Annotated in this window: 57 protein-coding genes (1 of these 57 running past the window's edge); 26 read left to right on the plus strand and 31 right to left on the minus strand. The window is 67.1% G+C overall.

The window, feature by feature from the left end:
- Positions 1-67 precede the first annotated feature (67 nt).
- The 3 genes from AC07TU_RS17175 (at position 68) to AC07TU_RS17185 (ending at position 1753) form a co-directional block, all read left to right on the plus strand.
- Positions 68-499, plus strand: coding sequence for a hypothetical protein (locus AC07TU_RS17175; RefSeq protein ID WP_495189142.1), 432 nt, complete (start codon positions 68-70; stop codon positions 497-499).
- A 4-nt stretch (positions 500-503) separates the two neighbouring features.
- Positions 504-977 carry an aminoglycoside 6'-N-acetyltransferase gene (gene aac(6'), locus AC07TU_RS17180; RefSeq protein WP_495189327.1) on the plus strand — a complete coding sequence of 158 codons (474 nt, stop codon included), beginning with the start codon at positions 504-506 and terminating at the stop codon, positions 975-977.
- A 107-nt stretch (positions 978-1084) separates the two neighbouring features.
- On the plus strand, positions 1085-1753 hold the full coding sequence (locus tag AC07TU_RS17185) for a trimeric intracellular cation channel family protein (protein WP_495189143.1): 669 nt from the start codon (positions 1085-1087) through the stop codon (positions 1751-1753).
- On the opposite strand, the gene AC07TU_RS17190 is transcribed toward AC07TU_RS17185, so the two are convergent.
- Positions 1750-2238 (minus strand): SH3 domain-containing protein, encoded by a 489-nt coding sequence (locus AC07TU_RS17190; protein WP_495189144.1) that lies wholly within the window; start codon positions 2236-2238, stop codon positions 1750-1752. The genes AC07TU_RS17185 and AC07TU_RS17190 overlap by 4 nt on opposite strands.
- A 94-nt stretch (positions 2239-2332) precedes the next feature.
- Here AC07TU_RS17190 and AC07TU_RS17195 point away from each other — a divergent pair, with 94 nt between their 5' ends.
- Complete coding sequence (locus AC07TU_RS17195) at positions 2333-3331, plus strand: 2-hydroxyacid dehydrogenase (RefSeq protein WP_495189145.1); 999 nt, start codon at positions 2333-2335, stop codon at positions 3329-3331.
- Complete coding sequence (locus AC07TU_RS17200; protein ID WP_495189146.1) at positions 3328-3747, plus strand: VOC family protein; 420 nt, start codon at positions 3328-3330, stop codon at positions 3745-3747. Before AC07TU_RS17195 ends, AC07TU_RS17200 begins: the two co-directional genes overlap by 4 nt.
- A gap of 251 nt (positions 3748-3998) precedes the next feature.
- On the opposite strand, the gene AC07TU_RS17205 is transcribed toward AC07TU_RS17200, so the two are convergent.
- The 10 genes from AC07TU_RS17205 to AC07TU_RS17250 form a co-directional block, all read right to left on the minus strand.
- Positions 3999-4355, minus strand: a complete 357-nt coding sequence (locus tag AC07TU_RS17205) for a HesB/IscA family protein (RefSeq protein WP_495189147.1) — start codon at positions 4353-4355, stop codon at positions 3999-4001.
- Complete coding sequence (locus AC07TU_RS17210; RefSeq protein ID WP_495189328.1) at positions 4355-4822, minus strand: SUF system Fe-S cluster assembly protein; 468 nt, start codon at positions 4820-4822, stop codon at positions 4355-4357. Before AC07TU_RS17210 ends, AC07TU_RS17205 begins: the two co-directional genes overlap by 1 nt.
- 5 nt (positions 4823-4827) lie before the next feature.
- Entirely contained in the window at positions 4828-6033 is a 1206-nt protein-coding gene (locus AC07TU_RS17215) for a cysteine desulfurase (RefSeq protein ID WP_495189329.1), read from the minus strand.
- Positions 6034-6035: 2 nt separating this feature from the next.
- Positions 6036-7118: a SufD family Fe-S cluster assembly protein gene (locus tag AC07TU_RS17220; protein ID WP_495189148.1), complete on the minus strand. Its 1083-nt coding sequence runs from the start codon at positions 7116-7118 to the stop codon at positions 6036-6038.
- 4 nt (positions 7119-7122) lie between these two features.
- The gene (sufC, locus tag AC07TU_RS17225) at positions 7123-7866 is read right to left on the minus strand and encodes a Fe-S cluster assembly ATPase SufC (protein ID WP_495189149.1); all 744 of its coding nucleotides are present in this window, start codon (positions 7864-7866) and stop codon (positions 7123-7125) included.
- A gap of 2 nt (positions 7867-7868) precedes the next feature.
- Entirely contained in the window at positions 7869-8201 is a 333-nt protein-coding gene (locus AC07TU_RS17230; RefSeq protein ID WP_495189150.1) for an energy transducer TonB, read from the minus strand.
- On the minus strand, positions 8198-8689 hold the full coding sequence (locus AC07TU_RS17235) for an energy transducer TonB (RefSeq protein WP_495189151.1): 492 nt from the start codon (positions 8687-8689) through the stop codon (positions 8198-8200). Before AC07TU_RS17235 ends, AC07TU_RS17230 begins: the two co-directional genes overlap by 4 nt.
- Positions 8690-8816: 127 nt before the next feature.
- Positions 8817-10280 (minus strand): Fe-S cluster assembly protein SufB, encoded by a 1464-nt coding sequence (sufB, locus tag AC07TU_RS17240; protein ID WP_495189152.1) that lies wholly within the window; start codon positions 10278-10280, stop codon positions 8817-8819.
- A complete protein-coding gene (locus AC07TU_RS17245; RefSeq protein WP_495189153.1) occupies positions 10280-10699 on the minus strand; it encodes an SUF system Fe-S cluster assembly regulator in 420 nt (139 codons plus the stop codon). The genes sufB and AC07TU_RS17245 overlap by 1 nt, the downstream gene beginning before the upstream one ends.
- Before the next feature lie 112 nt (positions 10700-10811).
- On the minus strand, positions 10812-11663 hold the full coding sequence (locus AC07TU_RS17250; protein ID WP_495189154.1) for a helix-turn-helix domain-containing protein: 852 nt from the start codon (positions 11661-11663) through the stop codon (positions 10812-10814).
- 240 nt (positions 11664-11903) lie between these two features.
- Here AC07TU_RS17250 and AC07TU_RS17255 point away from each other — a divergent pair, with 240 nt between their 5' ends.
- The 3 genes from AC07TU_RS17255 to AC07TU_RS17265 all read left to right on the plus strand — a co-directional run bounded on the left by AC07TU_RS17255 (position 11904) and on the right by AC07TU_RS17265 (position 16132).
- A complete protein-coding gene (locus AC07TU_RS17255; RefSeq protein ID WP_495189155.1) occupies positions 11904-12881 on the plus strand; it encodes a quinone-dependent dihydroorotate dehydrogenase in 978 nt (325 codons plus the stop codon).
- Positions 12882-12977: 96 nt separating this feature from the next.
- Positions 12978-14777 (plus strand): AMP-dependent synthetase/ligase, encoded by a 1800-nt coding sequence (locus AC07TU_RS17260; RefSeq protein WP_495189156.1) that lies wholly within the window; start codon positions 12978-12980, stop codon positions 14775-14777.
- Positions 14778-14818: 41 nt separating this feature from the next.
- Positions 14819-16132 (plus strand): NAD(P)/FAD-dependent oxidoreductase, encoded by a 1314-nt coding sequence (locus tag AC07TU_RS17265; RefSeq protein ID WP_495189157.1) that lies wholly within the window; start codon positions 14819-14821, stop codon positions 16130-16132.
- A 16-nt stretch (positions 16133-16148) separates the two neighbouring features.
- Here AC07TU_RS17265 and AC07TU_RS17270 read toward each other — a convergent pair whose 3' ends face one another.
- Positions 16149-19064 carry a M16 family metallopeptidase gene (locus AC07TU_RS17270; protein WP_495189158.1) on the minus strand — a complete coding sequence of 972 codons (2916 nt, stop codon included), beginning with the start codon at positions 19062-19064 and terminating at the stop codon, positions 16149-16151.
- A gap of 188 nt (positions 19065-19252) precedes the next feature.
- Between AC07TU_RS17270 and AC07TU_RS17275 the strand changes: the two genes are divergently transcribed.
- Positions 19253-20059 (plus strand): aspartyl/asparaginyl beta-hydroxylase domain-containing protein, encoded by an 807-nt coding sequence (locus tag AC07TU_RS17275; RefSeq protein WP_495189159.1) that lies wholly within the window; start codon positions 19253-19255, stop codon positions 20057-20059.
- 89 nt (positions 20060-20148) lie between these two features.
- Here AC07TU_RS17275 and AC07TU_RS17280 read toward each other — a convergent pair whose 3' ends face one another.
- Both AC07TU_RS17280 and AC07TU_RS17285 read right to left on the minus strand, forming a co-directional pair.
- Positions 20149-22752, minus strand: coding sequence for a TonB-dependent receptor (locus tag AC07TU_RS17280; protein WP_495189160.1), 2604 nt, complete (start codon positions 22750-22752; stop codon positions 20149-20151).
- Between the two features lie 182 nt (positions 22753-22934).
- Positions 22935-23939, minus strand: a complete 1005-nt coding sequence (locus tag AC07TU_RS17285; RefSeq protein ID WP_495189161.1) for a LacI family DNA-binding transcriptional regulator — start codon at positions 23937-23939, stop codon at positions 22935-22937.
- Positions 23940-24030: 91 nt separating this feature from the next.
- On the opposite strand from AC07TU_RS17285, the gene AC07TU_RS17290 reads away from it, so the two are divergent.
- Complete coding sequence (locus AC07TU_RS17290) at positions 24031-24852, plus strand: endonuclease/exonuclease/phosphatase family protein (protein WP_495189162.1); 822 nt, start codon at positions 24031-24033, stop codon at positions 24850-24852.
- Between the two features lie 62 nt (positions 24853-24914).
- Here the strand turns inward: AC07TU_RS17290 and AC07TU_RS17295 are convergent, their stop codons facing one another.
- On the minus strand, positions 24915-27011 hold the full coding sequence (locus AC07TU_RS17295; protein WP_495189163.1) for a sodium-translocating pyrophosphatase: 2097 nt from the start codon (positions 27009-27011) through the stop codon (positions 24915-24917).
- A gap of 118 nt (positions 27012-27129) precedes the next feature.
- Positions 27130-28008, minus strand: a complete 879-nt coding sequence (gene thiL / locus AC07TU_RS17300) for a thiamine-phosphate kinase (protein ID WP_495189164.1) — start codon at positions 28006-28008, stop codon at positions 27130-27132.
- A gap of 157 nt (positions 28009-28165) precedes the next feature.
- On the opposite strand from thiL, the gene AC07TU_RS17305 reads away from it, so the two are divergent.
- Both AC07TU_RS17305 and AC07TU_RS17310 read left to right on the plus strand, forming a co-directional pair.
- Positions 28166-28609: a hypothetical protein gene (locus AC07TU_RS17305; RefSeq protein ID WP_495189165.1), complete on the plus strand. Its 444-nt coding sequence runs from the start codon at positions 28166-28168 to the stop codon at positions 28607-28609.
- 57 nt (positions 28610-28666) lie between these two features.
- The gene (locus AC07TU_RS17310) at positions 28667-29701 is read left to right on the plus strand and encodes a PepSY-associated TM helix domain-containing protein (protein WP_495189166.1); all 1035 of its coding nucleotides are present in this window, start codon (positions 28667-28669) and stop codon (positions 29699-29701) included.
- Positions 29702-29721: 20 nt separating this feature from the next.
- Here AC07TU_RS17310 and AC07TU_RS17315 read toward each other — a convergent pair whose 3' ends face one another.
- The 5 genes from AC07TU_RS17315 to lgt all read right to left on the minus strand — a co-directional run bounded on the left by AC07TU_RS17315 (position 29722) and on the right by lgt (position 34386).
- Complete coding sequence (locus AC07TU_RS17315; protein WP_495189167.1) at positions 29722-31044, minus strand: cystathionine gamma-synthase family protein; 1323 nt, start codon at positions 31042-31044, stop codon at positions 29722-29724.
- A gap of 64 nt (positions 31045-31108) precedes the next feature.
- Positions 31109-31891: a peptidoglycan editing factor PgeF gene (pgeF, locus tag AC07TU_RS17320; RefSeq protein ID WP_495189168.1), complete on the minus strand. Its 783-nt coding sequence runs from the start codon at positions 31889-31891 to the stop codon at positions 31109-31111.
- Entirely contained in the window at positions 31888-32403 is a 516-nt protein-coding gene (locus AC07TU_RS17325; RefSeq protein ID WP_495189169.1) for a GNAT family N-acetyltransferase, read from the minus strand. The genes pgeF and AC07TU_RS17325 overlap by 4 nt, the downstream gene beginning before the upstream one ends.
- Positions 32400-33449 (minus strand): class I SAM-dependent methyltransferase, encoded by a 1050-nt coding sequence (locus tag AC07TU_RS17330; protein ID WP_495189170.1) that lies wholly within the window; start codon positions 33447-33449, stop codon positions 32400-32402. Before AC07TU_RS17330 ends, AC07TU_RS17325 begins: the two co-directional genes overlap by 4 nt.
- Positions 33450-33453: 4 nt before the next feature.
- A complete protein-coding gene (gene lgt, locus AC07TU_RS17335) occupies positions 33454-34386 on the minus strand; it encodes a prolipoprotein diacylglyceryl transferase (RefSeq protein WP_495189171.1) in 933 nt (310 codons plus the stop codon).
- Between the two features lie 140 nt (positions 34387-34526).
- Here lgt and AC07TU_RS17340 point away from each other — a divergent pair, with 140 nt between their 5' ends.
- From AC07TU_RS17340 to AC07TU_RS17355, 4 genes are all read left to right on the plus strand, one after another.
- On the plus strand, positions 34527-36746 hold the full coding sequence (locus AC07TU_RS17340) for a xanthine dehydrogenase family protein molybdopterin-binding subunit (RefSeq protein WP_495189172.1): 2220 nt from the start codon (positions 34527-34529) through the stop codon (positions 36744-36746).
- Positions 36746-37744, plus strand: a complete 999-nt coding sequence (hemH, locus tag AC07TU_RS17345) for a ferrochelatase (RefSeq protein WP_495189173.1) — start codon at positions 36746-36748, stop codon at positions 37742-37744. Before AC07TU_RS17340 ends, hemH begins: the two co-directional genes overlap by 1 nt.
- Positions 37745-37775: 31 nt before the next feature.
- Entirely contained in the window at positions 37776-38498 is a 723-nt protein-coding gene (phbB, locus tag AC07TU_RS17350; protein ID WP_495189174.1) for an acetoacetyl-CoA reductase, read from the plus strand.
- 197 nt (positions 38499-38695) lie between these two features.
- On the plus strand, positions 38696-39619 hold the full coding sequence (locus tag AC07TU_RS17355; RefSeq protein WP_495189175.1) for a DMT family transporter: 924 nt from the start codon (positions 38696-38698) through the stop codon (positions 39617-39619).
- A 110-nt stretch (positions 39620-39729) separates the two neighbouring features.
- Here AC07TU_RS17355 and AC07TU_RS17360 read toward each other — a convergent pair whose 3' ends face one another.
- Positions 39730-40266: an outer membrane protein gene (locus AC07TU_RS17360; protein WP_495189176.1), complete on the minus strand. Its 537-nt coding sequence runs from the start codon at positions 40264-40266 to the stop codon at positions 39730-39732.
- Positions 40267-40550: 284 nt separating this feature from the next.
- Positions 40551-40961: a glycine zipper 2TM domain-containing protein gene (locus AC07TU_RS17365; RefSeq protein ID WP_495189177.1), complete on the minus strand. Its 411-nt coding sequence runs from the start codon at positions 40959-40961 to the stop codon at positions 40551-40553.
- 388 nt (positions 40962-41349) lie between these two features.
- Between AC07TU_RS17365 and AC07TU_RS17370 the strand changes: the two genes are divergently transcribed.
- A complete protein-coding gene (locus AC07TU_RS17370; RefSeq protein ID WP_495189178.1) occupies positions 41350-42327 on the plus strand; it encodes an esterase-like activity of phytase family protein in 978 nt (325 codons plus the stop codon).
- A gap of 98 nt (positions 42328-42425) precedes the next feature.
- Here the strand turns inward: AC07TU_RS17370 and rpmB are convergent, their stop codons facing one another.
- Complete coding sequence (rpmB, locus tag AC07TU_RS17375; RefSeq protein WP_495189179.1) at positions 42426-42719, minus strand: 50S ribosomal protein L28; 294 nt, start codon at positions 42717-42719, stop codon at positions 42426-42428.
- A 159-nt stretch (positions 42720-42878) separates the two neighbouring features.
- On the opposite strand from rpmB, the gene AC07TU_RS17380 reads away from it, so the two are divergent.
- Both AC07TU_RS17380 and AC07TU_RS17385 read left to right on the plus strand, forming a co-directional pair.
- A complete protein-coding gene (locus AC07TU_RS17380) occupies positions 42879-43163 on the plus strand; it encodes a hypothetical protein (RefSeq protein ID WP_495189180.1) in 285 nt (94 codons plus the stop codon).
- Between the two features lie 74 nt (positions 43164-43237).
- Complete coding sequence (locus AC07TU_RS17385; RefSeq protein WP_495189330.1) at positions 43238-43666, plus strand: nucleoside deaminase; 429 nt, start codon at positions 43238-43240, stop codon at positions 43664-43666.
- A 12-nt stretch (positions 43667-43678) separates the two neighbouring features.
- On the opposite strand, the gene AC07TU_RS17390 is transcribed toward AC07TU_RS17385, so the two are convergent.
- A complete protein-coding gene (locus tag AC07TU_RS17390; protein WP_495189181.1) occupies positions 43679-44521 on the minus strand; it encodes a hypothetical protein in 843 nt (280 codons plus the stop codon).
- Positions 44522-44528: 7 nt separating this feature from the next.
- The gene (locus tag AC07TU_RS17395) at positions 44529-45197 is read right to left on the minus strand and encodes a YiaD family glycine zipper/OmpA-like lipoprotein (protein ID WP_495189182.1); all 669 of its coding nucleotides are present in this window, start codon (positions 45195-45197) and stop codon (positions 44529-44531) included.
- Positions 45198-45338: 141 nt separating this feature from the next.
- Here AC07TU_RS17395 and AC07TU_RS17400 point away from each other — a divergent pair, with 141 nt between their 5' ends.
- On the plus strand, positions 45339-46649 hold the full coding sequence (locus AC07TU_RS17400) for a hemolysin family protein (protein ID WP_495189183.1): 1311 nt from the start codon (positions 45339-45341) through the stop codon (positions 46647-46649).
- Here AC07TU_RS17400 and AC07TU_RS17405 read toward each other — a convergent pair.
- The 3 genes from AC07TU_RS17405 to AC07TU_RS17415 form a co-directional block, all read right to left on the minus strand.
- Complete coding sequence (locus AC07TU_RS17405; protein ID WP_495189184.1) at positions 46646-46855, minus strand: hypothetical protein; 210 nt, start codon at positions 46853-46855, stop codon at positions 46646-46648. The genes AC07TU_RS17400 and AC07TU_RS17405 overlap by 4 nt on opposite strands.
- 64 nt (positions 46856-46919) lie before the next feature.
- Entirely contained in the window at positions 46920-47984 is a 1065-nt protein-coding gene (locus tag AC07TU_RS17410; RefSeq protein ID WP_495189185.1) for a M23 family metallopeptidase, read from the minus strand.
- Between the two features lie 122 nt (positions 47985-48106).
- Positions 48107-49135, minus strand: coding sequence for an AraC-like ligand-binding domain-containing protein (locus AC07TU_RS17415; RefSeq protein WP_495189186.1), 1029 nt, complete (start codon positions 49133-49135; stop codon positions 48107-48109).
- Between the two features lie 141 nt (positions 49136-49276).
- Between AC07TU_RS17415 and AC07TU_RS17420 the strand changes: the two genes are divergently transcribed.
- Together AC07TU_RS17420 and AC07TU_RS17425 are read left to right on the plus strand one after the other, a co-directional pair.
- A complete protein-coding gene (locus tag AC07TU_RS17420; protein WP_495189187.1) occupies positions 49277-49957 on the plus strand; it encodes an ankyrin repeat domain-containing protein in 681 nt (226 codons plus the stop codon).
- Between the two features lie 63 nt (positions 49958-50020).
- Positions 50021-50392, plus strand: coding sequence for a hypothetical protein (locus AC07TU_RS17425; RefSeq protein WP_495189188.1), 372 nt, complete (start codon positions 50021-50023; stop codon positions 50390-50392).
- A gap of 23 nt (positions 50393-50415) precedes the next feature.
- Here the strand turns inward: AC07TU_RS17425 and purD are convergent, their stop codons facing one another.
- Entirely contained in the window at positions 50416-51684 is a 1269-nt protein-coding gene (gene purD, locus AC07TU_RS17430) for a phosphoribosylamine--glycine ligase (RefSeq protein ID WP_495189189.1), read from the minus strand.
- Here purD and xseA point away from each other — a divergent pair.
- The 3 genes from xseA to AC07TU_RS17445 are packed head-to-tail and all read left to right on the plus strand — an operon-like array spanning position 51683 to position 54169.
- On the plus strand, positions 51683-53062 hold the full coding sequence (gene xseA / locus AC07TU_RS17435) for an exodeoxyribonuclease VII large subunit (RefSeq protein WP_495189190.1): 1380 nt from the start codon (positions 51683-51685) through the stop codon (positions 53060-53062). The genes purD and xseA overlap by 2 nt on opposite strands.
- Before the next feature lie 25 nt (positions 53063-53087).
- Positions 53088-53291 carry a DUF2093 domain-containing protein gene (locus tag AC07TU_RS17440; protein WP_495189191.1) on the plus strand — a complete coding sequence of 68 codons (204 nt, stop codon included), beginning with the start codon at positions 53088-53090 and terminating at the stop codon, positions 53289-53291.
- Positions 53288-54169, plus strand: coding sequence for a M23 family metallopeptidase (locus tag AC07TU_RS17445; RefSeq protein WP_495189192.1), 882 nt, complete (start codon positions 53288-53290; stop codon positions 54167-54169). The genes AC07TU_RS17440 and AC07TU_RS17445 overlap by 4 nt, the downstream gene beginning before the upstream one ends.
- A gap of 18 nt (positions 54170-54187) precedes the next feature.
- On the opposite strand, the gene AC07TU_RS17450 is transcribed toward AC07TU_RS17445, so the two are convergent.
- Positions 54188-54703, minus strand: coding sequence for a hypothetical protein (locus tag AC07TU_RS17450; RefSeq protein WP_495189193.1), 516 nt, complete (start codon positions 54701-54703; stop codon positions 54188-54190).
- Positions 54704-54966: 263 nt separating this feature from the next.
- Between AC07TU_RS17450 and AC07TU_RS17455 the strand changes: the two genes are divergently transcribed.
- Positions 54967-55431, plus strand: partial view of a TonB-dependent receptor domain-containing protein gene (locus AC07TU_RS17455; RefSeq protein WP_495189194.1) — the beginning only. It continues 2580 nt past the right edge of the window; 465 of the gene's 3045 nt are visible here — the first part of the coding sequence; its start codon is at positions 54967-54969; its stop codon lies off the right edge, out of view.

Raw genomic sequence — 55431 nt, forward strand, 5'->3', positions numbered from 1 at the left:
CGGGCGGCGGATGTGACCCTTCAGCCGCCCGATTGCTGTCGTTCGGCACCTGTGCCATCCGAACAGCATGACGGTTCATGGCAAGGCAGAGCTGGAGCGATTGAACCGCGCGGCGAGGCGTGAGTTCTCGCATGCCCTGATGTCGGATACCAAGTGGCGCAAGCTGTTCGCCGTGCTGAACGTCGAAGGGCTTGGAATTTGTCAGATGCTGGTCAAGTTTATCGATGTTCCGGAACCCCGGACGATGGATTTGCCGAGGATCGGCGCATTGAATGTGCCGCGCCCCTACATCGATACGATCGAGTTCGGCCCGGTCGAGTTCAGGTCTATCGAATGGTTGGAGATCCCCGCGATCGCGCGCATCCCGCGCTTCAACAATGTTCCGGCACGAGAAGTCGCGCAAGACCTCGGCCGCATAGAGGCGGGTTTGGCATTATCGGGTTTGTATCCGCTTCGCAGATCGGGCGAAAACCTGCGGATCATCGGCTATGATCGTTGACGATATGCGACTCCAGGCGAAGTTCGAGATCATCACCGCGGGCGAGGCGCATCGGGATGCGTGGACGGCACTGAGGGTGGCACTTTGGCCCGAAGGCAGCCGCGACGAGCATGCGACCGACATCGTCGAGTTCATCGCGGAGATGGCGGACGGCCGGGGGCAGGTTTGCTTTCTGGCGATGCGTGGCGATGAGGCGATCGGTTTTGCCGAAGCCGCGGTGCGGCACGACTATGTCAATGGCTGCGAGACCTCTCCGGTAGCGTTTCTGGAGGGGATCTATGTGGTGCCTTCCAGCCGGCGCGCCGGGGTTGCCGGAACGCTGCTGGCGGCGGTGGAGGCGTGGGGGCGCGGCAAGGGGTGTTCGGAGCTGGGGTCCGACGCCGAACTGACCAACCATCAGAGCCACGCCTTTCACCAGAACCTCGGCTTCGAGGAGACCGAGCGGGTGGTCTATTTCCGCAAGGTGATCGGGGGCTAGACGGTCCGGGTTGCGAGACGCGCGGCGGGGTGTACCATCCGGTTCTCCGGAAGGGGGAGGATGATGGGTCAGTCCGGATTTCGTGATCGCAGCAGGATCGCGGCGCGGTGACAGCCGGCGGTTCCGGCGCCGACCCCGCCACCAATCGTATGCGCGACCGGGTGCTGGACGGCGTCGATCTGGCCGCGACCTTCGTGTTGGCAACCGAATGCGCGGTTACGGCGGTCCAGGCGGACCTCGACCTGTTCGGTATCCTCGTCCTGTCGTTCGTCGGATCGGTCGGCGGCGCAGTGATCCGCGATCTTTTGCTTGGCGAGCATCCGCCCGCGCCATTTCGCGACTGGCGCTATGCGGCGCTGGCAGTGGCTGCGACGTTGGGGGTGATCACCGCATCGGTAACGGTCGGCCATGTTGGCGACTTCACGCCGCCGCTCGCGATCGACATCTTCGAGGCGGTAGGGCTTGCGCTCGCCGCGATTGCGGGTGCGCGCAAGAGTCTGGACTACAAGTTGAATGCCGCTGCGGTCGTGGTGATCGCGACCGTCAACGGGTGTGGCGGCGGAATGCTGCGCGACGTGCTCACCGCCCGGGTCCCCTCGGTGCTGCACGAGAATTTCTACGCCACCGCGGCGATTGCAGGCGCAACGTTGCTTGTCGTGCTGGTGCGGCGGTTCGAGGTCCGGCAGGATGCGGCGGAGGCGGTCGCCGGCGTCACGATCTTCGCGCTGCGAACCGCCGCGCTGCTCGGCGACTGGCGGCTGCCGCACCTGCGCTAGGGCACTTCCTCGCCGGGCTCGGTGCCCCAGATGCGGTTCTGTTCGACATAGCCGCCGCGGCCGCGGACATCGAACCAGCACCAGCCGCGCTGGCATTTGCTGATCCGGCCGACCACGCCGGGCGCTGCGCGCCAGTTGACGCGGGCGTTGAGGCGGGGGCTGTCGCGCATCTCCACGATTGTGCCGACGACGACGCCGGTGCGCTGGGCGGAGAGCAGGCCGACCAGCATCCAGCCCTGGGTGCCGTCCGGGTCCTCGACCTTGCGCCAGTCATTGTAGATTTCGACCACCTTCACCGGCAGATCGGCACGCCGATAGAGCCAGTTGGTGGGGTAGTTGCGCCCGGGGCCGGTGCGCATATTGGCCTTGCCCGCGCTGATCGACGCGTAATAGGGCGGCTTGCGCTGCTGCGCTTCCGCCTGTCCGATTGCGGTGACGCCCAGCGTCAACGCCACCAACCCTGTCACCACTTTACGCAACCGCATTCCAAGACCCCCAAAGTCCTAGCCCCGTCTACTTCGGGGTGGTGTATCGCATCAACCGTTGACTGGCGGCGGCGGGAGGGCCATCCGGACCGGGATGGTACAAGCGCCCCGACCCGCCCGGCCCCGCGTGGCCGTGACGCGCGAATTGCCCGACGCGATCGCCGCGCGGATGGGCGAGTTGTTTGATGCCAGCCTCAACCAGTCCGACGAAGCGATGGATCGCGCGGCGCTGCTGGCGGCGGTCGCGGATTGCGACGTGCTGGTGCCGACCGTGACCGACACGATCGATTCCGAATTGATTGCTGCGGCAGGCGAGCGGCTGAAGCTGATCGCCAATTTCGGATCGGGCGTGAACCATATCGATCTCAAGGCCGCACGCGCGCGCAAGATCGTCGTCACCAACACGCCGGGCGTCCTGACCGAGGACACGGCCGACATGACAATGGCGCTGATCGTCTCGGTCCCGCGGCGGTTGGCCGAAGGCGAGAAGCTGGTGCGATCGGGCCAGTGGAAGGGCTGGTCGCCCGGGGGCATGCTGGGGCACCGGATCGGCGGCAAGAAGCTGGGTATCGTCGGCATGGGCCGGATCGGCCAGGCGGTCGCGCGGCGCGCACGAGCCTTCGGCCTCTCGATCCACTATCACAACCGCCACCGGCTGCCCGAGGTGGTCGAGGCGGAACTGGGCGCGACCTGGCATGCGGATCTCGACTCGATGCTGCGCGAGATCGACATTCTGACGATCCATACACCGCTCAACGATGACAGCCGCGACTTGATCGATGCACGGCGGATCGGGCTTCTGGGGCCGCAGGTCTACCTCATCAACGCTTCGCGCGGCGGGATCGTCGACGAGGAGGCGATGGTCGATGCGCTTGAGGGCGGGCGGCTGGCCGGCGCGGGGCTGGACGTGTGGCGGTTCGAGCCGCAGATCGATCCGCGGCTGCTGGCACTGCCCAATGTCGTGATGACCCCGCATATGGGCAGTGCGACCTATGAGGGGCGTCATGCGACCGGCGAGAAGGTGATCGCCAATATCCGCTTCTGGGCCGATGGCCACCGTCCGCCCGACCAGGTGCTGGAAGGCTGGATGTGACGGCGCCGCTGTTCCACCTCGCCATTCCGGTCGACGATCTGGAGGCTGGGCGGGCCTTTTACGGCAAATTGCTGGGCTGTCCGCAGGGGCGCGAGGATCCCGGGCACTGGATCGACTTCGATTTTCGCGGGCATCAGTTGGTGCTTCACAAGGGTGAGGGCGCCGGGGTGCGAACGCGCAACGCGGTGGACGGCGACGCGGTGCCGGTGCCGCATTTCGGGCTGGTGCTCGACTGGGACGAGTGGCACGCGCTGGCCGAGCGGCTGCGCGGGGCGGGGACGCAGTTTGTGATCGAACCGCATATCCGCTTTGCCGGAAAGCCCGGGGAGCAGGCGACGATGTTCTTCTACGACCCGGCGGGCAATGCGCTTGAGTTCAAGGCGTTCAAGGATATCGGGCAGCTGTTCGCGACGTAGATAGCGCCTCCCCTTCAGAAGAGGGGTTGGGGTGGAGCAGTCGTCTCAGGCGATGCGCTCTGCGAGACCCGCACGCCCCCACCCCCTACCCCTCCCCTGAAGGGGAGGGGCTTTGGCCGTCCTTCGCTGCGCGCCGCTTCTTGACGGCGCGTGCGATCAGTAGGCCGCCGAGGATGAACCCTCCGGGCGCGAGCAGGACCGCGGCGGCGATCGCCGCGTTCTTCGCTGCCTTGGACTTGGGTGGCGCTTCGTCAGACAGTGAAGCTCTCACCGCAGCCGCATGCACCCTTGGCGTTGGGGTTATTGAAGACGAAGCCGGCGGTGAAATCGTCTTCGACCCAGTCCATCGTCGAACCGATCAGATAGAGCACCGATCCGCCGTCGACGAACAGGGCGCCGCCCGGCGTGTCGATCCGCTCGTCCATCGGGTTCGCCGTGGTCACGTAATCGACCGAATAAGCAAGGCCCGAACAGCCGCGGCGCGGGGTCGAGAGCTTGACGCCGATCGCGCCTTCGGGCGCCCGCGACATCAGGTCGGCGATGCGTGCTTCCGACCCGGGGGTCAGGATGATCGCGGCGGGGCGGGCGCGGGTCTTGGTTTCGGTCATCACAGCATCCCCAGTTCGAGCCGGGCTTCGTCGCTCATCTTCTGCGGGTCCCATGGCGGGTCCCAGACGAGGTTGACCTCGGCATGGCCGACGCCGGGAACGGCACCGACGCGCAATTCGACCTCGCCCGGCATCGACTCAGCGACCGGGCAATGCGGGGTGGTGAGTGTCATCGTCACCACGGCATGGCCATCGCCCGTCACCTCGACATTGTAGATCAGGCCGAGGTCGTAGATGTTCACCGGAATCTCGGGATCGTAGATCTCCTTGAGCGCATCGATGATCGCGTCATAGGTCGCGCCGCCGGGCTCGCCTGCGGGGAGATCGGCGGGCTTCTGCGAGAGGAAGCCGTCGAGATAGTCGCGCTTGCGTTCGAAGGTTTCGCGGGGCGTATCCTCAACGCGCGCGCGCGGCGGCGCCTCGACCGAGGTCACTTCTTCCACTTCGATTTTCCGTTCTTCGTTCACGACGCTCACCCGAAGATCCTTGTTACGCGTTCGATACCCTTGACCAGCGCATCGATGTCCGCCGCGCCATTGTAGACGCCGAAGCTGGCGCGGGCCGTCGCCGTCACCCCGAGCGAGTCCATCAGCGGCTGTGCGCAGTGATGGCCGGCGCGGATCGCGACATTGGCTTCGTCCAATATGGTGGCGACATCGTGGGGATGAACCCCCTCGACTTCGAAACTGACGATACCGGCGCTGTCGGAGGGGCCGAAGACGCGGACGCTGTTGAGCCCCGCCAGCGCCTCACGCGTCGTCGTCACCAAGGCGGTTTCGTGCGCGTGAATTCGGTCGAGGCCGATACCGTCGACATAGTCGATCGCGGCATGGAGGCCGATCACGCCGGTGATGTGCGGCGTTCCCGCCTCGAACCGGCCCGGGGGCGGGGCGTAGGTGGTGCGCTCGAACGTCACGCGGTCGATCATCGATCCGCCGCCCTGATAGGGCGGCATCGCGTCGAGCAGTTCGTAGCGGCCCCACAGCACGCCGATCCCGGTCGGGCCGTAGAGCTTGTGCCCCGAGAAGACGTAGAAGTCGCAGTCGAGATCGGCGACGTCCACCGGCAGGCGCGGAACCGCCTGGCATCCGTCGAGCAGCAGCTTGGCGCCGACGGCATGGGTAAGCGCAGCGGCGCGCTTGGCGTCGAGCACCGAGCCGAGCACGTTCGAGACATGGGCGAGCGCGACCAGCTTGTGCGCAGGCGTGAGCATCCGCTCCATCGCGTCGAGATCGATACGATGATCTTCGGTCAGCGGGATGACGTCGATCTGCGCGCCGGTACGCTCGGCGACCATCTGCCACGGCACGATGTTCGAGTGATGCTCAAGCTGGCTGAGCAGGATGCGGTCGCCGGGCTTGAGGACGCTGCCCGCCCAGCATTGCGCGACGAGGTTGATGCCCTCGGTCGCGCCGCGGACGAAGACAACCTCGTTCTCCTGCCCGCCGATGAACTTCGCGACGCGGCGGCGCGCGGCTTCGAACGCCAGCGTCATGTCGGCCGAGCGCTGGTAGACGCCGCGATGCACCGTCGCATAGTCGCGGTCATAGGCGCGGGTGATCGCGTCGATGACCGGCTGCGGCTTCTGCGAGGTCGCAGCGGTGTCGAGATAGGCCCAGCCCTGCGGGATCGCGGGGAAATCTGCCAGCAGGTCGAGCGGCGCGGTAGCGGTGAGGATGGTCACAGCGCGGCCTCCAGCCATGTCTCCGCGTCGGCGGCGAACGCCTCACGGACGATCTCGTCGCCGATCCGATCAAGCGCGTCGGCGACGAAGGCGTGGGTGAGCAACGCCTTGGCCTGCGGCTCCGGGATGCCGCGCGACTGCATGTAGAACAGTGCCTTGGCGTCGAGCTCGCCGACGGTGGCGCCGTGCGCGCACTTCACGTCGTCGGCGAAGATCTCCAGTTCGGGCTTGAGGTTCACCGTCGCGGTGCGCTTGAGCAGCAGGCCGCGCAGCGACTGTTCGCCATCGGTCTTCTGCGCGTGGCGGGCGACTTCGGCGCGGGCGGCGAGGCTGGCGGTGGAGGCGTCGGCGGCGACCGCGCGCCAGATCTGGCGGCTGGTGCCCTCGATCGCGGCGTGATGCACGGCGACGGCGGCCTCCTGGCGTTGCTCGCTACGGGTCAGCAGGGCGCCGCCCATTTCGGCATAGGCGCCGACGCCGTCGAGGCGGAGGAAGCCGTCGATGCGGCTGCCGCTGCCCCCCGCGCCGAGGAAGGTGGAGACGTAGCTGGCCGCTTCGCCGATCTGCGCCTCGTCACGGATCGAGACGAAGCCCTCGTCCTGCAGCAGGCGTACGGCGCGCTGGAGGCGGGCGCCCTTGCCCAGCGAGGCGTGGAGGAGCCGGTTGCTCCAGCCGCGGCCGGCATAGGTTTCGATCACGGTCGCGACGGCATCGTCGGCCATGTCGATGCGTGCCGGGACATGGTTTTCGCCGCCGGTGCCGAGATGGACGATCTGGATGGGATCGGTCGCTGCGGCGGCGTCGAGACGCAGCACCCAGCCTTCGCCTTGGGCAAGGTGGCCGAGCGGATGGCTGCCGGTCATCTCGAGCCGGGTGAGCTGGACCGGGCCGGGGCGGCTGTGCGCAGGTTCGAACGCGCCATCGACGAAGAACAGGCGCGGTCCAGCGATGTCGAGGAACAGTGTGGCGGGATCGATTCCGGTCGCGGCAGGCGCGGTGTCAGCGGCGGCGCGGAGCGTGTCGAGGTCGCTCCAGCGCCAGGCTTCCTCACGCGGCGAGGGGAGGGTGAGCGTGCTCATCGGTTCAGGCCGCTACCTGCGCATAGCCTTCGCGCTCAAGCTCGTGCGCGAGTTCGGGGCCGCCGGTCTTCACGATGCGGCCATCGGCAAGGATGTGGACCGCGTCGGGCTTCACATAATCGAGCAGGCGCTGATAGTGGGTGATCAGCAGCACTGCCTTGTCGGGCGCGCGCATGATGCGGTTGATGCCTTCGCCGACGATGCGCAGCGCGTCGATGTCGAGGCCGCTATCGGTCTCGTCCAGCACCGCGAACTTGGGGTTCAGGATACCCATCTGGACCATCTCGTTGCGCTTCTTCTCGCCGCCCGAGAAGCCGACATTGACCGGGCGCTTGAGCATCTCCGCGTCCATCTCCAGCGCGCCGGCCTGGGCGCGGGCGAGCTTGAGGAACTCGGCGCCCGAGAGGGGGGCTTCGCCGCGCGCGCGGCGCTGGCTGTTGAGGCTTTCGCGCAGGAACTGGACGTTGGAGACGCCGGGGATCTCGACCGGATACTGGAAGCCGAGGAACAGGCCCGCGGCGGCGCGCGCATGCGGATCGAGGTCGAGCAGGTCGACGCCGTCGAAGGTCACCGAGCCTTCCGTCACCTCATAGCCGGGGCGGCCGCCCAGGACATAGCCGAGCGTCGACTTGCCCGCGCCATTGGGGCCCATGATCGCATGGACTTCGCCCGCGTTCACGCTGAGCGAGAGGCCCTTGAGGATCGGCTTGCCGTCGACTTCGGCGTGGAGGTTTTCGATTACGAGCATGGTCACTTTCCGGTAGCGGGCGGCGCCGTGCGGCCGCCCGGATATTTGGCGTTGAGCGCGGCGAGGAAGACCTGCTCGCGCGTCTTGAGGCAGGTTTTCATCGCCCAGCTGCTGGTGTGGCCGCTGTCGGAGCAGGCACGCGCGGCATCGCACCAGAAATTGTCGAAGACGGGGTCGCCGACGCCCCTCCTGACACGGCACTTCTTCACCTCGCCCTTGCGGGTGAGGGTGATGTCGATCTCGACCCGGCGCAGTTTGCGCGCGAGGATGAGGATCTCGTCTTCCGGCGGCGGGGGCGACACGACCTGTGTCGCGGCGAGCAGGAGGGCGATCACCGCGGCTCCTCCACCTTGGGGCCGCCAAAGGTGATGACGGGCGGGCCGTTATCGGCCTTGGGCGGCGGCGGCAGCTTGCTGAGCCGGTTGGGGTCGTCCTCGGTCTCGGTCGAGACCAGGGGGCCGACCGCGGGGACCTTGGGCGGGTCGGGCTTGAGCTTGACGCCGAGGCCGAGCTTGGGTTCTTCGGGCTTCGGCCTGGTCTCGACTGCCATCAGGGCCTTGTTGCCCTCGCCGCCGCAAAATTGCTGGCCCTTGATCGAGGTGACGCAATCGGGGAGCGAGGTGCAGGCGCGGGCGTCGACTGTGGCGACGCCGCTCGACTTGAACACGCGGCAATTGATCAGGCGGCCGTCTGCGGCCTTGTCGAAGACGAGCGCGACGCGGCCTGCAGTCGCGGTGACGACCACTTCCTCATATTCCTCGGCCGCAGGTGGCGCGACCGCCGCCTGCTGGGGAGCAGCGAGAAGGAGGAACAGTGAGAGCATCACACTCCCCGATCGTCACCCCGGACTTGTTCCGGGGTCCACCGCGCCACGGGCGACGGCATCACGAAAGGAAAGCTGGACCCCGGAACAAGTCCGGGGTGACGGATGGGTGAAGAGGTGCGGCGCATTATCCGACGCTCCCCTCAAGGCTGATGCCGAGCAGCTTCTGTGCCTCGACCGCGAATTCCATCGGGAGCTGCTGGAGCACTTCCTTGGCGAAGCCGTTGACGATCAGGGCGACGGCCGCTTCCTGATCGAGGCCGCGCTGCATCGCGTAGAAGAGCTGGTCCTCGGAGATCTTGGAGGTGGTCGCCTCATGCTCGATCTGGGCCGAGGGATTGCGCACCTCGATATAGGGAACAGTGTGCGCGCCGCACTGGTCGCCGAGCAGCAGGCTGTCGCACTGGGTGAAGTTGCGGACATTCTCCGCCGTCGGGCCGACGCGGACGAGGCCGCGATAGGTGTTGTCGCTGCGGCCGGCGCTGATGCCCTTGGAGATGATCGTCGAGCGGCTGTTCTTGCCCAGATGGATCATCTTGGTGCCGGTATCGGCCTGCTGGCGGTTGTTGGTGACCGCGACCGAATAGAATTCGCCGACGCTGTTCTCGCCCGCCAGCACGCAGGACGGGTATTTCCAGGTGATCGCGCTGCCGGTCTCGACCTGAGTCCAGCTGACCTTGGAGTTCTTGCCCTGGCAGAGCGCGCGCTTGGTCACGAAATTGTAGATGCCGCCGACGCCATTCTCGTCGCCCGGATACCAGTTCTGGACGGTCGAATATTTGATCTCGGCATCGTCGAGCGCGACCAGTTCCACGACTGCGGCGTGGAGCTGGTTCTCGTCGCGCATCGGGGCGGTGCAGCCTTCGAGATACGAGACATAGGCGCCCTTGTCGGCGACGATCAGCGTGCGTTCGAACTGGCCGGTATTCTCGGCATTGATGCGGAAATAGGTCGACAGCTCCATCGGGCAGCGAACGCCCTCAGGGATGTAGACGAAGGTGCCGTCGGAGAAGACCGCGCAGTTGAGCGCTGCGAAATAGTTGTCGTGCATCGGCACGACCTTCCCCAGCCACTTCTTCACCAGGTCCGGATATTCGCGGATCGCCTCGCTGATCGAGCGGAAGATGACGCCCGCGGCTTCGAGCTCGGCGCGGAAGGTGGTGGCGACGCTGACGCTGTCGAACACCGCGTCGACCGCGACCTTGCGCGAGCCTTCGACCCCGGCGAGGACTTTCTGCTCCTCGATCGGGATGCCGAGCTTCTCATAGACGCGCAGGATTTCAGGATCGACCTCGTCGAGGCTGCCGAGCTTGGGCTTGGCCTTGGGCTCGGCGTAATAATAGGCGTCCTGATAGTCGATCGGCGGGATCGACAGCTTCGCCCAGTCGGGCGGGGTCATGGTCAGCCAGTGGCGATAGGCCTTGAGCCGCCAGTCGAGCATCCACTCGGGCTCGCCCTTCTTGGCCGAGATGAAGCGGACGGTATCCTCGGACAGCCCCTTGGGGGCGAACTCCTGCTCGATATCCGAGCTGAAGCCCCATTCGTACTTCTTGTTGGCGGCGGCGAGCGCCTCGGCATTCTTGGTGGCCATCAGGCGGGTTCCGGGTGAGTCGAGAGGGTGGCGAGAGTGACGTTCGCGAGCGTCGAGCGCACCGCGCCGTTGACCGCATTCCAGTGCGGTTTCACGCGGCAGCTTTGTTCGATGCAGCAATCATGGCGGCCGTTATCGACACAGGAGGTGAGGGTGATCGGCCCCTCGATCGCCTCGACGATGTCGACCAGGCTGATCGCGGCAGGCGGGCGGGCGAGGCGGAAGCCACCGCCGGTGCCGCGCGCGGATTCGATGAGACCCGCGGAAGAGAGGCGGCTGACCAGCTTCTGCACGGTGGGGAGGGGCAGGCCGGTCTCGTCGGCGAGCAGGGTCGCATTCAGGCGCCCGCTCACGCCGCAATGGCGCGCGGCGGCGGCGAGCATCACGACGGCGTAATCTGTCTGGGCCGAAAGTCGCATTCTTCCTTCGCAGTTGCGAACGGTTCTCAAATCGGAATGATTCGTTCCGATTGGGCAGATGGGCGCGAAGGTGCGCCGCGTCAACCCGCCGATTGGCGCGGGTCGGGCAAGTTCAGGTGTCGCTGATCAGCGGATTGACCTGACCCTGCAAGGCGCTGCGCTGCGAGATGGTGAGCTGGGCGAGCAATGTGGGTTCTTCCAGCAGCTGGCGCGGCGTCCAGCCGGTGAACTGCTTCATCTCGCGGATCAGGTGCGACTGATCGTAGAAGCCGCGATCGAGGAGCTCGTCGAGCGTCGCCTTGCGCTCGGCGAACGCCACCGCGGCCTTGAGCGCGCGATATTTGCGCGCCAGCAGCTTGGGGGGAACGCCGTAGAGCGCCTTGCATTTGCGTTCGAGCTGGCGGTCCGAGAGGCCGGTCGCAGCGGCAAGGGCGCCGATTTCGGGGGAAGCGCAGGCGGCAAGCCACTCATCGACCAGCCGGACGAACGCGGCATCGGGCGCGCGCATATGAGCGAGGCCTGCGATCGACGTTTCCGCGATCGCGACCATCGCCTTGGTGTCGGGCGCGTGCGCGAGCCGGGCCAGCGTCTCGTCGATCGCAGCGCCGAACAGGTCGCGGGCGTCCAGCACGCGGTTGAGCATGGTCGATGCGTCATTGCCGATCAGCGCTGCCCAGCCGGCCGGGGTGATCCCGCAACCGAAGACATGGACGGGGCCGGCGACCTTGACCTGCATCGCGCCGCTGGTCGGTCCTATGACATGGACTGGCGGGGCCGGCTGGATGCCGCCATCCGGCATGCGATACTCGGCAGCGCCTTCGGAAATGCGGAAGCGCAGCTGCGCATGGTCGGCACGCTCGGTGTCCTCCAGAAAGGGGACATCGGCCCGGAAATGGTAGAACAAAGTGACCCAATCGGCAGTGCCTGCTTCCGGCACCGCATATTCCAGTTGCACCGCCGTCATCGAACGTCCCCAACTGCGGCAGACGGCAGGTTAGGCGTGTTCGCACACGAGGGGAAGCGTTGAAAAATGGGGAAAGGGCTCGACGGGAGGTGACTCCCGCCGAGCTTAGTTTCAGAAGCCCCTGTTGGAAGCTCCTCAGGTCGCCTTGACCCTCTAGACATGGCCAATCGATTCGGTCTTGGAAGAATTCGACATCGCTACAAGGTTTTGGATGCAAATATTGCAATGCAGAAAAGTCCGATGAGCGCCTACGCCCTGCTGCGTCCGGCGCTGTTCAAGCTCGATGCCGAGCGCGCGCACCGGCTGACGATCCGGGCATTGTCGATCGTCGGCGGTACCAGGAGCGTGCCGCGCGTGCGGCCGGTGACGATCGCGGGCCTGGAATTCCCCAATCCGGTGGGCCTTGCGGCGGGAATGGACAAGGATGGCGAGGCGGTCGCCGGGCTGTTCGGGCTGGGCTTCGGCGCGGTCGAGATCGGATCGCTGACGCCACGGCCGCAGAGCGGCAACCCCAAGCCGCGGCTGTTCCGGCTGGCGGAGGACCGCGGCGTGGTGAACCGCATGGGCTTCAACAATGGCGGGATCGATGCGGCGCTGGCGCGGGTGGCCGGGCGCAGGCATGCTGGCGTGCTGGGCATCAATGTCGGCGCGAACAAGGACAGCGACGACCGCGTGGCGGACTATGCGCTGGGCGTCGGCAAGGCGGCGCGGGTCGGCGACTATGTGACGATCAACGTCAGTTCGCCCAACACGCCGGGGCTGCGCGACCTGCAGTCGCGGCCGGCGCTGGACGATCTGCTGGCGGCATCGAGTGCGGCGCGGGTGGTGGACGGCCGGCGCGTTCCCCTGTTTCTCAAGGTCGCGCCCGATCTGGATACCAAGGGGCTGGACGACGCGGTGCGTGCCGCGATCGACAACGGGATCGATGCGCTGATCGTCGGCAACACGACGATCTCGCGCCCCGATACGCTGCGGTCGCCGCAGGCCGGGGAGACGGGTGGACTTTCGGGCGCGCCGCTCAAGACGCTGGCACGGGCGAAGCTGGTCGAAGCGCTGGCATCGGGCGGAGGGCAGCTGCCGGTGATCGCGGCCGGCGGGATCGACTCGCCCGAGGAAGCGCTGCTGCGGCTCGAGGCGGGCGCGGCGCTGGTGCAGATCTACTCGGCGCTGGTCTATGAAGGCCCCGGGCTGGTGCGGCGGATCCTGAAGCGCCTGTAGTGCCGTAGCGGCATTGCGCTTGGCCGCGGGGCCGCTAGGCTCGCTTCCCGGAGATGCGCGGGCACGAACCCGCGCCTGGGGCGTTAAGGGGACAGGATGCGCAAGCTCGAACGATTCGACAATCTGGTACAGATGTTCTTTGCGCGGGCGCGCGAGAAGGGGGATGCGCCGTTCCTGTGGGCCAAGACCGGCGGCGAATGGGTGCCGACGAGCTGGGCTGAGGCTGCGCGGCAGGTCGCGGGGCTCGCCGCGGCGCTGAAGAAGCTGGGGCTGAAGCCGGGCGACCGGGTGATGCTGGTCAGCGAGAACCGCCCCGAATGGTGCATCAGCGATCTGGCGATCATGGCCGCGGGTGGCGTGACCGTGCCGACCTACACCACCAATACCGAGCGCGACCACCAGCATATCATCGAGAATTCGGGCGCGACGATGACGATCGTGTCCAACGGCAAGCTCGCCAAGACGCTGTTGCCCGCGGTTCTGCACACCACCGGCAGCCACAGCCATGTGGTGATCGGGATCGAGGAGATGCGGATCGGCCAACCCGGCGCGATCGAATATCACGACTGGAAGACGCTGATCGCCGAGAACCCGGCGGACGTGGCGGCGGCTGCGGCCGAAGCTGACAAGGCGAAGCGCGAGGATCTGGCGTGCATCATCTACACCAGCGGCACCGGCGGATCACCGCGCGGCGTGATGCAGCATCACGGCGCGATCCTGTCCAATGTCGAGGGCTGCTGCATCGTCATTTCCGAGGATTTCGGATGGGACGACGAGGTGTTCCTGTCGTTCCTGCCCTTGAGCCACGCCTATGAGCATACCGGCGGGCAGCATTTCCCGATCGGGCTGGGCGCGCAGATCTATTATTCCGAAGGCCTCGACAAGCTCGCCTCGAATATCGAGGAGGTGCGCCCGACGCTGATGGTGGTGGTGCCGCGCCTGTTCGAAGTGCTGCGCACGCGGATCACCAAACAGGTCGAGAAACAGGGCAAGTTCGCCAATTTCCTGCTCGACCGCGCGGTATCGATCGGGGGCAAGAAGGCGGCGGGCAGCAGTTCGATCCTCGACCTGCCGATGAGCCTGTTCCTCAGCCGGACCTTGAAGCCCAAGCTCGCCAAACGCTTCGGCGGGCGGATCAAGGCGATGGTTTCGGGCGGGGCGCCGCTCAACCCCGAGGTCGGCGTCTTCTTCGAGAGCCTCGGCATCACCTTCCTGCAGGGCTATGGCCAGACCGAGGCAGCGCCGGTGATCAGCTGCAACCGGCCCAAGGCGGGGTTGAAGCACGACACGGTCGGCCCGCCGCTGGAAGGCGTCGAGGTCAGGATCGCCGAGGATGGCGAGATTCTGGTGCGCGGCGAGCTGGTGATGCACGGATATTGGCGCAACGAGGCCGAGACCGCGCGCGTCCTCAAGGACGGCTGGCTGCACACCGGCGATATCGGGATGATCGACGAGAAGGGCCGGATCAAGATCACCGACCGCAAGAAGGATATCATCGTCAACGACAAGGGCGACAACGTCGCGCCGCAGAAGGTGGAGGGGATGCTGACCCTCCAGCCCGAGATCATGCAGGCGATGATCGCGGGCGATCGCAAGCCGTACATGACCGCGGTGATTGTCCCCGACCCCGAATGGACGCAGGAATGGTGCGCCAAGAACGGGGCCAAATGCGACCTCAAGGCATTGCTCCAGGACCATGACTATCGCACCGCGGTGGGCGCGGCGGTCGAGCGGGTGAACAAGGACCTGTCGGTGATCGAGCGCATCCGCCGCTTCATCCTGGCCGACGAGCCGTTCAGCATCGAGAACGAGCAGCTGACGCCGAGCCTGAAGATCCGACGGCATGTGCTGAAACAGGTCTATGGCGAGCGGCTGGACGCGCTGTACAAGAGCTGAGCGCGGCCCGCGGGGTGCTGGCCGCCTTCAAGGGGGCGGCTGTGGCGCGCAAGACCCAGATCGTGATCGTCGGCGGGGGCGCAGGCGGGCTTGAGCTCGCGCGGCGGCTGGGTGCACGGTTCGGCCGCCGCACCCATGACATCATCCTGGTCGACAGGAACCGCACGCACATCTGGAAGCCGCTGCTCCACGAGGTCGCAGCGGGTTCGCTCGACGCCAATCTCGACGAGGTCGGTTATCGCAGCCACTGCCACCGCTGGGGCTATCGTTTCTTCCTCGGCACGCTGGAGAGCATCGATCCCGCGGCCCGTGAGATCGTGATCGCGCCGCTGCTGGACGACGACGGCAGCGAGCTGATCGCGCGGCACCGGCTGCGGTTCGACTATCTGGTGCTGGCGATGGGGTCGGTGGGCAATGATTTCGGTACGCCGGGTGCGCGCGAACATTGCATCTTCCTCGACGAGCGCCAGCAGGCGGACCGGTTCCGCAACAAGCTGCTCAACCACTGCCTGCGCGTGTCGCGGGCGATGGTGGACGATCCGGCGAGTGATGCGCATGTCGATATTGCGATCGTTGGCGGGGGTGCGACGGGAGTCGAGCTTGCGGCCGAGCTGTTTAACGCGGCGGGCGCCCTGCGGTATTACGGGCTGGAGGTGTTCGACGAGCAGCGGCTGCGCGTGACGCTGATCGAGGCAGGGCCGCGAATCCTGCCTGCGCTGCCCGAACGGCTGGCCGAAGCGGCACAGCGCGAGCTGGAGGCGCTTGGCGTCACCGTGCTGACGAACACACCCGTCACCGAGGTGACGGCGGACGCGATGCTGCTCAAATCAGGCGAGCGCATCCCTGCGGACCTGCGCGTCTGGGCGGCGGGGGTGAAGGCCGCCCCGCTCGCCAGCGACGCGGACGGGCTGGCGCGCGCGCCGAGCGGGCAGTTCATCGTGCGCCCGACGCTGCAGACCGAGACCGACGACCGCATCTTCGCGATCGGCGATTGCGCCTGGTGCGTCCTGCCGGGGGAGACGCGGCCCGTGCCGCCGCGCGCGCAATCGGCGCACCAGATGGCGTCTGCCACCTATCGCAACCTGGTCGCGATCGAGACGGGGCGGCCGCTCCGCCCCTTCGTCTATCACGACCATGGCTCGCTGGTGTCGCTCAGCCGCTTTTCGACGGTAGGCAGCCTGATGGGCAATCTGGTCGGCGGACGGATGGCGATCGAAGGGCGGCTGGCGCGCTTCGTCTATACCTCGCTCTACCGGATGCACCTGCTCGCCATCCATGGCTGGATCAAGGGCTGGGCGCTGATTCTGCTCGGCCGGGTGAATGCGATCATCCGCCCCCGGCTCAAGCTTCACTAGATGCCCGGGCGGCAGGCTATCTCCCGCTCGCCACTGTCGCCGCTGCTCCCGGTTTGGCTTCCGGCATGACGACCATCGACCAGTCCTTTTGCGGGGCCAGATATTTGACCGCCAGTGCCTGAAGCTCGAGCGGAGTGGTCGTGCCATAGTCGCGCGCGATCGATCCGATCGCGGCGAAGCGCTGGGGATCGAAGGTGCCGCCTTCGGTCTGCTGCATCCAGAACGGATTGCCGCTCGACCGGCGTACGATCATCTGCGCGGTCGGCACCAGCGCGCGGCGCAGTTCGTCGATCTCGATCGGTCGGGCGATCAGGTCCGCCGCGATCTCTCGCGAGACGCGGAAGAACAGATCGGTCCGCTCGGGCGGGATCAGCGTGATCGCCATGATGCGGCCGCCGCCCGGCTGGCCGACCGGCCATTGGCTGATGACGGTGGGCGAATAGCTCGCGCCCTCGGCCGAACGGATGCGGTCGAGGATGCGGTCGCGCATCACCGCGGCGAGGATCTCGAGCTTGCGGCCCTCGGCGATATTGTCCGAACCGCCACCGGCCTGCCAGGCGATCACCGCGGCCGCCTGATCGGGCTGGCCGCTATGCGTGAGCACGATCGGCTTGGCGACATGCCCGGGGAAGCGCATCGACGGCGCGACGGGCGGGGTCGCCTTGCGCGGCTTCATCGCACCAAAGGTGAGGCGGGCGGCTTCGATCGCCTTCTCGACATCGATATCGCCGAAGATCTGCACCTCGATCGGGCCGCTGGCGAGCAAGGGCGCCCAGAAAGCACGGAAATCCTTGGCGTTGAGCGCTTCGATCCCCTTGAGATCGGGCATCCCCCAGCGCGGGTCGTTGTCGTGCAGCAGCCGTTCGAGGTCGCGGCCGATCACCGCGTCGGGCGATGCCGTGCTGGACGCATAGCCCGAGATGCTGACCGCGCGGGCGCGGGCTACCGGCTTGGGGTCCCAGCCCGGCGACTGGAGCTTGGCCGCGATCAGCTTGAGCTGATCGTCCAGATCCTCCTTGCGGGTCTGGGCGGCAAAGCCGAACGCGTCGTCGCCGATCCCGAAGCTGAGGCCGATCTGGCGATCGCCGGTCAGCTTGTCGAGTTCCTCCTGGCCGAGCAGGCCGCCGGGGGTGGCGATGCCGCTGGCGACCAGCGCCATGCCGCCGGCCCAGGCCGGGGTCAGCCGGTTGGGCGGAATGCCCTGCAAGCCGCGCCCGAAGCGGACATTGACATAGACGCGGCCGACCTCGCCCGGATTCTGGAACAGGATCAGGTTGACGCCATTGGCGAAGCGCACGCGTTCGATCTTGGGATCGGCGACCGCGACCGCGCGCTCGGCGATCTTGCCCGGCGCGCCCAGCGCCGGGAGCGAGGCGAAGGTGACGTTACGTGCGGTGCTGCGCGTGCCGGCCAGCCCCGAGACGTCGGCCTTGAGCGCCGCGGCGAGCTTGGCCTGGACATCGGCATCGGGGGTGCGGGTGTTGATGATCGCGCGGGTCGCATCGCCCTGAAGGATGCGGCGGGTCGAGGCGAGCACACGATCCGGGGTGAACATGCGGCCGTCCACCGCGCCCTTGAAGATGTTGTAGCTCTCCTGCTCGCTCGTCGTCACCTCGTTGATGTCGACCGCCTCGACCAGATTGTCGGCGCGGCGCGAGCCGGCCATCACCGGTGCGGTGCTGACCGAGTTGCGCATGCTCGAATCGATCTCCGCGACTTCGCGGTCGATCTCGGCCTGGGTGGGGGCGGTCGCGAGCGCGTCGGCGATCACCGCGCGGACTTCCTTGACCGCGCTCTCCCAATCCTCGCCGAGCGGGAGAACCTGGATCGCGGTGACATTGGCCGAGCGGACATCGTCGGACAGATCTGCGCCCGCTCCGGCGAAGGCGGCACCGGCCCGCGCGCGGCTTTCGAGGCGGCGGTTGATGATGCGCAGCGAGATGAAGTCGATCATCCGCTCCTGGTTGAACTTCACCGTGTCCTGGAACACCGTCCAGGGGCGAAGGACCGCCAGCGTCACGTAAGGCGGCAGGGTCGGCTCGACCAGCGCCGCGCTGGTGGGCTTGGAGGGATCGGGCTTGCCGAAATCGGGGGTCACGGGGTTGGGGCCGGTGCCCTTCCACGCGGCGAAATGCTTGGCGATCTGGGCCTCGAAGAGCGCCGGGTCCATGTCGCCGACGATGACGAGCGTGGTGCGCTCCGGCCGGTACCAGCGCTGGTGGAAGGCGCGGACGCTGTCGGCGGTGGCGCCATTCAGCGTTTCGGTCGTGCCGATCACCGGGCGTTCGGCGAAAAGCTGGCCGGCGTAGAACAGCTCGCGCTGGGCGTCCTCGAACCGCTGCTGTGCGCGCAGCCGCTCGCGCTGTTCGGCGAGCACCACCGGCCGTTCGAGGTTGAGCATCGCCGCGGTGATGTTGGGCGCGGCCATCATGTCGGCGAGGATCATCATCGACTTGTCGAGGCTGCCCTCGTTCGCGTCAGGCAGGTCGAGCTTGTAGGTGGTCGAGACCGGTGTGGTGCTGGCGTTGCTGTCCGAGCCGAAGGTGACGCCCAGCCGCTGCCATTCGCGCTTCGATTCGCCGTCGGGCACCTTGGCCGAGCCGCGGAAGGAGAGATGTTCGAGCAGATGCGCGAACCCCTTCTCCGACTCGCGCTCCATCAGCGAGCCGACGTCCATGCGCAGGCGGATCGAGACCTGGCCGGGCGGAACCCCGTTCTTGCGCACCGCGTAGCGCAGGCCGTTGGGCAGGGTGCCGAACCGCCATTCGGGGTCGTGCGGGACATCGCTGCCCTTGTAGAGCCAGGGCGCCTTGTCGACCGCGACGGGCGCGGCGACGGGTGCGGGCGCCGCGACCTGCGCAATCGCCGGGATAGCGGCTGCGGCGACGAGGAGGGGAAGGGCGAGCTGCTTGACGCGCGGAAACAATGCCATTGCGCGCTAACTTAGCGTGCTTCGCGGCTCATCGCCAGCCGGAGCGGTTTCGCCGCATTCCGCAACAAGGCGCGCCGCTTTGGCGCGGGTTTCGCCACGATTTGGACCCAGATGCTGCCTAGCCCGATCGCAGGCGCCGCCCGGCGAGTCTCCGCCGCGCGGCCAGTGCCGAAGGGACGAGGTGACGCGTGCATGAGGGTGTGGCGATCGAGCGAGACGGGACCGCAAGTGCGGTGCGTCCGGCCGATCCTGGCCTCGCTCCCGCCACCAAGCGCCCGTTGCTGATCCGGGCCGGCAAGCGGATGCGCGGCTTCTTCGACCGGATCATCGGCGCGTCATCGCTGGTTTCTAACGCGCCGGTCCTCAACGTCCGCGATTTTGCCTGGACGAAGCTGCTGCGCGACAATTGGGAGGCGATCCGCGACGAGGCGCTGGCGACCGCGCTGGCGCGCGAGGATGCGGCGCCCTCGCTTGCCCGCATTTCGCCCGATCACCGCGCGATCGCGCCGGTGGACAAATGGCGGTCCTTCTTCCTGTGGGGCTATGGCTACCGGATCGAGGAGAATCTCGACCGCTGCCCGGTGACGCGCCGCGTGGTGGGGCAGATACCCGAACTCAACAGCGCCTTCTTCTCGATCCTCGCGCCCGGCACGCATATTCCGGCGCATCGCGGGGTCACCAAGGGGTTGCTGACCTGCCATCTCGGCCTGATCGTTCCGCGCGACGGCGATGTGCGGATGCGCGTCAAGAACCGCATCGTCCGCTGGGCCGAGGGCGAGACGCTGATGTTCGACGACACCTATGACCATGAGGTGTGGAACGACACGGGGGCTACCCGCGTGGTGCTGCTGATCCAGGTGCGGCGTCCGCTGCGCCAGCCCGGAAAATGGGTCGCCGACGCGTTCCTCGGCATCGCCCGCCGTTCCGCCTTCGTTCAGGAGGCGCGTGCGAACGTGATGCGGTGGAATCAGGCGATGAAGGCGCTGGACGCCTAGATTCCAGTAGCGGTGGGGTGGCCGCCCGGTTCCCAAGCCCGGGCGGCCTGCCATCCCTCTCGGAATTTGGCCTCTCGGAATTTGTCCCCTCAGAATTTGGCGCGGATGCCGACCGTGTAGCGCCGTTCCGACAGCGCGTAGCCGTTGAGCGCGACCATGCCCGCGGCGCTGTATTCGGTGGTGGCCGAATCGTCCGGGATCAGGTTCTGCGCCTGGAAGGACAGCGCGATCTGCTTGGTCAGGTCGATACCGATCTGGGCGTCGAGCTGCGAGCGCGGGCCGATGAAGCTGGGGCGGCCTTCGGAGAATTCGAACACCGCCTCGTCGCGATAGTTGTACGCGACGCGCGCCGAGATCGGCCCCTTCTCGTACAGGCCGACGAGGTTGTAGCTGTTCTTCGACACCGCCACGAGCGGGAAGCCGGCGTTATCCTTCGAGTCCGAATAGGTGTAGTTGGCGATGATGCCGAGGCCGTCGAGCGGCGAGGGCAGGAAGTCGAAGAACTGCTGCACGCCGATCTCGAACCCCTTGATCTTCGCGCTGGCGAGGTTTTCGGGCCGCGAGAAGACCAGCACCCGGCCCTGCGGATCGAGATCGGTGTCGACGCCCGAGGTGACGAAGCTGGCGATGAAGTCCTGGACGTCCTTGTAGAAGAAGGCACCCGAGATCAGCGAGCTCTTGCCCGTATAATATTCGAAGCTGATGTCCGCCTGAGTCGAGATCGGCGGCTTGAGCGCCGAGTTGCCGCCGGTGACCGAAAGGTTGGTGGCGTTGAAGAAGGTCGACGGCGCGAGATCGGCGATCGACGCGCGCTGCATCGTCTGCGACCCCGAGATGCGGATCAGGAAGTCGTTGGTGACGTTGAACGCGATGTTCGCGCTGGGCAGCACGGTGGTGTAGCGGTTCTTGTCGGTCACCAGCGTGCTGACCGTGCCGACATTGACATAGGAGTCGACCGACAGGCGCGTTCCGGCGATGCGGACACCGGCATTGGCCTTGTAGGGCATGCCCAGCAGCTCGCCCTCGCCCGAGATCATCAGGTAACCCGCGATGGTCTTCTCGCTGAAATCATAGTCGCGCTGAAGGTTGGGCAGCAGCGTCGACAGGCCGTTGGAGTTCGGGTTCGGCTCGGCCGCCTGTGCGCGCTTGAACACATAGTCGAAGGTCGGCGCGGTGGTGAGGAAGCTGCGCGGGAAGTTGCCGGGGATGTCGGCGAGGAAGCCGCTGCCGTCGATCAGCTTCACATAGGGTTCGATCTCTGCGCGGGTCGGGGTGACCTGGCTGCGGAAGGCGTTCGAACGGGCGTGGAGATCGGTGTAGCGCACGCCCATCGCCAGCGTGACGCCGCTGTCGAATTCGTAGCTGAAGTCGAGCTTGCCGGTCCATTCCTCGAGCAGGCCGATCAGCCGGTTGCTGCGCACGCCGTTGGTGGCGGGGTTGTAGGAGGAATAGACGCCCGGGTTGAAGGTGCCGAGCGTCAGCGACGGGATGGTGTTGTTCCGGAAATCGAAATTGCCGGGGACCAGCGCGGTTGCCTGAAGCGTGATGATCTGGATCGTCTGGTCGATCGTGCCCTTGCTGTAATAGCCGTCGGCCTCGATCTTGAGCCCGTCCTTCTCGTACTTGCCGTTGAGGCCGTAGAGATAGCTCTTGGTCGGCTCGTTGCGGATCTGGCCCGCGGTGGTGACGGTGCCGTTGGCGGTGCCGGCGACCACGGCGCCATTCTCGACCACGCGATTGGTCACGGGGTTGGTGCCGGTGGGCAGGCGGAAGGCGAAGAAGTCCTGATGCCGGCCCGTGGTCAGCTCCGAATAGAGCGCATCGGCGGTGACGGTGAGCTCGGGCGTTACCTCGAACTGTACGGCCCCGTTGAGGCCGAGGCGCGAGCGGTCCACGGTGAACTGCTCGTATTGGAGCAGCACTGGGGTCGCGTACACACCGGCGCCGGTGCCGGTATAGGTGCGGTTGAGGAAGTTGTTGCGCTCGAACGTCTGGGTCATCGACGTGCGCTTCTGATATTCGCCCGCGATCATGATGCCGATGCGGTTGTCGGCGAACTTGGTGGTGAAGAAGCCGGTGACCGCGGGTTCGAACTTCTCGCTATTCTCCGAATAGGTGCCCTGCGTGCGCACCGAGAGCGTCGTCTGCTTGAACGACAGCGGCTTGGGGGTGACGAGGTTGACCGTGCCGCCGAGGCCGCCCTCGGCCTGGCTGGCGAGCGGGGACTTGCGCACCTCGAGCCGGCCGAACAGGCCCGAGGGAACCGAGTCGAGGCCCGAGGAGCGGCCGAGCTGATCATTCTCCGGCGGCGACAGGCGCGCCGACCAGCCGAGCAGGGTGCGGCCGTCGACCTCGACACGGACCTGCTGGAGGCCGCGGACCGACACCGACTGACCCTCGCCGAAGACACGGGTGATCTGGACACCGGTGACACGCTGAAGCGCTTCGGCGACGTTGGCGTCGGGCAGCTTGCCGACATCCTCGGCGGTGATGACGTCCATTACCTGCGGCGCGTCGCGCTTGACCTGCGCGGCCTGCTGCAGCGAGTTGCGGATGCCGCTGACGACGATTTCCTGCTCGTCGCTTTCAGCGGGAGCGGCCGCCTGTTGCGCCAGGGCGGGCGCCGAAACGGTGAGCGCTGCGGTGAGCGCAGCGGTAGCGATGCCCGACTTCAACAGGCAATTGGTGTTCATGCATTCCTCCCCAGGTTCGCGTGAACCGTGTTTCACGGTGCGATTCGGCTAGTCTTGCCCGGCCTTTGGAAACCGGTGTCATGACAAGTTGTCCTACAAACCAAGGGGCATGTCAACAAGATGTCCTACAACATCCCCGCGAAGCCCGGCTTCGCGGAGCGGCAGCGCGACTTTCCAGCGCGTTAGCGCGCGGCGCCGGTGCTGGCGCGAAGCACCAGATCATAATCGAGCGTGAGCCGGTCGCGCTTGCGATCGTCGGACAGCAGCAGATCGGCGGCGGCCCAGGCGAGCTCGCGCACCGGCTGACGCACCGTGGTGAGCGGGGGCCAGACCGCGGCGGCGAGATCCGAATCGTCGAAGCCCGCAATCGAGAGTTCGTCGGGCACGCCGATATCGAGCTCATGCGCAACCGCGAGCGCACCCGCCGCCATGTCGTCATTGCCGGCGAAGATCGCGGTGGGACGCGATGCGCCATCCAGCAGCCGCCGCGCCGCTTCGCGCCCCGAGGGGAAGCTATAGTCGCCCGCGACGATCAGCGCGGGATCGAAGGTGATGCCATGCGCGTCGAGCGCGGCGCGATAGCCTGCGAGGCGTTCGACCGAGGAAATGTGAGTCTCGGGCCCGGTGATAAAGGCAATGGCGCGATGGCCAAGGCCGATCAGATGCGCGGTCAGGTCGCGCGCAGCCGCGACGTCGTCGATCGTGGTCGAGCGGCCCTCTTCGCGGCGGATGCCCGGTTCGATCCGCACATAGGGCAGGCCGCGGCGATCGAGTTCTTCCAGCAGTTCCGCCGACTCGGTGACGGGGGGCGACAGGATCAGGCCGTCGAGATGGGTTTCGTCGATCAGCGCGGCGACTTCCTGCACCAGATCGGCGGAATTGGCGACGACCGGCTGGATCAGCAGCCGGTACCCCAGCTCATGGCAACGCTCCAGCGCGCCGGCCTGGAGGTGATAGACATAATAGGGGCTGGGATTGTCGTAGAGCAGGGCGACCTGGAACGACTTGCGCCCGGCCAGCGTGCGGGCGGCGAGGCTGGGGCGGAAATTGAGTTCCGACACCACCTGTTCGACGCGGCGGCGGGTTTCGTCGCTGACGTTCTTTTCGTTGTTCAGCACGCGCGAGACGGTCTTGAACGACACGCCCGCGAGCTTCGAAACTTCCTTGATCGTCGGCCTGCGCGCCATTTGCCTCCCCTGATTGGTTCAAGGCATAGGTGACAGCGTTGGCAACAAGCAAGAGCGATGTGGCGATATGATAGTACAAAGGCGTGCGGTGATGATCGGGTTGGCACTGATGGCGGTGGCGTCACCAGCGGCTGCGAAGGCGCGTGAGAGCCTGCGGGTGATGAGCTTCAACGTTCGTCTGCCGGTCGCCGCCGACGGGCCGAACCGCTGGGAGGCGCGGCAGGACCTGTTCGTCGAGACGATCCGGCGCGCGGACCCCGACATCATCGGTACGCAGGAATTGTGGAAGATCCAGGCAGATCACCTGATCGCGAAGCTGCCGAAGTATCGCTGGTTCGGGATCGACCGGCGTGGGGGACATGCCGACGAGCATATGGGCGTCTTCTACCGCCACGACCGGCTGAAACTGATCGAATCGGGTAATTTCTGGCTGTCCGACACGCCCGCGGTGCCGGGGAGCATCAGCTGGGGCAATCTCTATCCGCGCATGGCGACCTGGGGGCTGTTCGAGGCGGTTCGCGGCGGCAAGCGCTTCTGGTTCATCAACACCCATTTCCCGTACCGGGCCGAGGACGAGGCGGCGCGCGAAAAGGCCGCGGCGGCAATCATGGCGTGGGTCGCGGCGCGGCCGGACAGCGCGCCGGTGGTGTTGACGGGGGACTTCAACACGGTGCCCGACTCTGCCGCATACCGGACGCTGAGCGCCGGGATGACCGACGCATGGGAAGCGGCACTGCTGGAGGGCGGCCCCGCGGAGACGTTCCACAATTTTACCGGTAAGGCGGACCGGCGGATCGACTGGGTTTTCGCCCGCGGACTGAGCGCGATGATGGCCGCAACGCTGACCGACTCGGCGAACGGACGCTACCCGTCGGACCATTTCCCGGTGCTGATCGACTATCGCTGGCCCTGACAAAGGAAGGCCCCGCCCGGGGGTGCCGGGCGGGGCCGTGAAGGGTCAGTTCAACGAAGTGATCAGTGACCGCCGGCCAGCGCCGCGAGCAGAAGCAGCGCAACGATATTGGTGATCTTGATCATCGGGTTCACGGCCGGACCCGCGGTATCCTTGTAGGGATCGCCGACGGTGTCGCCGGTCACCGCGGCCTTGTGGGCCTCGCTGCCCTTGCCGCCGTGATTGCCGTCTTCGATATACTTCTTGGCGTTATCCCATGCGCCGCCGCCCGAGGTCATCGAGATGGCGACGAACAGCCCCGACACGATCACGCCGAGCAGCATCGCGCCGACCGCCGCAAAGGCATTGGCCTGGCTGTCGACGGCGTTGATCACGAAGTAGAGGACGATCGGCGAGAGCACCGGCAGCAGCGACGGAACGATCATTTCCTTGATCGCGGCGCGGGTGACGATGTCGACGGTGTGGCCATAGTTGGGACGGCTGGTCCCCTCCATGATGCCCGGGTTCTCGCGGAACTGCTTGCGCACATCCTCCACCACCGATCCGGCGGCGCGGCCGACCGCGGTCATGCCGAAGGCGCCGAACAGATAGGGGAGCAATGCGCCGAGCAGCAGGCCGACGATGACGAACGGATTGCTGAGCGAGAAATCGACGACGACATCGGCGAAGTAGCGCTTGAGATCCTCCGTATACGCCCCGAACAGCACCAGCGCGGCGAGCGCGGCGGAACCGATGGCATAGCCCTTGGTCACCGCCTTGGTGGTGTTGCCGACCGCGTCGAGCGCGTCGGTGCGGGTGCGGACGTCATCGGGCAGCCCCGCCATTTCGGCGATGCCGCCGGCATTGTCGGTGACCGGGCCATAGGCGTCGAGCGCGACGACCATGCCGGCAAGCGCGAGCAGCGAGGTGGCGGCGAACGCCACGCCGATGATCCCGGCCAGCTGGAACGAGGCGATCACCGCTACGACGATCACGAGGGTGGGCAGCGCGGTCGATTCAAGGCTGATCGCCAGACCCTGGATGACGTTGGTGCCGTGGCCGGTCTCGGACGCCTTGGCGATCGAGCGGACCGGGCGGTAGTTGGTGCCGGTGTAATATTCCGTGATCCACACCAGCAGACCGGTGACGGCGAGGCCGATCATCATGCACCAGAACAGGTCCATGCCGGTATAGGCGGCATTGCCGATCGGGGCGTTGAGATCGCCGAGCGTATACTGGGTCGCGAACCAGATCGCCGGGACGGCGAGGATCGCGGTGGTCCAGAAGCCCTTGTAGAGCGCGCCCATGATCGACTGGCTGCCGCCGAGGCGGACCATATAGGTGCCGATGATCGAGGTGATGATGCACACACCGCCGACGATCAGCGGCAGCGCCATCAGGGCGAGCATCGCGTCGGAGGCGAGGCCCTGAACCAGCAGCGCGATCGAGACCATGGTGAGGCCGATGGTGACGACATAGGTTTCGAACAGGTCGGCGGCCATGCCGGCGCAGTCGCCGACATTGTCACCGACGTTATCGGCGATCACCGCGGGGTTGCGGGGGTCGTCTTCGGGGATGCCCGCCTCGACCTTGCCGACCAGATCGGCGCCGACATCGGCGGCCTTGGTGAAGATACCGCCGCCGAGGCGCGCGAAGATCGAGATCAGCGAGGCGCCGAAGGCGAGCGCGGTCAGCGCGTGGATGATCTTCTCACCATTGGCGGCCTCGCCGGCGGGGCCGACCAGATACCAGAACAGCAGCGAGATCGAGAGCAGGCCGAGGCCCGCGACGAGCATGCCGGTGATCGCGCCCGAGCGGAAGGCGAGGGTGAGGCCGCCCTGAAGCGAGGTGCGCGCGGCTTCCGCGGTGCGGACATTGGCGCGGACCGAGATGTGCATCCCCGCAAAGCCGGCAATGCCCGAAAGCACCGCGCCGAGCACAAAGGCCGCGGTCGAGAGACCGCCGAGGGTGAAGAACAACACAATGGCTACGGCCACGCCGACCACGGCGATGGCGGTGTACTGACGGACGAGATAAGCTTTGGCGCCTTCCTGGATGGCGGCGGCGATATCCTGCATCTTCTGGTCGCCAGCCGGTGCGCGAAGCACCTGCTGCGAAGTCACCAAACCATAGAGCACGGCGAGTACGCCGCACGCGATGGCGATATAGACAATCGTCATCTGGTATCCTTCCCCTGTGAATCCCACCCGCCACCCGGCTCTGTGTCCGGTGCGGCCTGCGGTCGGGGGCGGAGCGTAGAGCGGGCGGGAGGGCTGTCAAGCAGGCGCTCCCGTCGGGTCAGCCGCCGTGCCGGTAGCCGAGTTTTCCGGGAAGCGGGACGGGCGCGCCGCTGGAGGCAAGCGTCAGGCCCGCGCCCGCGCTCACGGTGCCGATACGCGCCGCGGGGACCGGAGGGCGGGCATTGGCGGGAAGGGCGAAGAGCAACTCGTAATCGTCGCCCGCGGTGGCTGCCGCTACGGGATCGAGATCGGGGAGCGCGAGCGGGATGGCATCGAGATCGATGGCGATGGCTACACGGCTCGCCTCGGCCATGCGGCGCGCGTCGATGAGGAGACCGTCGGACACGTCCATCATCGCCGTCGCGAGCGGGGCGATAGCCTGCCCCTCGGCGACGCGTGGCTGCGGGCGGAGATAGCGGGCGAGGTCGCGCGGATTGCCGTCCGGGGCGAAGCCCGCGCCGCCGATGCTTCCTGTGACCCAGAGCGTATCGCCGGGCCGCGCGCCGGTGCGCAGGGGAATGTTGGCCGGTGCGGCGCCGATCGCGGTGAGGGTGAGGCTGCGCGGCGCGCCGGCGGGCATCGCCACGGTATCGCCGCCGAGCAACGGCATGGCGAAGCGGGTAAGCGCTTGATTCAGGCCCGCGAGGAAGGCGCGGTCCCAGTTCGCATCGCCGGACAGCGCGTAGTTGAGCAGGCAGCCGGTCGGCGTCGCGCCCTTGGCGGCGAGATCCGACAGATTCACCGCGGCAAGCTTCCACCCGATCGAGTCCGCCGGGTCATCCGGGCGATAGTGGACGCCCGCGACCATCGTGTCGCTGGTGAGGATCAGGCGGCCCGCGGCGACGTCGAGAACCGCAGTGTCATCGGCGAGGCCGGCTGCAGCCGGGTGCGTGGCGATCGCGCGCAGGGCGTCGAGAAAGGCGAACTCGTCGGACATCGGCGGGGTGATAGGCGAGCGCACCGGCGGCGGCAACGCGACCCGTTCTCAAGAAGCGGAGCGGTTACCCGGTTCGACGCGGCCTGACCCGTTTTGGCGGATTGCCCGCAGCTTCGGGCCAGTTGCAACATCGGATCACAAGCAAACGGGGGCGACGATGCACCGAAGGCTTTCGATCCTGATCGCAATTACCACTGCAGCGATGCTGGCGCCGGCGCGCGCGACACCGCCTGTCGAGCTGACCCAGCCGGTGTTCGAGATGTTCCGGCTGGCGCCGGGCAAGACCGAGGCATTCATCCGCAGCATGGCCGAGTGGGACAAGGTCAATGTCGCAGGAGGCCAGCCGCCAACGCAATTGTTCCTGCATGCGGGCGGTGAGGGCTGGGATGTGCTGCTCTACAAGCCTGCTCGCCCCAAACCGACGCCAGCCCAGGAAACGGCGATGGCCGCGAAGATCGCCGAGCTGAAGCTGCCGACGGGCGCGCTCTACTTCGTGTCGGTGCGCGAAGAGATGGCGGACCATGTGCATTTCGAGGCCAGCGGGCCGACCACGGCGGCGCAATGGGTCGCGGAGCTCGAAGGCCAGCGTGCGCGGCGATAGCGGCGAACTGAGGGGGAGGGAAAGATGCAGGTTGAGGGACGCAAAGGAGCAGTCGGGATGCGCGCGCTCCACGCCCTGGGTGTAGGGGCGGCGCTGATCTGGCTGCTGATCGCCGCCACCGGGATCATCCTGGCCTATCATTTCGAGATCAACGACCGGATCATCTCGCCCGTCGCGACGTCCAAGGATTTTGCCGGGATCGAGCGGCGGATCGACGCGATCGAAGCGGCGGGTGGTCAGACGAAGGTCAACTGGATCTGGACCACCGCGGGGATGAAGGACCGCTTCTTCCTCAACTACACCGCTGCCGATGGAACCCTGCGCAATGCGCGCATCGCGGGCGACGGCACGGTGCTGCTCGACATGCCCGAAGGAAAACGAACCGCGCTCGAATGGGTTCGCGAGATCCATCTGTCGCTGGCTGCGGGCAAGACGGGAGAATGGATCCTGGCGATCAGCGGCATCGTGTTGCTGGCGAGCCTTGTGGCTGGTGGCATCGGGCTATGGCGGCGTTCGGGGCGGTGGCAGTCGGTGCTGGAACCGGACCGCAGCGGGCGGCTTGGGACATGGTTCCGCCGGATCGGCGTGGTCGGCGTTATCCCTGCATTCGTCGTGGTGGCGGCCGCTGTGATCATCCACTTCGAGCATAGTATCGAAGGGCCGATCGGCGCGCCGCCGATCACGACGCCTGCGATTCCGCCCGCAGGCGAGGGTGCCGGCTTTGCCGCAGCGGCACGGGCCGCGGAAGCGGCCGTGCCGGGCAGCCGCTTCGTCGGCGGGACGATGCCGACCGCCGCCGACGCGTCCTTCCGCCTCTGGGTCAACCAGCCGGGCGAGTATTTCCGGCCGGACGGCTATGGCGGCAGCCTGGTTGTTGTGAACGGCAACGACGCCAGCGTGCGCGGTGCATGGCCGCTGCAGAAGGCGAGCGCCGCCTACAAGTTCATGGCGCTGCCCTATCCGGTGCACACCGGCGAGATTGCCGGACCGCTGGGCCGGATGCTGGTGGTGCTGGTCGGGCTCTGGCTGGCGACGATGGTCGTACTGGGGCTGGTGCTGCTGCGCCGCGCCGCGCGGAGGGCGGCGGGCTAGGCGCCCGCCGCCCTCCGTCCTCACACTGCCTTCAGCGCTTCCTCGAAGTCGGCGATCAGGTCGTCGGCATCCTCGACGCCGATCGAGATGCGGACGAGGTTGTCGGTGATGCCAAGCGCCTGCTTGCGCGCGTCGGGGACCGAGAGGTGGGTCATCGCGGCCGGAGCGGAAGCGAGGGTCTCGGTGCCGCCGAGGCTCACTGCGAGCTTGGCGATCTTGAGCGCGTCGAGGAAGGCGAAAGCCTCCTTTTCGCCGCCCTTGAGGTAGAGCGAGAAGGTCGAGCCGGCACCGGTGCAGTGGCGCTTGTAGATATCGGCCTGACGGCTGCCCTCTTCGAGGAAGCCGAGATAGCCGACCTTCTCGACCTTGGGATGGGTGCGGAGGAATTCGCAGACCTTCACCGCATTCTCGCCCGCGCGCGACATGCGCAGTTCGAGCGTCTCGAGGCTGCGCAGCAGCATCCAGGCGGTGTTGGGGTCGCAGATCGTGCCGATCGTGTTGCGCATCAGGCGGATGGTGTTGATGTGCTCCTTGCTGCCGAGCACCCCGCCCGCGACGAGGTCGCTATGGCCGCCCGCATATTTGGTGAGCGAATAGACGACGAGGTCGGCGCCCTGCTGCAGCGGCTTGGCCCAGAGCGGGCCGAGGAAGGTGTTGTCGATCGCGATCGGCGGCTTGTTGGCGCCGGTGAAGATCGCGTCGCGGCTGGCGGCGACGGCCTCGACATCGACCAGCGCGTTGGTCGGGTTGGCGGGGCTTTCGAGATAGATGAGCGCGACATTGCCCGAGGCGGCCTTGGAGAGGACCGCGTCGATTTCCGCCCGCGTCGCGCCGGCGGGGAAGTCGAGCCAGTGGACGCCGAACTTGCCGAGGATGCGCGCGATCAGCGTCTCGGTTGCGGCATAGAGCGGGCCGCTATGGACGATCGTGTCGCCGGGCTTGACCATGGCGAGGAAGAGCGTGGCGATGGCGGACATGCCCGACGAGAAGGCGAGCGCGTCCTCCGCCTCTTCCCAGATGCCCAGGCGATCCTCGAGGATCTCCTGATTGGGGCCGTTGAAGCGCGAATAGACCAGACCCTCGGCGCCGCCGGGGCGCTTGCCGGTCACGCCCTCGAAATGGCGCTTGCCCGCGGCGGCGTTGGGGAAGACGAAGGTCGAGGTCGCGAAGATCGGGGGCTTGAGCGAGCCTTCCGACAGCATCGGATCATAGCCATGGCCCATCATCAGCGTCGCGGGGCTGAGCTCGCGGCCGCCGACCATCTTGACGGAAGGCTTGGAGCGGCGGCGCGTCGTGGTGCTGGTGAGAGCGGCTTCGTCGGGCTTGACGGGCTTGTCGGTCATATCAGGTGCCTCTCTCGGGTCGTATCAGTTGAAACGTCTTTGCAACCGCACTCGCACCAACGCTTCAACCGGTCAATGAGACCAATGTAATCTGGCGGCCGTAATCGGGCTCGCCGCGATGGGTGGCGCGGCGGAAACTGTAGAAGCGGTCGGGCTGCGAATAGGTGTCCTCGCCCAGCGCCTCGACCGTGCGCAGACCGGCGGCGGCGAGGCGGTGGACGACATAGGCTTCGAGGTCGAACTGATGGTGCCCCACGCGGCCCGGGGTGAAGAACCGGTCGTTCGCCGGGTCAAACTCGGCGAAGCGGGTGTGGAAGCCCTCGTCCACCTCGTAGCTGGCGCGGGCGATGCACGGGCCGACCGCGGCGATGATGTTTTCACGGCGGGCGCCAAGCGCTTCCATCGCGGCGATGGTCGAATCGGTGACGCCGCCGAGTGCGCCCTTCCAGCCGGCATGCGCGGCGCCGATCACGCCGGCCTGACGGTCGGCGAAGAGGATCGGCGCGCAATCGGCGGTGAGGATGCCGAGAGTGAGGCCCGGCCGATTGGTGACGAGTGCATCGGCATGCGGGCGGAGTTCGTCGCTCCAGGGTTCGAGCACGGTGACGGCGTCGGCGCTGTGCACCTGATAGAGGCCGACCAGCTCAGTTCCCGGTGCGACCGCGGCGATGGCGCGGCGCTGATTCTCGATCAGCTCGGGCGTGGGCGGGCGGCCGCGACGGCCCATGTCGAGGCTGGCGGTCTCCCCGGTCGAGACGCCGCCGCGGCGGCCGAGAAAGCCATGGGCGATGCCATCCAGGGCGCGGGCGCGCCAGACTTCTACTGCTTCGTCGACGGGTTCGGTCACAGGTCCAGCTTCATGATGAGGTCACGGTCGATCTTGTTGCCCACGGGGAAGGGATAGTCGCCGATATGGACAAAGCCGTACTTCGCATAAAAGGCGATGGCGCGGGCATTCTCCTCGAATACCGTCAGCAGCATCGCGCGGGCGCCGCCGGCGCGGGCGGTGGCGATGCTCCAGTCCATCAGCGTCTGGGCGATGCCCTGACCATGCCAGTCATAGTCGACATAGAGCTGGCCGAGCTGAGCCTCGTCCGGACCCGCCTCCTTGAGCCAGGGCGGGACCAGCTTGGCATAGCCGACGATCTGTCCCTCGGCGCGGGCGACCTGCCAGGTCACCGCGAGATCGGCGAGATGGGCGCGCAGCTTGCCGGTCGGGCCATAGGCCTGGGTCAGATAGGCCTGGAGGTCGGCCGGCGTATAGCCATGGCCGAAGGTCCTGAGCCAGCTTTCCTGCGCCATCGCGTCGAGCGCATCGGCGTCGTCGATCGTCGGTGTGTCGTAAGTGATCGTCGTCATTCGAAGCCCGCGGGAACCGGCCAGCCGGGTGCGGTCAGCGCGATGACCTTGAACAGCTCGCCCATCGCCTCGTCGCCGGTGAGACGGTCGCGCGCGATGGCGATCTCCCCGGCGCGATCGGGCGAAGCCTTGGCGAGCGCATCGGCGCGGGGGCCGATGCCGAGCGCGTTGAGGAATGCACCCTGAGTCACCGGACCGTGTGCGACGAGGCCTTCGACCTGCGCTGCCTCGATCAGGGTGCCGAAATCGACATGGGCGGTGAGGTCGGCTTCGCCCGGATCCTCGAACGGGTTGGCATAGGCATGACCGCGCACCGCCTGAAGCGTGTCGCCGATCGCGGGGCCGGCATAGCCATAGTCGATGATCAGCGCTGCCCCGCCCTGCGCGAGCAGCCGTGCGGCGAGCGCGCGCAGGATCGCGACGCTGGGCGGCGAGGTTTCGAGGATCGAACCATCGGGCGCGTCGCGGAACTGGGGCGGGATGATCGGATCGAAGATGGTGTTGCCGACCACGGGCAGGAACAGAATGTCCTGGCACGCGACCAGCCGCTCGCGCCAGCCGTCGATGGTCTTGACCAGCTGGCGGATCGGGAGCGCGTCGAAGAATTCGTTGGCGACGACGAGCAGCGGGGCATCGTCGGGCAGGCCGACAATGTCGATCGACCATTCGGCGCCGGGCACCGCCTTGGCCTGTTCGGCGCGCAGCGCAGGGCTGTTCTCGACGAAATGGACCGCCGGCTTGAGGCCAGCGCTGGCCATCGCGCGCAGGGCATCGGCGGCGAGCGTGCCGCGGCCCGGGCCAAGCTCGACATAGTGTGCGTCAGGCCGCCCGGTACGATCCCAGAGATCGGCGAGGGCTAGGCCGACCAGCTCGCCGAACATCTGGCTGATCTCAGGGGCCGTGGTGAAATCGCCGCGTGTGCCGAGCGGATCGCGGGTCGCATAATAATGCGTGTTCGCTGCTCCCATGAACTGGGAGAGCGGGATCGGCCCGGCCATGGTGATGGCGCGGGCGATTCGTTCGGGGAGCGGGCCGTCTTCCGACATCAGGTCACGCGATCGTTTGCGAGCCCGCAAAGGGCTCGACCCGCTCGCGGCGCTTCTTTGCGGTGGCGATCAGATAGATGCCGCCGACGATCATCGGCACGGTCAGCAACTGGCCCATATGCAGGCCCGGCGTCGCGAAGATCGTGCCGTCGAACTGGCGGTCATGCTCGCGGAAGAATTCGACGAACCAGCGCGACAGGCCGTAGCCGAGCAGGAAGGTGCCGACGAGCTTGCCCGGCTGGTAGCGCGCATCGGTCTTCCAGAACAGGAACCAGAGGACAACGCCGAGCAGCAGCCCTTCGAGGCCGGCTTCGTAGAGCTGGCTCGGGTGGCGCGGAACGTCGCCGCCGGTGCGTTCGAAGATTACGGCCCAGGGGACGGTCGTCGCATGGCCCCACAATTCGCCGTTCACGAAATTGGCGAGGCGGCCGAAGAACAGGCCGAAGGGAACGCAACAGGCGACATAGTCATGGACCCGCAGCCAGTTGAGCTTTTCCTTGCGGCACAACCACAGGATCGCCAGCGTCACGCCGATCACGCCGCCATGGAAGGACATGCCGCCGTCCCACAGGCGGATCAGCTTGAGCGGATCGAGCAGCAACTCGGTCTGGTAGAACATCGCATAACCGAGCCGGCCGCCGAGAATGATGCCGAGCGTCGCATAGAACACCATGTCGTCAGCATGGCGCCGCGCCATCGGCGCACCAGGCTGGGCGATCAGCTTCAGCAGATACCACCAGCCGATCAGGATGCCCGCGATATAGGCGATCGAATACCATTTGAGCTCGAAGAAGCCGATCTTGAGCAGGACCGGATCGAGGCCGAGCTCGCTGAACCGGATATAGTTCGTGGCGTCGGAGACGGCGCCTGAGATTGCGGCGGCAGTGGACAGGATCAAGTGGGTGCCTCCCGGGGTTTGGCGCTGTCCTATCCGCATATCACGGCAAACCCAAGACTCTGGTTTCGTGATGCCCGGTGTGTTTGGCCACCATCGTCACCCCGGCACAAGGCCGGGGGTGTGGTTCGAGCGGAGGCGCCGATTGCCGATCACGGGAAGCGCGGGTAGAGCCTTCGACGATGGAGCGAACGGGCAAGGGCATCGATCGGCGCACGCTGCTGATCGGCGGCGGTGCAGGGATCGGGCTGGTGCTTGCCTGGGCCGTATGGCCGCGCGCCTATGTCCCCAATCTTTCGGTGCGCGACAAGGAGACTGCGTTCGGCGCGTGGCTCAAGATCGCCGAGAATGGGCAGGTCACCGTCGCGGTCCCGCAATGCGAATATGGGCAGGGCGTGTTCACGACCTTGCCCCAGCTGATGGCGGACGAGCTGGGCGCAGACTGGCGCTTGGTGGGGGTGGAACAGGCACCGCTCAACCCGATCTATGCCAATGTGCTGGCGATCGACGCCTTGTTCCCGGGCATCGTGCCCGAGCGGCTGGAGCGGATCTGGGCCGAGCGCAACACGCTGATGCTGACCGGCGGATCGACCTCCATGCGCAGGTTTGAGACGCCGTTGCGCGTGGCGGGCGCGGTGGCACGCGCGATGCTGTGCAAGGCGGCGGCGCGGCGCTGGGGCGTCGACTGGCAGGAATGCGACACCGCCAACGGTCATGTCGTCCATGGCCAGCAGCGGTTGCGGTTCGGTGAGCTGGCTGCCGAGGCGGCGGCTGAGAAGGTGCCGGACGACCTGCCGTTTCGCGAGGGCGATACCGGGCGGCTGACGGGCACGCCCGCACCAAGGCTGGACGGCCCGGGCAAGGTCGATGGCAGCGCTAATTTCGCGGGCGACATCCGCGTGCCGGGGATGGTGTTCGCGGCATTGCGCCAGGGGCCGATCGGGACATTGAAGCTCGCGGCGATCGACGAGGCGGCGGCGAAACAGGTGCCGGGTACGCTTCACATCGTAAAGAACGAGATGTGGGTTGCGACGGTTGCGAACAATTGGTGGGCCGCGAACCGGGCGCTCGACGCGATCAACCCGCGTTTCGAGGTCGCAGGGCGGGTTGAGAGCGAGACGATCCAGGCCGCGCTCGACGCCGCGCTCGAAGGCGACGGCGAGCGCATGGTTTCGGTCGGCGACCTTGGTCCCGTGTTCAAGGGCGCACGCGTCGTAACCGCGGAATACAGGGTTGGCCTGGCGCTGCACGCCGCGATCGAGCCGATGTGCGCGACCGCCATGTGGGAGGATGGCCGGGTGCGGCTGTGGCTGCCGACCCAGGCGCCGGCAATGGCGCGCGACGCGGTGGCACAGGTGCTGGGGATCAGCGCGGCCGACGTGGTGGTTCATCCGGTCTTCGCGGGCGGATCGTTCGGGCAGAATCTGGAGCATCAGGTCGCGGCGCAGGCAGCGCTGATCGCGCGCGAAGTGAAAAAGCCGGTTCAGCTCATGTGGTCGCGCGGGGAGACTTGCGCGCAGGATCGATTCCGCCCGCCGGCGGCCGGACGGATGACTGCGCGGCTGGGTGCGAACGGGAGCATTTCGGGCTGGCTGGCCAAGATCGCCGCGCCGGCGACCGGGCACGAGCTGGCTGAACGGCTTACCGGCAGCGGCGCGATCGGCGCTGCGCTGGCCATGGAGGGCATCGGCGATGTCTCGGCAGTCGCGGGTGCGCGGCCGCTCTATCGCATCCCGGCGCTGGCGATCGACCATCACCCCGCGGAGATCGGCACGCCGACCGGTTATTGGCGGTCGGGGGCGCATAGCTACACCGCCTTCTTCACCGAGAGCTTCATCGACGAGCTGGCGCATGTCGCGAATATCGAGGCCTTTTCGTTCCGGATCGCGATGCTGGGCGGCGAGCCGCGGCTGGCGCGATGCCTGTCCACCGTCACCTCGCTCGGCGGGTGGCAGGGCGGATTGCCGGGGAGCGGGCAGGGGTTGGCCTGCCATGCGTTCGGCGGGAGCTATATCGCGGTGATGGCCGAGGCGTCGGTCGGCGGCGACCAGCGCGTTCAGGTCGACCGGCTGATCGCAGCGGTCGATTGCGGGCGGGTGGTCAATCCCAGCGTGGTCGAGCAGCAGATCGAGGGCGGACTGATCTTCGGCCTGGCCGCAGCACTGGGCGCGACGACGGGAATCACGGCGAACCGGCCCGACGCGCGTAGCTTGCGCGACCTGGACCTGCCGCGGCTGGCCGATTGCCCGCAGATCATGGTCGAGCTGATTGCGAGCGATGCCGATCCGGGCGGCGTGAGCGAACTGGCGGTGCCGCCGGTCGCGCCGGCGATCGCCAATGCGCTTTACGCTGCGACCGGGATCCGGTTGCGGCAGCTTCCGCTGATTCCGGGCGGCGAATGATGGCGGACAAGCAGGGCGCGATTCCCGGCCCGCAGGTCGGGGTGCTGCTGGTCAATCTCGGCACGCCCGACGCGCCGACTCCCGCGGCGGTGCGGCGCTACCTCGCCGAATTCCTGTCGGACCGGCGGGTGGTCGAGATCCCGCAGATCATCTGGCAGCCGATCCTGCGCGGCGTGATCCTGCGCACGCGGCCGAAAAAGTCGGCGCATGCCTATTCGCTGGTGTGGAGCGACGAAGGGTCGCCGCTTGCCGCGATCACGGCACGACAAGCGACGGCGCTGCAGGCGGCGTGGCCGCAGGTGCGCGTGGACTGGGCGATGCGCTACGGCAATCCGGCGATCGGTGAGCGATTGAAGGCGATGAAGGACGCGGGATGTGAGCGCATCCTGATCGCGCCGCTCTATCCCCAATATTGCGCCGCGACGACGGCAACGGCGAACGATGCGGCGTTCGGGGCGCTCGCGAAGATGCGCTGGCAGCCAGCGGTGCGGACGCTGCCGCCCTATCACGACGATCCGGCCTATATCGCCGCGCTGAGGGATTCGGTGCGGGGGCAATTGGCCGCGCTGGATTTCGAGCCCGACGCGATCGTCGCCAGCTTTCACGGCATGCCCCAGCGGACGGCGGCGCTGGGCGACCCCTATTCCGTGCAATGTATCGAGACGGCGCGGTTGCTGAGTGCGGCACTGGGGCGTGAGGTGACGATCGCCTTCCAGTCGCGCTTCGGACGGGCGAAATGGCTGGAACCGGCGACCGACGCGGTGCTGGCCGCGATGCCGGGCAAGGGCATGAAGAAGGTCGCGGTGGTCGCCCCGGGCTTTTCGGCCGACTGCCTCGAGACGCTGGAGGAACTGGCGATCCGCGGGCGTGAGACGTTCGAGGCGGCGGGGGGAACGCATTTCGCCTATCTCGACTGCCTCAACGACAGCGAGGCCGGATTACTCATGTTGCGCAACATCGTCGCAACACAACTTGCGGGCTGGGCGGACCTATCCTAGCCTCAAGGCCAACCACTTACGGGAGAGGTTCATGGCACGGGTAGCGATCGTAACCGGCGGCACGCGGGGCATCGGCGAAGCGATCAGCGTAGCGCTCAAGGACTTGGGGATGGAGGTCGCGGCCAACTATGCCGGCAACGACCAGCGCGCCGCAGAGTTCACCGAGCGGACCGGCATCAAGGCGTTCAAATGGGACGTTGCCGATTATGACGCGTGCCAGGCAGGCGTGGCCGATGTCGAGGCGGCGCTGGGTCCGGTCGATGTCGTCGTCAACAATGCCGGCATCACCCGTGACGGCACCATCCTCAAGATGACCTACCAGATGTGGAAGGAGGTCATGGACACCAACCTTGGCGGTTGCTTCAACATGGCCAAGGCGACCTTCCCCGGGATGCGCGAGCGCAAATGGGGCCGCATCGTCAATATCGGATCGATCAACGGCCAGGCCGGGCAGTACGGCCAGGTCAACTATGCTGCGGCGAAGAGCGGCATCCATGGCTTCACCAAGGCGCTGGCGCAGGAAGGCGCGCGTGCCGGGGTGACGGTGAACGCGATCGCGCCGGGCTATATCGACACCGACATGGTCGCAGCGGTGCCGGCCGAAGTGCTCGAGAAGATCGTCGCCAAGATCCCGGTCGGGCGCCTCGGCCAGGCGAACGAGATCGCGCGCGGCGTGGCGTTCCTCTGCTCTGAAGAGGGCGGGTTCGTCACCGGATCGACGCTGTCGATCAATGGCGGGCAGCATATGTACTGACGGGTCGAGACGCGTCGCCCCGGCGCAGGCCGGGGGGACGGCGTCGGTGCCGTTGCGCACGACCCGGCACGGACGGCGGGTACGCTTGAGCGGAACCCGTCCGACGCCAGCATGGGCTTTGCCCGTGCGGCCCGCGCACAGATTTAGAGCGCAAGGCCCGGGGTGTTTCGCGCCGCTGCCCGCACTAGATCGACGCGATGGCTGACACGACTATCCACGCCCGCATGAACGCCGGCGACTGGGCGATCCTTGCGGCATTGTCGGTGCTGTGGGGATGCTCCTTCTTCTTCCTGGCGATCGGCCTGCGCGAACTGCCGCCGTTCACGTTGGTGCTGACGCGTGTGGGATTCTCGGCATTGTTGTTGCTCGGCTGGGCGGCGATCGCAGGGATCCGGCTGCCGCCGCGGAGCGCATGGGGCGCCTTCGTCGTGCTCGCCCTGCTCAACAATATCATCCCGTTCGCGCTCTATGGCTTTGCGCAGCAGCAGATTTCGAGCGGGCTGACCTCGATCCTCAACGCCACGACCCCGTTATGGGGTGTGATCGTCGCGCACCTGTTCACGACGGACGAGCGTGCCACCCCCGGAAAGATCGTCGGGGTGCTGCTCGGCTTTGCGGGGGTCGCGACGATGGTCGGCGGCGATGCGCTGGCGGGGCTGGGCGCCAATGTCTTCGCGCAGGCCGCCTGTCTTGTCGCGACGCTGAGCTATGCGCTTGCAGGGGTGTGGGCGCGGCGGTTCAAGGGGCAGGGCGTGACGCCGATGGGGGTAGCGACCGGCCAGCTCGTCGCGGCGACGATCGTCATCCTGCCGATCGCGGGGATCGTCGACCGGCCCTGGCTGCTGCCGATGTCGGGCGGCGTGGTGATCGCGTCGATCGCCGGCATGGTGCTGGTGTCGACCGTGTTCGCCTATGTCCTCTATTTCCGTCTGGTCGAGCGTGCCGGGGCGAGCAACGCGCTGCTCGTCACCTTCACCATCCCGATCGTCGCGATCCTGCTGGGCGTGCTGGTGCTGGGTGAGACCCTGCTGGCCAAGCATGTTGCCGGGATGGCGCTGATCGCGCTCGGGCTGGCCGCGATCGACGGACGGCCATGGGTGCGATTGACGGGATCGTCATAGGGTGCGCGCCGCCATACCCCCTTCGACATAGAAAAAGGCCGGCCTCCTTGCGGAAGCCGGCCTCTTCTGTCTCATGCCGCGATGTGCTGTCCGAACGCGGCATCAGCCGATCAGAAGCGCACGCCGAGGCCGGCGACGATCTGGTGGCGCTCAACGTCGCCCTCATAGTTCGAGTAGCGATACTCGCCCTTGAGGAAGAGGTTTTGCGCGAACTTGTGCTCGACGCCGCCGCCGACGCGGATGCCGTCGCCATTCTCGTCGCCGAGGCTCGATTCGACGCGGGCGTTGGTGTAGCCGACCTTGCCGTAGACGGCGGTCTTGCCGAACACATAGCCGATGCGGCCGCCAGCATAGAGGTCACGGCCAGCGCGCGCGGCGATGGCATTGCCGGCCTTGAGCTCGATCGAGGATTCGGTGACTTCGCCCTCGATGCCGAACAGCACGTTGCCGCGCTGCAGGTCGTAGCCGAGGTTGAGGCCATAGGCGACGCCATCGGGGTTATCGACGCCCGCGGTGTTGACGTCGAGAATGTCGTAGCCGGCGACGATCGAAGCGTGCGCGCCGTTGAAGGGGGCTGCTTCGTCCTGCGCAAAAGCCGGGGTCGCGGCGGCGGTCAGGGCGACGAGCGCCAGAGCAATCTTCTTCATGGTATTCTACATTCCTTTTTACAGCCCCCGGCGCGTGTTGTCCGTGCCTTGGGGAGGGCGCATCTGGGTGTCGAATGTGGCAGAAACAAGCGCCAAACCGTTCAAATTCAGGGATTGGTTCAAGAGTGTTGCTTAAGTGATACACTTCGGTTGCGAATGCGCCTGACGGCGCGGTGCCGCGCTCGAAATGCGCTCCTTTGCGCATTTCAAAACCGACTCTATCGGACGCAAGTAAGGCCGACCCCTTGTCGGGGCCGGCCTCGCTTGTTTCAGACCACTAGCGTTTAGCGGCGGCAATAGCCCGGACGGTCCGACCGGTCGATCTCGCGGCCGGCGATGGCGCCGACGGCGCCGCCCAGGATCGTGCCGAGCGTACGGTCGCCGCGGCCAGCGATCGCGTTGCCAGCGAGGCCACCGGCGATCGCACCGACGATCGTGCCGCCGTCACCGTCGCGGCACTTGTCGCGCGCGCGGTCACGATAGTAGCGGCGGTCGTCGCGGTCATAGCGGCGATAGTCGCGATAGCCGCGGTCCCGGCCATAGCCGCGGTCGTCGCGACGATAATCGCGGTCGCCATAATAGCCGCGGCCGTCATTATATTCGTAGCGGCTCTGCGCAGCGGCAGGGGTCGCGGGGATCAGCGCGGTACCGGTCATCGCCAGCGCGGCGCCGATCAGGGAAAGCTTCTTGAACATGATGTTCTCCTTGTTCTGCCGTTTCGTGCGATGCGGCCCTGTGCCGTCATCGTTGAACAAGGGATTCGCACAGTCGCGTTGAGCCTTGTCTGAATGTGCCGGTTATCTGGCGTTCAGCGAACGAGGCCGAGCCGCCGGCAAGCGCGTGGAGTCGAAGGAAATGGCCGGTGCGGGAAGGAGCCCTGGGGGGAAACGCCCGTCCCCGATACGCAACGCGGGGAAACACGGGCAGGGTGCCATCAACGCGCACCGGCTGTTCGGCGGGAGCGCCATACTCGGCACGTCCCGTTGGGGTTGCCTCTAGATGAACGGGTTTGAGCGCTGTCTGAACGCGGCCGTTATCTGAGGTTCAGCTTTGCGGCACGAATCGGGCCGCTATTAGGGCGCGATGCGTATACTGCTTTCGGTCCTGCTGATCCTGTTGTTCGTGCCGAGCTGGTCGGGGGAACAGCGCCTGGCGTTGCTTCCGGCCAAGGCCGAAATGGCAGCGCATCGCGCTCTTCTGGATCCGCGCGATCCCGGGCGGGTGAAGCTCGGGGGGCTCACCTTTCTGGGCGGCGTGTATCTGACCGGGCCGGCGCCGGCCTTCGGGGGCTTTTCCGCGATGGTGGTGGAGGGCGATCGCTTCACGATGCTGAGCGATGGCGGGAATATCGTCAGTTTCAACCTGGGCGCCGACTGGCAGGTGCGTGCGCCGCGCTTCGCCGAACTGCGTGAGGGTCCAGAGCGCGGATGGCACAAATCCGAACGCGACAGCGAATCGCTGACCCGCGATCCGGCGACCGGGCAACTCTGGGTCGGCTTCGAACATGCGAATGAAATCTGGCGTTACGCGCCGGACTTCGTGCGCGCCGAGGGACGGTCCGCGCCGCGGGCGATGGCAAAATGGGCCGACAACGGGGGTGCCGAATCGCTGGTGCGCCTGCGCGACGGGAGTTTCATCGTCCTTGCGGAGGATACGAGCGCGGCGGAGCGCAAGGGCGTGCAACAGGGGCTGTGGTTCGCCGGCGATCCCACGCAGCGCGGCCGGCAGGGATTCATGTTCGGCTATCGCGCGCCCAAGGGGTTCAAGCCCACCGACATGACGGAGTTGCCCGATGGGCGGCTGGCGGTGCTGAACCGCAAGGCTTCACTGCGCGAGGGGTTCACCGCGGTGCTGACCCTCGTCGAGCGTAGTGCAGTCCGGCCGGGCCGAATCGCGACGGGCCGCGAGGTGGCGCGATTCGCAGCGCCGGTGGTGCATGACAATTTCGAGGCGATCGCGGCGACGAGGGAGGGCGATTCGACGATCCTGTGGATCGCGTCCGATGACAATCAGCTCTTCTTCCAGCGCTCGCTGCTGCTCAAGTTCAGGCTGGATATCTGACGGTTGGCGGAGCGGGCCGGCGCCGAACCGACATAACGCCGAACGGCCCGCATCCCTTGCGGGAGCGGGCCGGTCAGAACGGTGAAACCCGAAAGGGTTCAGGCCGCGGCGGCGGTTGCCTTCTTGGCGACTTCGCGCTTGAGGCGGCGCGCCTTGAGCGAAAGCTTGTCATCGCTGGTCTTGAGCAGCCAGTTGTCGAGGCCGCCATTATGCTCGACCGAGCGCAGGCCGTGCGTCGAGACGCGCAGACGGATCGAGCGCTCCAGCGCTTCCGACATCAGCGTGACGTTCTGCAGGTTGGGCAGAAAAGTCCGCTTGGTCTTGTTGTTGGCGTGGGAAACATTGTGACCCACCTGCCGGCCCTTGCCGGTCAGCTCGCAAATGCGCGACATCGCTTGATCCTAGGTTATGCCTGTTCCGGTAGCCCCGGAAAGTGGCGCGCAGTACCGGGACAGAGGCTTTTCGTCAACCTTGTTCCCGGCCCCCGATGCAACTTCGATGATCGATGAGGCGTTATTTCGCAAACGATTCGATTTGAGGAGACCGGAGCCATGCGTGCAATTCTGGCGATACTGGTGCTTGCCGCGGTGGTGATCGTGGCGATGATCTCGCTCGGCATGCTCAACGTGAACATGCAGCCGGGCAGCCTGCCCACGGTGAAGCTGGAAGGCGGAAAGCCGCCCGCGGTGAAGGCCGATGTCGGCGAAGTCGGCATGGGCTACACCAACAAGACGATCCAGGTGCCGACCGTGGTGATGGAGAACAAGGTGATCCAGGTGCCGACGGTCGAGGTCGAGAAGGCCAAACCGGCCGAACCCGCCGCGAAGGCGCAGTAACCCCGATTCGCTCCGGCGTAGCCAAGGCTCTTCGGTGCGGGCATAGCGGGGCGATGTTCCCGCTGCCCGAACCGATGCGCGCCGCGCTCGATGCCGCCCGCGATGCCGCGGCGGCGGGCGAGGTGCCCGTGGGCGCGGTGGTGATGCGGGGTGATACTGTGGTGGCAGTGGCCGCCAACGCCCCGCGGACGTTGCACGACCCGACCGCGCATGCCGAGATGCTGGCGATTCGCGCCGCGGCGGAGAAGCTCGGCCGCGAGCGGCTGGAGGATTGTGACCTGTGGGTGACGCTGGAGCCGTGCGCGATGTGCGCGGGTGCGATCAGCCATGCGCGGATCGCGCGGGTCTATTACGGCGCTGCGGACCCCAAGGGCGGCGCGGTCGAGCATGGGCCGCGCTTCTTCGCCCAGCCGACCTGCCATCACCGCCCCGAAGTCTATTCGGGGATCGGCGAGGGCGAGGCGGGCGCGTTGCTCAGGGACTTCTTCGCCGCGCGGCGATAGGCCCAGATGACATCAGGCCGTTATCAGGCCCTTCAGCGCCGCCTTGGTGGCAGCGTTGAAGCTGCCGTCGAGCGGTCCGTCATAGCCCGATTGGCGCAGCCGCTTCTGGATCTCGACGATGGTCTCGCGATCGAAAAGGTCCGGACGCGAAAGCGCGGACGGAACACCGAAATTGCTGTTGTGACATCGGAATGCCTTCACTTGGAACGCGGCGGCGGCCGCGCGATCGACCGGGCCGCCGATTCCACGTGACAGCATGATCGAATAGCGATCGGCCATGTCGCCATGGCACCATTCCGAGATGCGCTGGTAGAGGGCCCGCGCTGCCGCTTCGTCCCTGGCGCCGCCAAGGCCAAGCTCGGTCATTCGTGCCAGCTCATAGCTTGCGTCGATCAGGCCTCTGTCGCCTGCCAGCCGGAACAATCTGCGCGCCAGGAACAGATCGACGGCGCCGCCCTTGCCGTTCAACAGCAACCTTCCGCGCCGCCAATAGGCGATGCGGTTCTCTCCGGCCAGGGTGTAGTGCTGGCGCGCGCCGGTGAAATCCTGCGGACCGCCGGCGCCCGCCTCGGCCATCTGGCCGAGCAGGCGATGCGCTTCGCTATCTCCCGCGGTGGCGGCCTGTTCGAGCAGACGCTGGGCCGCGCGGACATCTTCGCTCGACGCCTTGGGCAAATGATAGCGGCCCTCGCCATCCGGACCCGAGATATCGCCGATCGCGAAACGCTCCTGCGCTTTCTCGACCAGATCGGCACCCGGTGCCCCGGTATCGTCCGTCTGCGCCGCCGCAAACGGGGCCGCTGTCAGAAACAGCAGCCCTGCCAGCCATGTGCCGCGCCCCACCCGTCGCAGCATATCGGGATCAGCGCCGGTCGCTGTCGCGGACGGGGACGATCTTGATTTCGACGCGGCGATTCTGGGCGCGGCCTTCGACCGTGTCGTTCGACGCGATCGGCTGGGTCTCGCCATAGCCCAGCGCCTCGAGCCGGGCCGATTCGACCCCGCGCATCGTGAGGTAACTGGCGACCGCATCGGCGCGGCGTTCGGACAGCGCCTGGTTGTATGCGTCGGACCCGGTCGAATCGGTGTGGCCGTACACATCGACATAGGTCTGGTTGTAGCGGTCGAGCACGTCGGCGACCTTGTCGAGCGTCGGGCGGAACTCCGGCTGGACGGTCGAGCTGTCGGTCGCGAAGGTGATTCCCGAGGGCATCGAGAGGATGAGGTCGTCGCCCTGGCGGATCACCTCGACATCGGTGCCTGCGGTCCGCTCGCGGATCTCGCGCTCCTGCCGGTCCATGTAGCTGCCGATCGCGGCGCCGCCGATCGCGCCGATGCCCGCGCCGAGGATCTTCTCGGTGCGGTCGCGCCGCCCGCCGACGATATCGCCGAGCAGATAGCCGCCAAGCGCGCCGCCGAGCGCGCCGATCCCGGCCTTGGACATGCGCTGTTCGCCGGTCACGGGGTCGGTGATGCACGCACCGGTCAGCGTCAGCGCGGCGATTGCGGGGATAAGGGGCCAGTTACGCATGGGGTCCTCCAGTCAATTCCGTGTTCACAGAATCGCGCGACGCGCGGTGTTGTTCCGCTACCGCATCGACCGATTCATCAACTTGCGATCTAGCGCGCCATTGTGAAACCCACCTGAATATGGCTATGAGGCCGCAGGCCAATGGACCCGCTTCCCCCATTTCCTTGGATCGACGTCGCGATCATCCTGGCGCTGGTCGCGCTGAACGGTGTGTTCGCCATGTCCGAACTCGCCATCGTTTCGGCGCGCAAGGCGCGGCTGGAGGCGATGGTGCGCGCGGGCAAGCGCGGCGCGCAAACCGCGATCGACCTTGCAGCCGATCCCGGCAAGTTCCTGTCGACTGTCCAGATCGGCATCACGCTGATCGGCATCATCGCCGGCGCCTATTCGGGCGCGAGCCTGGGTACGCCCACCGCCGCGCGGATCGAGATGCTGGGTGTCGAGCACGAGACCGCCGAGACGATCGGCTTCGCGATCGTCATCGCGCTCACCACCTATGCCTCGCTGATCGTCGGCGAGCTGGTGCCCAAGCAGTTCGCGCTGCGCTCGCCCGAGCCGATCGCGGTGCTGGTGGCGACGCCGATGAAATGGCTGGCGCGAATCACCGCGCCCGTGGTGTGGGTGCTCGACCAGAGCAGTGGCCTTGTCTTCCGCCTGCTCGGCATGAACCGCGAATCGGAGAATCGCGTCACGGCCGAGGAACTGCACATGCTGGTTGCCGAGGCAACGCATTCGGGCGTGATCGAGGAGCATGAGCGCTCGATCATCTCGGGCGTGGTGCGCCTGGCCGACCGTCCGGTGCGCGAAGTGATGACGCCGCGCACCGAGGTGGAATGGATCGACGCCAATCTGGACGAGGCAGCGATCCGCAAGCTGCTCGCCGAGACGCCGCATACGCGGCTGCCCGTGGCCGAGGGATCGGTCGATGCGGTGGTCGGCGTGGTGCAGGCGCGCGACGTGGTGACGGCGCTGATCCGCGGCGAGCCGCTCGACCTGCGCGCGCTGATGCACCCCGCGCCGGTACTGCCCGATCAGGTCGATGCGATGGACGCGCTGGGTTCGCTGCGCCGCGCCGCGGTGCCGATGGGCTTCGTCCATGACGAATACGGGCATTTCGAAGGGATCGTGACCCCCGCCGATCTGCTCGCCGCGATCGCGGGCGAGTTCGTGTCCGACGCGGACCCGGGCGACAGCCCCTCGATCGTGGTGCGCGACGATGGATCGCTGCTGGTGTCCGGCCAGCTTGCCGCCGATGCGCTGGCCGAGCGGATCGGGATCGAGCTGCCCGAGGACCGCGACTATGCGACCGTCGCCGGGCTTGCACTCGCGGTGCTCAAGCATCTGCCCAAGGAAGGCGAGAGCTTCGTCGAGCAGGGCTGGCGCTTCGAGATCGTCGACATGGACGGGCACAAGATCGACAAGCTGCTGCTGAGCGAAGCTGCGCGCGACTAAGGTTCGGGGGGCGTCTCGCCCTCGACGATCTCGTTATTCTCCGCCACTTCCGCATCGGCTTCCTGCCGCTTGCGGCGCAGGTGACGGCCCCAGATCAGGATGGCGATCGCGCCGATCGCGCACAGACCGATGATAACGAAGTGCGTCGCCGTCACCCATTCGAGCGGATCGCTGGTGAGGGACAGGGACTGGGCATTGCTGTCCATCGGCGGCTCCGGCTGGCAAAGCCGAAGCCTAACCGATGGTCAGGCGCGGTGAAAGCGGCCCGCGCTACTTCTTCCAGACCGCGACGCTGTGCGGACCGCAGGTGTAGGACGAGGTCCGCTGATAGCCGAGCCCGGTATAGTGGCTGTGCTTGGCCTTGGCCTCCGCCGGGCTCATCGCGTTGAAGCTTGCCCAGTCCTTGTCCTTCGCCGGCGACCAGTCCGAATTATAGGTCGCACCATTGCCCGCACAGGTGATGAGGCCGGGCATCAGTTCCGAATCGGCGAGATGATCGACCATGCGCTGATAGTTGGCGGCGAGGACGCCGTTGAAGGTGTAGTTGCCCTGCTTGTGCGGCGCCCAGAGCAGCACGTCCTGCTCGGGCATTTCGTTGCCGGCGAGCCGGGTCCAGGGACCGTTGATGCTTGCCCTGTCGTTGACGAGCGGCGTGGTCATGCCGCGGCGGAAGGGCATTGGCTGAGCGACGCCGTTCTTGACGACATGGACGTGGAGGTGCGGGCCGGAGGAATCACCCGAATTGCCGACCAGCCCGAGCGGCATGCCGGGGGTGACGCGCGCGCCCGTGTCCACCTTGGTATCGAGCAGCAGGCTGGGCTCGCCGCCGTCGCGCTTGTTGCTGCTGAGCTGGACCGCATTGTGCGGGCAGAGCGCGGTCGGGATCGAACCCGGCTTGGCATGGGCGTAGAGGACGTAATTGCCGTCGTCCTGCAGCACATAGAGATGGTTACCGCCATTGGGCATCTTGTTGTTGGTGAAATCGGGATGCTTGCTCCTGGCGGGATTGTCGGGCGCGTTGCGCCAGCAGCCGACCACGGTTCCCGCCGCCATCGCGTAGAAGGGCTTGCCGTAGACGATGTAGTTCTCGTTGACCGTGTTGTCGGTCGTGCCGGCCCTGAGCCCGGACCAGACATTGTTCGCCGACAGCCGCCGCGCACCGATATCCTTGCCGCGCCTCTGGGCGGGGTTGCCTTGGGAATGGCGGCCTGCCGAATAGCGCTCGTCAGACGAGAGGTCGTTGGCGCGGAGCGGCGGCTCATAGCCGTCCTGGGCGAGCGCGGGCAGGACGGCAACGGTGGCGGCGAACAGGAATGCGGTGGGAAGTCGGGACATCGGCTTTCTCCAACAGGCTTGAACGGCGCGTGGGTAAGCGGCTCACCGGGGGCGAGGGCAAGCGATCCCGGCATGCGGGCGCACGATGTATCCTGGCGTGCACGCCGCGTATCCTGCGGCGCCTAACGGAGCGTGCGGATCCAGTCCCACATGTGCCGGTCGGGCGCGCGGGCGGCGTCGGTCCGCCGGCGCTGTACGGCGAGTTCGCGCGTGTCGCGCGGGGTGAAGCCGAAGCGCAGACGGTAGGTGCGCGCGAAATTGGTGCGCCAGGTGAAGCCGCAGCGTTCGGCGATCATGTCCATCGGCAGGTCGCGCTGCGTAGGGTCGCCGAGCAGCGCTTGGGCGCGGCGGAGCCGGTGTTCGCGCAGGCAGGCCGCGAAGCCGCCATGCGGCTCGAGCAGGTGATAGAGTTTGCGGCGCGAGATGCCGAAGCGCGCGGCGACGCCTTCGGGAGAGAGGGTGCGATCGGCGGCGTGATCGGCGAGGAAGTGCCCGATCTGGCTGCCGAGGATCGATTCGACCGCGCGGCGGCTGCCTTCCGGAAGCTGGGCGTTGAGCAGCGCGGCGGCGAGCTCGAGCGTCGGGCGTGCTACGGCTTCGGCATCCTCGGGGCGCATCGCCGGGGCGGTCTGGAACAGGGTCGTGAGATGGTTGTGGAGCAGGGTCGCGAGCGGCGTGCCGGCAGGAATGCGGCGGAGATTGTGCGTGTCGGGGGCGTCGAGCAGGGGGGCGAGCAGACGGCGCGGAACGGTAAGGTTGAGGCTGCTGAAATCGCTCGTGGCGGTCGCCTGCGGCTGAGCGAGATCGGCGATGAGGATGTCGCCCGGGCCCGCGCGATCGGCGCTGCCGCCGTCGCGCGGACCGTGGGTGCCCGACAGGCAGAATTGCAGCGTCAGGTGATCGAGGCCGTCGCGGCCGATGCGCAGGCGCGAGCGATCGAAGGTCTGGGCCGAACAGGCATAGGCGGTGACGACGATCTCGCCGAAATGGAAGGCTTCGGCGCGGAAGCGGAAGCCGTCATCGGTGCGGGCGCGGACGTCGTAGAAGGCGGCCATGCTCTCCCGCCACAGGGCCATGGCGCGCCCGGGCGGCATTCCGGCCGTGCCGAGGACGGAGTGTGGAACCGCGATCTTGCCTGCGCCCGCCTGCATCTGCGCCTCCCGTGAATGCGAATCCCGAGATGGAGCCCCCCGGCGCCTTCATATCTCGTTTCGGGCCCGGCTTCACCCCATAGGTGACGGCGCAGGCCTTGGGTGCTATAGTCGGACAACACGCGTGAGAGGGTGCTCGACATGCTGGAACGGATCGCTGCGGGGCGTACCGACCTGATCTTCGACTGGATCGCGCAGGGCGGTGATCCGCGGGCGAGCGTCGAGGGCGCGGAGCTGATCGGCTGGTGCGCCTATTATGGCGATGTCAGTGCGATGCGGCGGCTGACCGAGACGGGGGTGCCGCTCGCTGCGCTGGGGCGCAATCTGGGGCTCGGCGGCGCGGCATTTCACGGGCATTGGCAGCTCTGCGCCTGGCTGATCGAGCAGGGGGCGGATCCGAATGACGCCGATCCGGAGAGCGGCGAGACGGCGCTGCACAATGCGGTGAGCCGGCGCGACAGCCCGGGGATGGAGGCCGTGGTCGCGGTGCTGCTGGCGGCGGGCGCGGACCCCAACCGCAAGACGATTGCGGGGACCGAGACCGGCGCGTTCATGCGCGATGTGCGCAACCGCGGCGAGGGCGTGCTGCACCGTGCCGCCGCCTATGCGCCGCAGGGCGTGATCGAGCGGCTGATCGCGGCGGGCGCAATGCTCGACCAGCGCGACGCGCAGGGGGATTCGCCGCTCGGCTGGGCGAGCTGGGCACTGCGCGAAACCGCGATCCTGTGCCTGCTTCAGTTTCCGCCGCATCGGGTGAACCCGAAACGGACCTCGATGGCCGCCTATCTGGTCGGCGATGCCGATCGGGCGATTGCAAAGTAACGCAATGAAAACGACCCGCCCGCCAGTTAGACGGGCGTATTCCACCTTGTGAGGATGCATTTCATGGACCCGAAGATGATCGCCGTTGCCGCCGCCTTTCTCCTTGTGTCGTCAGGCGCCGCTGCCGCGTCCGGCGCGCAGCAGTCCAATGCATGCCTCATCGAAGGCACGGTGATGTCCGAAGTCGTCAAGGATTGCTCGCAGACGAGCTTGCCCGTTCCCGCCGCCGCCTATGCCGCGCAGTGCCGCGAGAATTCGAGCGAAATGCTCAAGGCAACGCCGATGAAGGCATGCCCGGCACAGGCGCAGGCGTCGTGCGTCAATCCGTTCGGGCAGAAGGTGACGACCTTCTATTATGCACGCAGCCCGCAGCAGCTGGCGACGACCAGGCAGAGCTGCATCGCCCAGCGCGGACGCTGGGTCGAGAAGCCCTGAGCAGGAAGGCGGACGGTTAAGGGTCAGCCGCGCTCGCGTGCGACCTCGCGCCAGCCGATGTCGCGGCGGGCGAAGCCGGTGGGGAAGTCGATCGCGTCGACCGCACGATAGGCGGCGGCCTGGGCTTCGGTGACGGTTGCGCCGGTCGCGGTGACGGTGAGGACGCGGCCGCCCGCGGCGACGAGCTGGCCGCTATCCAGCTTCGTGCCCGCCTGGAACACCTGCGCGCCGGTTTCCTCCGCCGCATCGAGGCCATGGATCGCGCCGCCGGTCTGCGGCGTGCCGGGATAGCCCTTTGCCGCCATGACGACGGTGAGCGCGGTCTCGGCGCCGAAGCGCGGGGCATTGCGGTTTGCGAGCTCGCCTGCTTCGGTGGCGAGCATGAGGTCGAGCAGATCGTCCTCGAGCCGCAGCATCAGCACCTGGCACTCGGGATCGCCGAAGCGGGCATTATACTCGATCAGCTTGGGGCCGGATCGGGTGAGCATGAGGCCGGCATAGAGCACGCCCGAATAGGGAGTGCCGGCCTTGGCCATGCCGGCGATCGTCGGCTTGATGATCGTCTCGATCGCCTCGGCCTCGAGCGCGGGGGTCAGCACCGGGGCGGGGCTATAGGCGCCCATGCCGCCGGTATTGGGGCCGGTGTCGCCGTCGCCGACGCGTTTGTGATCCTGCGCGGAGCCGAAGGTCACGAAGTCCGTGCCGTCGGTGAGGACGAAGAAGCTGGCTTCCTCGCCCTCCAGAAACTCCTCGATCACCGCTTCGCCGCCGGGCTTCTCGAAGATCGCGGCGATGGCGGCGTCGGCCTCTTCATCGGTGAAGGCGACGGTGACGCCCTTGCCCGCGGCGAGGCCGTCGGCCTTGATCACCACCGGGCGGGGGAAGTCGCGGGCGAGCGCGAGGCGGGCGGTTTCAAGGTCGGTGACGCGGACATAGCCTGCAGTCGGGATATTCTCGCGCGCGCACAGATCCTTGGTGAAGCCCTTCGAGCCTTCGAGCTGGGCGGCGGCCTGGCTGGGGCCGAACACGCCATAGCCGGCGGCGCGCAGGCTATCGGACAGCCCATCGACCAAAGGCGCTTCCGGGCCGACGACGACGAAGCCGATCGACTGTTTGACGCAGAAGTCGATCACCGCGGCATGATCGGTCAGCGTGACGTCATGGCAGGTCGCGTATTTGGCGATTCCGGGGTTGCCGGGGATCGCATGCAGGCTATCGAGCCGGGGCGATTGCGCGAGCTTCCAGGCGAGCGCATGTTCGCGGCCACCCGACCCAAGCAACAGGACATTCATGTCAGACCCCTTCGAAGACTTCGATACGCCGCGGCTCGTAGCCGAGGGGCGGGAAGGGGACAACGCTGCTCCGCTTTCGGTTGGCGAATTGTCGCTGAAGTTGAAGCGGATGGTGGAAGGCGAGTTCGGCCATGTTCGCCTTCGCGGAGAGATAAGTGGATTCAAGCGCGCGGCGTCGGGGCATGTCTACCTTGCGCTGAAGGATGCCGACGCGGTGATCGACGCGGTGATGTGGCGCGGCCAGGCCGATCGCGTGCCATTCCGCCCGCAGGACGGGATCGAGGTGGTCGCGACCGGCAAGCTCACCACCTATCCCGGCCGGTCGAAATACCAGATCGTGATCGAGCGGATGGAATTGGCGGGCGAAGGCGCGCTGATGGCGCTGCTGGAGAAGCTCAAGGCGCAGCTGGCCGGAGAGGGGCTGTTCGATCCGGCGCGCAAGAAGCCATTGCCGTTCGCGCCGCAGACGATCGGCGTCGTGACGTCGCCGACCGGTGCGGTGATCCGCGATATCCTGCACCGGCTGGCGGACCGGTTCCCGACGCATGTGCTGGTCTGGCCGGTCAAGGTGCAAGGGGACGGCGCAGCGGCCGAGGTGGCGGCGGCGGTGCGCGGGTTCGACGCCATGCCCGCGGACGGCCCGGTGCGGCGGCCGGACCTGGTGATCGTCGCGCGCGGCGGCGGATCGATCGAGGATCTGTGGGCATTCAACGAGGAGCCGGTGGTGCGCGCGGTCGCGGCCTGTTCGATCCCGATCATTTCGGCCGTGGGGCACGAGACCGATACGACTTTATGCGACTATGCCGCCGACGTCCGCGCCCCGACGCCGACTGCGGCGGCCGAGATCGCGGTGCCGGTGCGTGCCGAGCTCGCCAATGCGGTCGCGACGATGGGGCTGCGCGCCGAACGCTATGCGCGGCGCTATCACGAGCGGGCGGGCGAGCGGCTGGCGGCTTTGGTGCGCGTGCTGCCGCGGCGCGACGCGCTGCTGGGGCCGCAGCGGCAAAAGGCCGACGATCTGGGCGCGAAGCTCGACCGTGCGCTGGAGCGGCGGGTGACGGCGGCGCGCGGCGTGCTCGACCGCGCGGCGGGCGCGTTGCGGCCCGCGGTGCTGGAGCGCAAGCTCGACACGTTGCGCCATCGGCTGGACGGCGCGGGCAAGCTGCTCGATGCGGTCAACCCCGACAATCTGCTCCAGCGCGGCTATGTGCGCGTCGGTGCCAAGGCGAGCGGCAAGGTGGTGGCGAGCGCGGCAGATGCCCGGGCGGCAGGGGCGGTGACGCTGCATTTCCGCGACGGCATCGTCGATGCGCGGGTTGAGCGCGCGGGCGGCAAACCTTATGCTGGCGACAAGCCCGAACAGCCTGATCTGTTCTGATCCTCAAGTCCAAGCGAGTACCGCCATGCTGATGTCGTCCAACACCGCCCGCCCGGCGCGGCTCCATTATATGGCGAACGGCTTTCGCGTGCTCGTGGCCGGCGATCATGTCGTCTGCGCCGTGAGCGGCGAGAAGATCCCGCTCGAGGCACTGCGCTACTGGAGCGTCGAGCGCCAGGAAGCCTATGCCACTGCCGAGATCGCAACGCGCGCGCTGATGACGTCATGAAGGCGGCGGGGGGGCTTGTCATCGCCGGAGCCGCCCTCGCCTTGACGGCAGCGGGTGCGCTGGCGCCGGTTCCGGCAGCGAACGGACAGGCGCGCCCGGCGCCGTCGCGCAACGATTTCAGTTTCGACGGGCAGATGATCCAGGGCGGCATGGTGCTCGGCACCGCGCCGGCGCTGACCAGCCGTATCGTCTTTCAGGGGCAGGACGTGCCGGTCGCGGCGGACGGCCGCTTCCTGATCGCCTTCGACCGCGACGCCGGCCCCTCCGCGACGATCGTCGCGACGCGGGTGGACGGCAGCGAGATCCGCCGCACGCTTTCGGTCCAGCCGCGCGCCTGGCGGATCGAGCGGCTCAACACGCTTCCACGCATTTCGCAGCCGAGCGCCGAGTATGAGCGCCGCCGCCCGGGCGAGGTCGCGCAGATCAACGCCGCGCGCGAGATCCGCTCCGCATCGCAGGGGTGGCGCCAGCGCTTCATGTGGCCGGTGACCGGCCGCATATCCGGCCTGTTCGGGTCGCAGCGCGTCTACAGGGGCGAGCCGGGCTCCTATCATTCGGGTGTCGACGTCGCGCGCCCGACGGGGACCGCGGTGCTCGCCCCAGCCGACGGGGTGGTGATCCTCGCGACGCAGGCGCCCTTCACGCTGGAGGGCAAGCTGTTGATGCTCGACCATGGCATGGGGCTCAACAGCGCGTTCCTGCACCTCTCCCGCATCGACGTGAAGGCGGGCGACGTCGTGCGCCGCGGCCAGACGATCGGCGCAGTGGGCGCGACCGGGCGCGCGACAGGCCCGCATCTTCACTGGGGGATGCGCTGGCGGGGCGCCAAGATCGATCCGCTGCTGATTGCGGGATCGATGCCCGTGACGGTGGACTGAACCGCTGGCGGCCCCGCGCTAGTCGACGCGCTTGACGCGGACCGACCGGCCGCTGCCGAACGTCGCCATGAAGCTGCCCATCGCGGCGGCCTTGATCCGGGCATTGTCGCCCGTCTTGGGCGGGAAGGTGGTCGGTTCGATCGTCTGCCAGCGCGAGTCGTCGTCGAGCTTCACCAGCCAGCGGTCGCGTTCGGGCTGGCCGACGCTGGCGACCTTGCCGGTGAGTTCCTTGAGTTCCTCTTCGCCATCGTCACCGCCGCCGAAGAGCTTGATCTTGGGCAGGCTGAAGCCGAACAGCGAGCGGCGCGTCTTGCGCACCTCGGCACGGTCGAGGACCACCACGTCCTTATTCTCGCGGGCGCGGACCAGCGCTTCGGCCGATTTGTCGAAACAGGCGAGCCGCGCGGCTGAATCGGCAATGCCGCGGCAGGCGGCAATGGCATCGACCGCATTTCCGCCCGGAACCTCCTGCGCACCGGCGGGGGCAGCCGTGGCTGCGGAGATCAGAAGCAGCAGGGCCGGCGTTCCAGGCATCATTTCCTCCGGGCGGGGGGTGAGACGGGTGTGAGCCTAGCTCAGCTGCGTGCGGTCGCAAAGTCTCTGAAAATCATAGATATTACATAATATTGGTTCCAGGTGTGACGATTTTATCACGATGTCGCGCAAACTGTTTTGCTTTCGCACAACACCATTGTGAGCGACCGCCGCTGCGAATTATGCAGTGGGCATGTTGCGCAGGGTCCATCCCGCGCATCGCCACGAAGGCGGAAAACCGCCGACTTAAGGGGTGCTCATCAATGGTTTCACTCACTCGCGCGCGTCTGCTCACGTCGACGCTGCTGCTGACCGGCGCGGTCTTCGTCGCGCCGGCGCAGGCCCAGGAAACGCCGGCTGCCGAAGCGCCGCCGGAAGAAGTTGTCGTCACCGGCACGCTGATTCAGCGTCCTGACCTCGAGATTTCGAGCCCGGTCACGGTCGTCGGCGCCGAGGAAATCGGCTTCAAGCAGCCGAACACCGCGGAAGACCTGCTTCGCGACCTGCCGGCGGTCCGCCCGGCGCTTGGTCCGTCAGTCAACAACGGCGGTGACGGTTCGTCGACGGTCGACCTTCGCGGTCTGAACCAGGCCGGCACCAACACCTCGCAGCGCACGCTGGTGCTGCTCGACGGCCGCCGCATCGTGCCGTTCGGCCTCGACGGCTTCACCGACCTCAACAACATTCCGATCGCGCTGGTCGAGCGCGTCGACGTGCTGACGGGCGGT

The organism is Sphingomonas sp. GW821-FHT03E12 (assembly GCF_059420685.1).

Excerpts from the sequence above, each read along its gene's own strand:
- AC07TU_RS17175 (WP_495189142.1), top strand. The coding sequence starts at position 68 with ATGACGGTTCATGGCAAGGCAGAGCTGGAGCGATTGAACCGCGCGGCG.
- AC07TU_RS17190 (WP_495189144.1), bottom strand. The coding sequence starts at position 2,238 with ATGCGGTTGCGTAAAGTGGTGACAGGGTTGGTGGCGTTGACGCTGGGC.
- AC07TU_RS17195 (WP_495189145.1), top strand. The coding sequence starts at position 2,333 with ATGGTACAAGCGCCCCGACCCGCCCGGCCCCGCGTGGCCGTGACGCGC.
- AC07TU_RS17205 (WP_495189147.1), bottom strand. The coding sequence starts at position 4,355 with ATGACCGAAACCAAGACCCGCGCCCGCCCCGCCGCGATCATCCTGACC.
- AC07TU_RS17220 (WP_495189148.1), bottom strand. The coding sequence starts at position 7,118 with ATGAGCACGCTCACCCTCCCCTCGCCGCGTGAGGAAGCCTGGCGCTGG.
- sufC (WP_495189149.1), bottom strand. The coding sequence starts at position 7,866 with ATGCTCGTAATCGAAAACCTCCACGCCGAAGTCGACGGCAAGCCGATC.
- AC07TU_RS17235 (WP_495189151.1), bottom strand. The coding sequence starts at position 8,689 with ATGCTCTCACTGTTCCTCCTTCTCGCTGCTCCCCAGCAGGCGGCGGTC.
- sufB (WP_495189152.1), bottom strand. The coding sequence starts at position 10,280 with ATGGCCACCAAGAATGCCGAGGCGCTCGCCGCCGCCAACAAGAAGTAC.
- AC07TU_RS17245 (WP_495189153.1), bottom strand. The coding sequence starts at position 10,699 with ATGCGACTTTCGGCCCAGACAGATTACGCCGTCGTGATGCTCGCCGCC.
- AC07TU_RS17250 (WP_495189154.1), bottom strand. The coding sequence starts at position 11,663 with ATGACGGCGGTGCAACTGGAATATGCGGTGCCGGAAGCAGGCACTGCC.
- AC07TU_RS17255 (WP_495189155.1), top strand. The coding sequence starts at position 11,904 with ATGAGCGCCTACGCCCTGCTGCGTCCGGCGCTGTTCAAGCTCGATGCC.
- AC07TU_RS17260 (WP_495189156.1), top strand. The coding sequence starts at position 12,978 with ATGCGCAAGCTCGAACGATTCGACAATCTGGTACAGATGTTCTTTGCG.
- AC07TU_RS17270 (WP_495189158.1), bottom strand. The coding sequence starts at position 19,064 with ATGGCATTGTTTCCGCGCGTCAAGCAGCTCGCCCTTCCCCTCCTCGTC.
- AC07TU_RS17280 (WP_495189160.1), bottom strand. The coding sequence starts at position 22,752 with ATGAACACCAATTGCCTGTTGAAGTCGGGCATCGCTACCGCTGCGCTC.
- AC07TU_RS17285 (WP_495189161.1), bottom strand. The coding sequence starts at position 23,939 with ATGGCGCGCAGGCCGACGATCAAGGAAGTTTCGAAGCTCGCGGGCGTG.
- AC07TU_RS17290 (WP_495189162.1), top strand. The coding sequence starts at position 24,031 with ATGATCGGGTTGGCACTGATGGCGGTGGCGTCACCAGCGGCTGCGAAG.
- AC07TU_RS17295 (WP_495189163.1), bottom strand. The coding sequence starts at position 27,011 with ATGACGATTGTCTATATCGCCATCGCGTGCGGCGTACTCGCCGTGCTC.
- thiL (WP_495189164.1), bottom strand. The coding sequence starts at position 28,008 with ATGTCCGACGAGTTCGCCTTTCTCGACGCCCTGCGCGCGATCGCCACG.
- AC07TU_RS17305 (WP_495189165.1), top strand. The coding sequence starts at position 28,166 with ATGCACCGAAGGCTTTCGATCCTGATCGCAATTACCACTGCAGCGATG.
- AC07TU_RS17310 (WP_495189166.1), top strand. The coding sequence starts at position 28,667 with ATGCGCGCGCTCCACGCCCTGGGTGTAGGGGCGGCGCTGATCTGGCTG.
- AC07TU_RS17315 (WP_495189167.1), bottom strand. The coding sequence starts at position 31,044 with ATGACCGACAAGCCCGTCAAGCCCGACGAAGCCGCTCTCACCAGCACC.
- AC07TU_RS17325 (WP_495189169.1), bottom strand. The coding sequence starts at position 32,403 with ATGACGACGATCACTTACGACACACCGACGATCGACGACGCCGATGCG.
- AC07TU_RS17330 (WP_495189170.1), bottom strand. The coding sequence starts at position 33,449 with ATGTCGGAAGACGGCCCGCTCCCCGAACGAATCGCCCGCGCCATCACC.
- lgt (WP_495189171.1), bottom strand. The coding sequence starts at position 34,386 with ATGCGGATAGGACAGCGCCAAACCCCGGGAGGCACCCACTTGATCCTG.
- AC07TU_RS17340 (WP_495189172.1), top strand. The coding sequence starts at position 34,527 with ATGGAGCGAACGGGCAAGGGCATCGATCGGCGCACGCTGCTGATCGGC.
- hemH (WP_495189173.1), top strand. The coding sequence starts at position 36,746 with ATGGCGGACAAGCAGGGCGCGATTCCCGGCCCGCAGGTCGGGGTGCTG.
- phbB (WP_495189174.1), top strand. The coding sequence starts at position 37,776 with ATGGCACGGGTAGCGATCGTAACCGGCGGCACGCGGGGCATCGGCGAA.
- AC07TU_RS17355 (WP_495189175.1), top strand. The coding sequence starts at position 38,696 with ATGGCTGACACGACTATCCACGCCCGCATGAACGCCGGCGACTGGGCG.
- AC07TU_RS17360 (WP_495189176.1), bottom strand. The coding sequence starts at position 40,266 with ATGAAGAAGATTGCTCTGGCGCTCGTCGCCCTGACCGCCGCCGCGACC.
- AC07TU_RS17365 (WP_495189177.1), bottom strand. The coding sequence starts at position 40,961 with ATGTTCAAGAAGCTTTCCCTGATCGGCGCCGCGCTGGCGATGACCGGT.
- AC07TU_RS17370 (WP_495189178.1), top strand. The coding sequence starts at position 41,350 with ATGCGTATACTGCTTTCGGTCCTGCTGATCCTGTTGTTCGTGCCGAGC.
- rpmB (WP_495189179.1), bottom strand. The coding sequence starts at position 42,719 with ATGTCGCGCATTTGCGAGCTGACCGGCAAGGGCCGGCAGGTGGGTCAC.
- AC07TU_RS17380 (WP_495189180.1), top strand. The coding sequence starts at position 42,879 with ATGCGTGCAATTCTGGCGATACTGGTGCTTGCCGCGGTGGTGATCGTG.
- AC07TU_RS17385 (WP_495189330.1), top strand. The coding sequence starts at position 43,238 with ATGCGCGCCGCGCTCGATGCCGCCCGCGATGCCGCGGCGGCGGGCGAG.
- AC07TU_RS17390 (WP_495189181.1), bottom strand. The coding sequence starts at position 44,521 with ATGCTGCGACGGGTGGGGCGCGGCACATGGCTGGCAGGGCTGCTGTTT.
- AC07TU_RS17395 (WP_495189182.1), bottom strand. The coding sequence starts at position 45,197 with ATGCGTAACTGGCCCCTTATCCCCGCAATCGCCGCGCTGACGCTGACC.
- AC07TU_RS17400 (WP_495189183.1), top strand. The coding sequence starts at position 45,339 with ATGGACCCGCTTCCCCCATTTCCTTGGATCGACGTCGCGATCATCCTG.
- AC07TU_RS17405 (WP_495189184.1), bottom strand. The coding sequence starts at position 46,855 with ATGGACAGCAATGCCCAGTCCCTGTCCCTCACCAGCGATCCGCTCGAA.
- AC07TU_RS17410 (WP_495189185.1), bottom strand. The coding sequence starts at position 47,984 with ATGTCCCGACTTCCCACCGCATTCCTGTTCGCCGCCACCGTTGCCGTC.
- AC07TU_RS17415 (WP_495189186.1), bottom strand. The coding sequence starts at position 49,135 with ATGCAGGCGGGCGCAGGCAAGATCGCGGTTCCACACTCCGTCCTCGGC.
- AC07TU_RS17420 (WP_495189187.1), top strand. The coding sequence starts at position 49,277 with ATGCTGGAACGGATCGCTGCGGGGCGTACCGACCTGATCTTCGACTGG.
- AC07TU_RS17425 (WP_495189188.1), top strand. The coding sequence starts at position 50,021 with ATGGACCCGAAGATGATCGCCGTTGCCGCCGCCTTTCTCCTTGTGTCG.
- xseA (WP_495189190.1), top strand. The coding sequence starts at position 51,683 with ATGTCAGACCCCTTCGAAGACTTCGATACGCCGCGGCTCGTAGCCGAG.
- purD (WP_495189189.1), bottom strand. The coding sequence starts at position 51,684 with ATGAATGTCCTGTTGCTTGGGTCGGGTGGCCGCGAACATGCGCTCGCC.
- AC07TU_RS17440 (WP_495189191.1), top strand. The coding sequence starts at position 53,088 with ATGCTGATGTCGTCCAACACCGCCCGCCCGGCGCGGCTCCATTATATG.
- AC07TU_RS17445 (WP_495189192.1), top strand. The coding sequence starts at position 53,288 with ATGAAGGCGGCGGGGGGGCTTGTCATCGCCGGAGCCGCCCTCGCCTTG.
- AC07TU_RS17450 (WP_495189193.1), bottom strand. The coding sequence starts at position 54,703 with ATGCCTGGAACGCCGGCCCTGCTGCTTCTGATCTCCGCAGCCACGGCT.